The following is a 57,671-nucleotide window of genomic DNA, read 5'->3' on the forward strand; positions in this document are numbered from 1 at the left end:
CGAGGTCCCGGCGCAGTGCGTCGAGTTGGCTGGCCGGAAGCATCGCCGGTGCGCCGGTGGCCGGTGTGCCCGCGGCCGGCGAGGCGGGTGTCGTTGCGGTGGCGGACGCGACCGCGGGTGGGACGACGGCCGGGCTGACAGCGGCCGGGCTGGCAGCGGCGGGGGTGGCCGTGACCACGAGACAGGTGCCGAGGGCGAGACCTATCAGTGCGCTCAGCTTGTGGCTCATTCGCGTGACCTCCAGGGGGTGGTGGCGGTCGGATCACGAGAGCGCTCTCACAGTTAAGTTAACTTATTGTTAAGATGCATGTCAATTTTTATTTATCTCTCTTGGTTAAGGATCTTAATTGTCGCGTTCCGGACCTGGGCGGCGTCGAGGGCGGCTTCCGCGCCCCGGTCAGATCCAATTCCGCGGCCCCGACGGGCGCGGCCGGTCACTCCGCAGTCAGGCGAGACTTCTGCACTTTGCCCAGGGCGTTGCGGGGTAGGGCGTCGACCCGCCGTACCTGCCGCGGGCGCTTGTGTACCGACAACTGCCGGGCCACGAAGTCGATCAACTCCGACTCCGCTACGCCGTCGCTCACCACGAACGCCGTCACCTGCTGGCCGAGGTCAGAGTCGGGGATGCCGACCACGGCAGCCTCCCGGACCCCCGGATGGGCCAGCAGCGCGTCCTCCACCTCGCCGGCGCCGATCCGATAGCCGCCACTCTTGATCAGGTCGGTGGCGGCCCGACCGACGATCCGATGCCAACCGTCCGGACCGATCGTGGCCACGTCGCCGGTGCGGAACCACCCGTCGGACGTGCGGCTGGCCGTATCGGCCTCCGGTCGGCGCAGGTACCCGTCGAAGAGGGTGGGACCGCGCACCTGCAACTCACCCATGGTCTCCCCATCGGCGGGCAACGGAGCGCCGCCGTCGTCAACCAGGCGGGTACGCACCCCGGGCAGCGGCAGCCCCACCGCGTCCGGGCGGTGCGGACCGTCGGCGCGGGCGCTGACCGTGATCAACGTCTCGGTCATGCCGTACCGCTGCACGACCCGGCGGCCGGTCAGCGCGGCGAGACCGGTGCCGACGGCCGTGGGCAGGGCCGCGCTGCCCGAAACCAGCAGCCGGGCCGAGCGCAGAGCCCGGGCGGCCGCCGGTGCGGCGGCGACCCGGGACCAGATGGTCGGCACCCCGAAGTAGAGCGAGCCGGCCGCGCCCGCGTACCGCTCCGGGGTGGGCCGGCCCACGTGGTGCAGTCGGCTGCCCAGCCGCAGCGGGCCGAGCACACCGAGGACCAGGCCGTGCACGTGGAACAGGGGCAGCCCGTGCACCAGCAGATCGTCCGGAGTCCAGCCCCAGGCGTCGGCGAGCCCGTCCAGGCAGGCGGCGACGGCCCGGCGGGAGAGCACCACCCCCTTCGGTGCCCCCGTCGTGCCGCTGGTGTAGAGGATCAGCGCGGTGTCGGCGGGGTCGGGCTCCGGGCGGATGCTGTCCGCCCGGCGGGTGAGGTCGACCGGGATGAGGGGTCGGTCGGGGTGGTCGCCCCGACGCTTTCCGTGCGCCGGTACGAGTACCGCCTCGGCGCCCGAGTCGCGCAGGATGTGGTCCCGCTCCCGCGGCCCGGCGTCCGGCGGCACCGGCACGACCGCCGTGCCGGCCAGCAGCGCCCCGGCGACACCGACCACCGTCGCCAGATCCGTGCTCGCCTCGAGCGCCACCCGGTCCAGGCCGTGCAGGTCGTCGGCGACGGCCGCGGCGAGCCGTCGTAGCTCTCCCCAGGACACGCCCCGGTCGTTGATCTGGACCGCGTCCGGCCGCTCGTCAACGGACTCGGACAACCAGCTGAGTAGCCGCACCGGCCCACCTCTCCGCGCGTCGGATCCTCCGACCGTAGCCGCGCCCCGCCGCTCCGGACCACCCCGGCTCCGCCCCCGGCCCGCCCGGGCCGGACCATTCCCGCCCTCGGCCAGGTCGGTGCGGCGCAGCGGGGTGCGGCGGTGCCCGAGGCGGATTCACCTCCGGGTTTTGACGATGTTTGACGTTGTAACATTGCCAAACGTGACAACCGTGAACATCGGGCCGACCGGGCAGGCCATCGACACCACCCGGCATCGGGCGCTCGGCACCTTCAGCCGGGCGTCAATCCTGGAACTGACCCGCACTGCGGAAGGCGGCCTCACCATCGCCGAGATCAGTGCGCGGACCGGCCTGCACCCCTCCACCGCCCGCAGCCACCTCGACCGGCTCGTCAACGCCGGGCTGCTGGTCAAGGCCCGGGCCAGCGGGGGCCAGCCGGGTCGGCCAGCCTGGCGCTACCGGACGGTGCCCGAGGAGACCCCCGCGCCGGCGCCGTACCGCGCCCTCACCGCGGCTCTGCTCGATCACCTGGCCCGGCAGAGCCGGGGCGACGCCCGGGCCGAGGCCGCCCGCGCCGGCCACGACTGGGGGCGGCATCTCGCGGCGGCGACCCCCCGAGGGGAGAAGCCGGTCGACACCGCCATCGCGGTCCTGCGCGGCCTGGGCTTCGACCCGGACCTGAAACAGACGGCGGACGGGCACACCGAGATCCACCTGCACACCTGCCCCTTCCTCGAACTGGTGAGCCAGAATCCGGACGCCATCTGCGGGCTGCACGTCGGCGTCGTCCGGGGCGCGCTGGAGCAGGCGGGCGCCCCGGCGAGCGACGCCGTGCTGGAGCCGTTCGGCGCGCCCACCGCCTGCGTGGTGCGGCTCTCACTCCCGTCGGACGCCACCCGGCCGGTATGAGCACCCAGTCGCCGGCGGCACCCGAGACCACCGGCCCCGCGACCGCCCGCCGGCCCGTCAACCGCCAGCGGGTGCTCCGCCGCTACCTGCCGCCGCAGCACGGCGCCTGGGCGATGCTGCTCCTGCCGTACCTGGTCGGGGTCGCCGTGGTCGGCCCGGGGTGGCTGCAGCTGCCACTGCTCGGTGCCTGGTTGGCCGGCTACCTGCTGTCCTACTACGTCTTCCAGGCCGTCAAGAGTCGTCGACCGCGCCGTTACCTTGCCCAGCTCCGGCTCTACGCCCTGGTCGCGGCGCCGTTGGCGCTGGCGGTGGTGGTAGTCCGGCCGGCTGTGCTCTGGTACGCCCCGGCCTTTGCGGCACTGCTGGCGGTCAACGCCGGGTACGCCTGGCGCCGGCGCGAGCGGGCCCTGCTCAACGACCTCGCCTCGGTGGTGCAGAGCTGCCTACTGATCTTTGTCGTGGCCACGGTCGCGGGGGTGTCACCGGAGCGGGTTGTCCCGGCCTTCGTGGTGCTGTTGCTCTACCTGACCGGCACGGTCTGCTACGTCAAGACCATGATCCGGGAGCGCGGCAGCACTTCCTACCGGCGCCTGTCCATCGGTTTCCACCTGGCGGCGCTGGTGGTGGTGACCCTGCTCGACGTGGGGCTCGCCCCGATCTTCCTGGTGTTGTTGGTCCGGGCGTGGTTGCTGCCCGGCCGGGCACTGCGCCCCGCCCCGGTCGGCATGATCGAGATCGTCTGCTCGGTCCTGGTGCTCGGCACGCTGGTGCTGGTCTCCTGATGGGCTGACTCCCCGGCCGCGCGGCCGGGGAGTCAGCCCATCAGGATTCAGTCGCGCAGCATTCCCGGGCCGAATACGTCGTAGCCGATCCGGTCCTTCGACACGCCCTGGCGGAGGAGTTCGGCGCGGACCTGGTACATGAACGGCAGCGGCCCGCAGAGGTGGACGTCGGCTCCGGCCGGTACCGGGATCCGGTTCGGTTCCAGCCGGCCGGTGTTGACCTCCGCCTTCAGCCGGTCCAACTCACCGTCGGCGGCATCCTCGTACCAGAGCAGCACCGACAGGTTCGGCAACTGCTCCGCCAACTCCGGCAGCTCGTGGCGGCGGGCGTGCCCGGCGGCGCTGCGGTCGGCGTGCACCAACACCACCTCCCGGTCGGTCTCGGTCGCGGCCAGGTGGTGCAGGGCCGACATCGCCGGGGTCAGGCCGATCCCGGCGCTGACCAGCACCAGCGGACCCGTGTCCCCGACCGCGCTGACCTCGCCGAACGGGGGGCTGAGGCGGAGCGTGTCGCCGACGGTCACCCGCTCGTGCAGGAAGGTCGAGATCACGCCTTCGGGCGCGTCGCCGGCAGCGCGTACCCGCTTGACCGTGATCTGCCAGTGGGTTGCGCCGGGTCGGCCGGAGAGGCTGTACTGCCGGATCTGCTGCCCCCCGCCGTCCAAGTCGACCGCGACGGAGACGTACTGCCCGGGCGTGAAGGTGGGAAGCGGGCCACCGTCGGCCGGGACCAGGTGGAAGGAGATGACATCCGCGGTCTCCTGTACGCACTCCACGACCCGCCAGTGCCGCCACACCGACCCGTCCTCGCCCACCCCGGCCTCGGTGTAGAGCCGCGCCTCCCGGGCGATCAGCTCGCAGGCGAGCAGCCAGTACACCTCGTCCCAGGCCGCCGCGACCTCGGCGGTCACGGCCGCACCGAGCACCTCGCCGACCGCGGCGAGCAGGTGGCGGCCGACGATCGTGTACTGGGTGGCGGTGATGCCGAGCGAGGCGTGTTTGTGGGCGATCCGGCTCAGGATCAGCTCCCACTGTGTCTCGTCGCCGCCGTTGACGAGGTGCTCGGCGTAGGCGACCACAGAGGCGGCGAGCGCGGCCGGCTGCGCCCCGGTGGCCTGGTGGCCCTTGTTGAAGATGTTCAGTAGCTCCGGATGGGCCTCGAACATTCGTTGGTAGAACCGGCTGGTGATCGCTTCGCCGTGCGCCTGCACAGCGGGCAGGGTCGCCGTTACCACTGCTGCTGAGGATTGCGAGAGCAAGACCACTCCTTTGGCATCGATCGGCGTGAAGGCCGCGAATTCTTCGGCTCGCCCCCGAGTGAGTCTGTGGAAACGTGACCTGATTCCATGGAACAGGCAGACAACAGCCCAGATCAGGGCCGAAAGTCCCGGAATGCTCGGCCCGGAGGAACGGCGACCCGGCGTGGACACACCCGGCCGGCGTGGACACCCGGGGCGGCACGGGCCGGGCCCGGCGCGATGTCCGTGCTGCCCTACCGGGGCGGGGAGACGTCCTGTCTGGTCTGTCCACCCATCCGCACCGCGGTGTAGACGGCAGCGGCGAGGGCGACGTTGGACAGCAGCATCAGCCCGATGGCGTAGGAGCCCTCAAGGTCGAAGACCCATCCCATGATGAGTGGGGGGACGAAGCCGCCGAGCCCACCGGCGGCGCCGACGACGCCGGTGACGGTACCGACCTTGTCCGCGGGCGCCACCTTGCCCACCAGGGCGAAAACGCCGCCACTGGCGGCGCCGAGCAGAGCCGCCATGCCGAGGAAGGTGATGGTGGCGACCGGTATCAGCGGCGGCTGGAAGGCCTGCACGAGAGCGAACCCGGCGGTGCCGGCAAAACACCAGACCAGCACGGAGACCGGCTGGAAGCGGTCGGACAGCCAGCCCCCGACCGGTCGGGCGATGACGGCGAGTACGACGAAGCCGGCGGTGCGTAGCGCAGCGTCATGCTCGGGTAGTTCGTAGGCGATGCGCAGGTAGGCCGGCAGGTAGACGCTGAACGCCACGAAGCCGCCGAAGCTGACCGCGTAGAGGAAACACAGCTGCCAGGTCACGGCGAGCCGGCTGACATCGGCGGTACGCGTCCACGCCGAGACGGTTGCCCGTGGTCGATGTGGCTCGTCGCGGAGAAACAGGAATGCCACGACCGCATAACCGGCGAGGACGGCGGCGACGAGCAGGAACGGGGTGGCCTCGCCGTAGGCGTCGCCCAGGCGGATGGTGGTGAAGTTGGCGATCGCGGTGCCGCCCATGCCGACGCCGAACACGCCGATGGCGAAACCCCGGCGGGCGGGCGGGTACCAGGCCGAGACGAGCGGTACGCCGACGGCGAAGGCGGTACCGCCGATGCCGAGGAAGAAGCCGGTGATGATCAGGGCGGGGTAGGACGACACCACCGACAAGGCCAGCACGGGCACCACGGTGGCCAGCGAGACCAGCGGGAACATGGTCCGTGCGCCGAACCGGTCGGTGAGCGCGCCGACCGGGATCCGGCCGATCGAACCGACCACGACGGGCACCGCCACCAGCAGTGACTGGGCGGTGAAGCTCAACCCGAGGCGTTCCTTGATGCCCGGAGCGAGCGGGCCCAGCAGCGCCCAGGCCCAGAAGTTCAGCGCGAACCCGACCGTGGCCAGCACCAGGTTGCGCGTCGCGCCGGCAGCCGACGGGCTCGCATGCGAGCCTGTCATTTCCTACCTCGGGACGAGGAGCGGGTTGGCAGCGTCGGCGGTCCTTCCCAACCCGGCCGGGACGGGCGCGGTCGGGTCCCGTAGCTGCGGTAGACGACGTACGGCCGGGTGACGTAGCCGATCGGCGCGCTGAAGGCGTGTACCAGCCGGGTGAACGGCCAGAACGCGAAGAGGGCGAACGCGGCCACGACGTGGAGTTGGAATCCGATCGGCACGCTGGTCATGAGTTCGGGATCGGGGCTGAAATAGAACAGCGACCGAAACCAGGGCGAGAGGTCCGCGCGGTAGTCGTAACCCCCTTCGGTGATGTTGCCCCGCACCGTGTTCCAGAGCCCCAGCACGATGACGGCCGCGAGAAACACGTACATCGCTTTGTCGTTGCGGGTGGTGGCGGCGAAGACGGGGCCGGTGAAGCGGCGGCGGGCGATCAGGATGACCATTCCGGCGAGGGTGCAGAAGCCGGCGACGGTGCCGATGAAGACGGCCATGAAGTGGTAGTTGTGCTCGGTGATGCCGACCGCCTCGGTCCAGGACTTGGGGATGAGGAGGCCGACCACATGCCCGATCAGCACCATGAGTACGCCGAAGTGGAACAGGGGGCTGCCCCAGCGCAACAGGGCGGTCTCGTACAGCTGGGTGGAGCGGGTGGTCCAGCCGAACTTGTCGTAGCGATAGCGCCAGATCAGCCCTCCGATCAGGATCGTGATGGCCAGGTACGGGTAGACCACCCAGAGCAGCACGTGCACCGTGTTCATCTGCGCCCCCCGGTGGTGTCGACGAGCCCGTACGGTTCGAGACCAACCTCTTCGGCCGGCGGGCCGGTGCGGGCCAGCCGGCGCGCGGCGGCGACGTCGGCGGGGCGCGGGGCGGGCAGCATGGCCCGGATCGCCTCGACCGCGTGCCGGTACGGGGACTCCTCCTTGCCCAGCGACTCGGCGAGCAGGTCGAGGCCGACCCGGTTGTCGTGCAGCAGCCGCCATCCGGTGTCGTCTTCGGCGGCGAGGTCGAGCAGCGCCGGCAGGTAGTCGGGCAACTCGCCGTCGACCACCACCAGGCCGGCGGTCTTGTATGCGGCGGCGAAGCCGACGAGCGCCTCGCCGCGGCGGCGGGTGTCGCCGCAGGTGTAGTAGCTCAGGTGCAGGCAGCACCGGCGGCGGAAGTCGAACAGCTGCACGTACGCGGCGCGCAGCTCGCCGGGGGTGGTTGCCTCCCGGTGGGTCAGCACCTGCCGGAGCGGCTTCGCCACGGTATCGGGGAGCGCGTCGAGGGCGGCCCGGATGATCGGCAGCGCGGCGAGGACCTCCTCGTCGGGGTAGCGCAGCAGCAGCGAGGCGGCGCGGGCGGCGACGGGCCGCCAGGTCGTCGGTCCGGTCGTCATGGCTGGTCCCGGTTGATGTCGAGGACGCCGGGGCTGGTCACGTCGCCGCCCTCGCCGGCCGGGTCCTGCTGCGGCCGGGCGCCGGTCCGGTTGCCCGCACCACCGGCGTCGATCCGGTTGGCCCGCTGGGCCGGTTCGCCGGCCTCGGTCAGGGAGTCGGCCCGCTGCCGGCTGCGTTGCGCGTCGAAGGTCTCCACCTGGATCGGTACGGGGGTGCCGGAGGCTTCCCCGAAGGGGCCCTGTCCGTAGGGCCCGCCGCCGCCCATCCCGGGGCCGCCCTCGTAGTCCAGGGAGCACTCGGTGGCGATCTTCTCCAGCCGGTGGGCGTCCTCGGCGTGGGCGGCGGGGATGACGTAGCGCTGTTCGTACTTGGCGATGGCCAGGAGGCGGTACATGTCGTCCATCTCGTCGCTGGTCATGCCGACGCTGGCGGGGATGGCGTCGTCCGGTGTCTCGCCGAGGTTGCTGCGGCGTTGGTAGGCGCGCATGGCGGCGAGCCGGTCGAGCGCCGCGCGTACGGGTGCGGGATCGCCGGCGGTGAAGAGCTCCGCGAGGTAGTCGACGGGGATGCGGAGGGCGTCGATAGCACCGAAGAGGTTGCCGGCCTCCTCACCGTCGTGGCCGGTGTCGCGCAGCACGTCCACCACGGGGGACAGGGGCGGGATGTACCAGACCATCGGCATGGTCCGGTACTCCGGGTGCAGCGGCAGCGCCACCTCGTACTTCATGATCAGATCCCAGATCGGGGACTGCTGGGCGGCCTCGATCCAGTCGTCGGGGATCCCACCGGACCGCGCGGCGGCCACGACGGTGGGGTCGTGCGGGTCGAGGAAGACCGAGCGTTGCGCCGCGTAGAGATCCTGTTCGGATTCGGTGGCGGCGGCCTCGGCCACCCGGTCGCTGTCGTAGAGCAGGAGGCCGAGGTACCGCAGCCGGCCGACGCAGGTCTCGGAGCAGATGGTCGGCTGGCCGATCTCGATGCGGGGAAAACAGAACGTGCACTTCTCCGCCTTTCCGGTGCGGTGGTTGAAGTACACCTTCTTGTACGGGCAGCCGGTGATGCACATCCGCCAGCCGCGGCAGCGGTCCTGATCGACCAGCACGATGCCGTCCTCGCTGCGCTTGTAGATCGCCCCGGAGGGGCAGGACGCGGCGCAGGACGGGTTGAGGCAGTGTTCGCAGATTCGGGGCAGGAAGAACATGAAGGTCTTCTCGTACTCCTGTCGTACCTGCTCGGACACCTTCGCCAGCACCGGATCACCCGCCGTGATCTCGTTCCCGCCGGCCAGGGAGTCGTCCCAGTTCGCACTCCAGGTGATCTGCATGTCCTCGCCGGTGAGTAGGGATTTCGGTCGGGCGACCGGGATGTCGTCGCTGGACGGCGCGGTGATCAGGTGCTCGTAGTCGTAGGTCCAGGGCTCGTAGTAGTCCTGCATGGAGGGCAGCTTCGGGTTGGCGAAGATGGTGAACATCCGCTTCAGCCGCCCGCCCGAGCGGGGCTTGAGCCGCCCGGAGCGGGTCCGCACCCAGCCGCCCTGCCAGCGCTGCTGGTTCTCGTAGGTGCGCGGGTAGCCCTGGCCGGGGCGGGTCTCCACGTTGTTGAACCAGACATACTCCACCCCGGAGCGGTTGGTCCACGCCTGCTTGCAGGTCACCGAGCAGGTGTGACACCCGATACACTTGTCCAGGTTCATCACCATCGCCATCTGCGCCATCACCCGCATCAGTACCGCACCTCCTGCGAACGGCGGCGGACCACCGTCACCTCGTCGCGCTGGTTGCCGGTCGGCCCGAGATAGTTGAACGCGAAGGCGAACTGCGCGTACCCGCCGATCAGGTGGGTGGGTTTGACCAGCAGCCGGGTCAGCGAGTTGTGTATCCCGCCACGGCGGCCGTTGACCTGTGCCTTCGGCACGTCAATCACCCGTTCCTGCGCGTGATAGACGTAGACGGTGCCCTCGGGCATCTTGTAGCTGACCACCGCCCGGCAGACCAGCACACCGTTGCGGTTGACCGCCTCGATCCACTCGTTGTCCCGCACCCCGATCTTCGCCGCGTCCGCCTCACTCATCCACATCGTCGGCCCACCACGGGACAGCGTCAGCATGAGCAGGTTGTCCTGGTACTCCGAGTGGATAGCCCACTTCGAGTGCGGGGTCAGATACCGTACGGTGATCTCCAGCTCTCCGTTGGCGCCGAGCCGCGGCTCGCCGAAGAGCCGGTGGATGTCCAGCGGCGGCCGGAAGATCGGCAGCGCCTCGCCCGTCTCGTGGATCCAGTCGTGGTCCAGGAAGAAGTGCTGCCGCCCGGTCAACGTGTGCCACGGCTTCAGCCGCTCCGTGTTGATCGTGAACGCCGAGTACCGGCGACCACCGTGCTCACTGCCCGACCACTCCGGACTCGTGATCACCGGAACCGGGCGGGACTGGGTGTCCGCGAAGGTGATCTGCTTCCCCTCGGCCTCGGCGGCGAGGTCCGCCAGGCGTTGACCGGTCCGCCGCTCCAGGAACCGGAAGCCCTCGGTGGCGATGCGGCCGTTCGTGGTGCCCGAGAGCGCCAGGATGGCCTCACACGCCCGGATGTCGGTGTCCAGCCGGGGCCGGCCGTCGGCTGTGCCACCCCGCACCACGCCGTTGACCCGCCGCAGGTAGTCGATCTCCCGGTTCACATCGACGGTGACCGCCTTGTTCGTGGTGCCCAGCCGGTCCAGGAGCGGGCCGAGAGCGGCCATTTGGTCGGCGACCGCGCCGTAGTCCCGCTCCACGACCACGAACTTCGGCATCGTCCGGCCCGGCACCGCGGGCGCGTCGCCGGTCTTCCAGTCGCGCACCACCCCGCCCGGGGTAGCCATCGCATCCGGGGTGTCGTGCAGCAGTGACGTCGCCACCAGGTCCCGGCGCACCCCGAGATGTCGGCGGGCCAGGGCGGAGAAGGCCTTGGCGATCCCGTGGAAGGCGGTGAAGTCGGTGCGGGTCTGCCACGGCGGGTTGATCGCCGGGGTGAAGGCGTTCACGAACGGGTGCATGTCGGTGGTGCTGAGATCATGCTTCTCGTACCAGGTGGCCGCCGGTAGCACCACGTCGGAGAAGAGCGTGGTCGAGGTCATCCGGAAGTCGAGGCTCAGCAGCAGGTCGAGCTTGCCCTCCGGGGCCTCGTCGCGCCACACGACATCGGCCGGGCGGTTGTCGGCCGGAGCCTGCTCCGCCCGCAGGTTCGACTCGGTACCGAGCAGGTGACGCAGGAAGTACTCGTTGCCCTTGCCGGAGGAGCCGAGCAGGTTCGCCCGCCACACCGTCAACACCCGGGGCCAGTTCTCCGGGGCGTCCGGGTCGGTGCCGGCGAAGCCGAGTCGGCCATCGACCAGCGCGTCGGCGACGTAGCGCGCCGGGTCGTCCGGGTTCGCGGCCAGCGCCTCGTCGGCGAGATCAAGCGGGTTACGGTCGAAGGTGGGCATCGACGGCATCCAGCCCAGCCGGGTCGACTGCGCCAACAGGTCGATGGTGTGCTTGCCGGCGAAGGCGCCGGCGCCGGTGGGGGCGGCGAGGGCGTCGGCGGCGTACGTGTCGTAGCGCCACTGGTCGGTGTGGACGTACCAGAAGGCGGTGCCGATCATCTGCCGGGGCGGGCGGACCCAGTCCAGCGCGAACGCGAGCTGCTGCCAGCCGGTCACCGGTCGGCACTTCTCCTGCCCCACGTAGTGCGCCCACCCGCCGCCGTTGACCCCCTGGCAGCCGGTCAGCGTGGTCAGCGCCAGCATCGCCCGGTAGGTGGTGTCGGAGTGGAACCAGTGGTTCGTGCCGGCCCCCATCACGATCATCGAGCGGCCACCGGAGCGCTCGGCGTTGTCCGCGAACTCCCGGGCCACCCGGGCCACCTGCGCCGCCGGTACGCCCGTGATCGGCTCCTGCCACGCCGGCGTGTACGGCTCGGCCGCGTCGTCGTACCCGGTCGGCCAGCTACCGGGCAGGCCGGGACGGGCGACGCCGTACTGGGCGAGCATCAGGTCGAACACGGTGGTGACCAGCCGTTCCCCGACCCGGCTGGTGGGCACGCCGCGGCGCAGCACCGCCGGCTCGTCGGTGTCGAACCGGGGCAGCAGCACCTCCACCGCCTCGCCGCCGGCACAGCTCAGCCGGGGCACGATCTCGCCCAGCTCCAGGTTCCACCGGCCGACGCCGGCCTCGCTGTAGCGGTCCCCGAGCGACCCGTTCGGCACCGCTGGCCGGTCCGCGACGGAATCCCACAGCACCGGCCGGAAGGCCGCCTCCTTGTCGCCTTCCCCCAGGTCGGCGGCGGTGACGAACTTCCCCGGGCGGTAGCCGCCGTCGGCGGCCGGCTCCAGGCTGACCAGGTACGGCAGGTCCGTGAAGCGGCGCACGTAGTCGAAGAACCGGGGCGTGTTCCAGTCGACGAAGAACTCCTTGAGGATGACGTGCCCCATCGCCATCGCCAGCGCCCCGTCGGTGCCGGGCTGGGCGGGCATCCACTCGTCGGCGAACTTGACGTTGTCGGCGAAGTCCGGGCTGACCACCACGACCTTCTGGCCCCGGTACCGCGCCTCGGCCATCCAGTGCGCATCCGGGGTGCGGGTCACCGGCACGTTGGAGCCCCACATGATGAAGTAGGAGGCGTCCCACCAGTCCCCGGACTCCGGCACGTCGGTCTGGTCGCCGAACATCTGCGGGGACGCCACCGGCAGGTCCGCGTACCAGTCGTAGAACGACAGCATCGATCCGCCGATCAGCGACAGGAACCGCGCACCCACCGCGTGCGACACCATCGACATCGCTGGGATGGGGGAGAAGCCGGCGACCCGATCCGGCCCGTACTCGGCGATGGTGTGCACGTGGGCCGCGGCGACCAGTTCCAGCGCCTCGTCCCAGGAGACCCGGACCAGGCCGCCCTTGCCCCGTGCCTGCTGGTAGCGGCGTCGCCGCTGCGGGTCGGCCTGAATCTCGGCCCACGCCGCCAGTGGGTCACCCAGCCGCTGCCGGGCCTCGCGGTACATCTCCATCAGCACACCCCGGGCGTACGGGTAGCGCACTCGCGTCGGCGAGTAGGTGTACCAGGAGAACGCCGCCCCCCGTGGGCAGCCCCGCGGCTCGTACTCCGGCCGATCCGGGCCGACACTCGGATAGTCGGTCTGCTGCTGTTCCCAGGTGATGATGCCGTCGCGGACGTACACCTTCCAGGAACAGGATCCGGTGCAGTTCACACCGTGGGTGGAGCGCACCACCTTGTCGTACGACCATCGGTCTCGGTAGAAGGCATCCGCCTGGCGCCCGCCGACCTGGTAGAGCGCCCGGCCGTCGGGGGCGACCTCGGCTCGGCGTACCAGGCCGCCCACGGCCAGCAACGCCCGGCTCGCGTGCTCCGTCGTGCCCGTCATACGCCTCATTCCTCACCGGTGACGCGAGAACACCCGATGGGATGACTCGCCCCCCAGCATGGCGCAGATAGCCGGACAAAGCAGGCTTAAATCGGCGCGATCGCCTATCTCGGTGGCGCTGGTGGATTCACCCGCCCGGTGGCGCCGTACTCCTCCAGATGATCGGACAATTACTGAGTTGTCGCGCTTTGGGTGGTTTAGGGTGCAGGGTGTGGTGCACGAGGCGCTGAGCTCCCCAGCGACGACCCGGCCAGGGCCGGAGATGGTCTGGATCCCGGGCGGCCGGTTTCGGATGGGATCAACTGATTTCTATCCCGAAGAGGCGCCCGTTCGATGGGTCGAGGTCGACGGGTTCTGGATCGATCAGTACCAGGTGACCGTTCGGGATTTCGAGCGATTCGTTCGGGAGACCGGCCACGTGACGATGGCCGAGGTGGCACCCACCGCGGCGGACTATCCCGACGCCGACCCGGAGCTGCTCGTCCCCGGCTCCCTCGTGTTTCGCCGGGCCTCCGGGCCGGTCAGCCTCGCCGACTACCGCAACTGGTGGTCCTGGACCCCCGGCGCGACCTGGCGGCACCCCGAGGGACCTGGCAGCACCATCGACGGCAGAGACCTGCACCCGGTCACCCACGTCGCGTACGCCGACGCGGTGGCCTTCGCGACCTGGGCCGGCAAGGAACTCCCGACCGAGTCCGAGTGGGAACTCGCCGCCCGTGGTGGGCTTGACGGTGCCGCCTTCACCTGGGGCAACGAGTTCGCCCCCGAGGGCGAGATGATGGCCAACACCTGGCAGGGGGAGTTTCCCTGGCAGAACCTCCTCCTGGACGGGTATGCGGGAACCTCGCCGGTGGGAGCCTTCCCGCCCAACGGTCACCGCCTCTACGACATGGCCGGCAACGTCTGGGAGTGGACCCGGGACGTCTTCACGTACCCCGCTGACCCGTCGGCGAAGACCTGCTGTACGACGCCGGTCACCGCCGACGGACCGGGCGCGGGCATTCCCCGCCACGTCATCAAGGGCGGATCCCACCTGTGCGCCCCCAACTACTGCATGCGGTACCGGCCGGCGGCCCGGCAGGGCGAGGCGATCGACACCTCCACCTGCCACCTCGGCTTCCGGTGCGTCACCCGGTAGTACCGGAGTCGCTGCCGGTCCGGCTGCGGCCGATCGGCACGAGCACCCAGAGCAGCAGCAGCCAGAGCAGGGTCAGGCCGGTCAGCCCGAGCGCGATCGGCCGCTCGAGGACGAAGTCCGTGACCAGGAGCACCGCGACGATCACTGCCAGGACCATCAGCAACAAGCCGGTGGTGGTCATCCAGTGGGTGAAGCGCGCCAGTTCCGGATCACGCCCCTGCCGGAACAGCGCCCGGTGGAACGCCACCGGGGCGATGGTCGCCACCGCCGCGGCGGCGGTGGCGAGGAACGAGATGATGTAGAGCGTCCGTTGGAAGGTGTTGGTCTCGCCGAACGCGGAGCTGAACGGGAGGGCGAGCAGGAAGGCGAAGAGGATCTGCACCCCCGTCTGCGCGATTCGCAGCTCCTGCAACAGCTCGGCGTACCGGCGCCGCCAGCGGGTCTCCGTCTCCTCCGCCACCCCTGCCTCCGCCCTCGGTGTGGTCCGGGCCGGGAGGGAGGGGCCCTCCTTCCACTCCGTGTTTCACAGTTTGGCACCGATGCGATACCTCGCCGCGGGAATCGCCCAACGCACCGACACCGTGGTGCTGGCCAGACCGGACCGGCAGCTACGAGATCAGCGGCCACCGGCTGGACACCGTCCGCTACACCAGCGTGCGGTAGCGCGGGGACGAGCGGTCCGCCGCAGCCGGATTGACGGTTCCTCCCAAGCTCCGCCGATACGTGTGGAAGGCTCACAACTAGCCGCCTGGCCCAAGGGCGGCTCCGGCCCTCAGCGGGCAGCCGTGGAGATCGGTTGCCCGGAGGTAATACGCCGGCGGGTCGTCAGCACGCTCCGATCGGGTCTCTACCCGAAGCGGTGAGGAGTTCGATGATGCTGTGGGCAAAGTTCTTCCGAATCCGTCAGAACCTGGTGGGGAGCCTGTGGTTCTTCCCGCTGCTGGGGCTGGTGGTGGGAGGGCTGCTCGCCCTCGTGGTCCGCGAGGTCGACGCCGTCATCACCCTGCCGTCGGCATGGGAGTTCGAGCCGTCCGCGGCGCAGGAACTCCTCACGATCGTGGTCGAGGTCGCCGGGGTGCTGGCCGGGTTTGTGGTGGCCGTGAGCGTGCTCGTACTCCAACTCCATGCCGACAGTTTTCCGCGCTACCTGCGCCTGTTGTACCGGGACCGATTCCATCTGGCCGTCGTGACGTTTGTCCTCGGGACGGTCTCCTTCGCTTTCACGCTCCTGGCTCTCGGTGGGGCAGCGGAGATCCCGCCGCTCGGTGTCGGCATCTCGGGGATTTTCCTCATCGTGAGCTTCGTGCTCTTCGTGGCCTTCCTCAATCATCTGGTGCATCAACTACGACCGGTGGCGGTCGCGGCCGACGTGACCAAGACCGCCCGGAAGCTGATGGCGGCGCGGGATCAGGCGGGCGGGTCCGTGGTGACCCAGGAGGAGCCGACCGGGGAGCCAACCCTGGTGCTTCAGGCCCAACGATCCGGGTCGGTGCAGGCGTTGAATGAGGCAGCCCTGGTCCGCTGGGCCAGCCGGCACGGCTGTCAGCTCCGGTCAAAGGTGGCCGCCGGCGACTACATCATCACCGGACAACCGGTGATGGAGATATTCGGAACGAGGCCCACGGGTGATTCCACCACGCAGATCCACGCCATGGTGGCCCTGGGGACCGAGCGGACCATCGAGCGTGATCCAGCCTTTCCGGTACGGATTCTGGTGGACAGCGCGGCGCGGGCGCTCTCCTCGGCCATCAACGATCCGACAACAGCGGTGCAGATGCTGGACTACCTGGAGGAGCTGCTGCGGATGATCGGGGCACAGCCCCTCGGCACGATGCGGTACTGCGACGAATCCGGCCAGCCACGGCTCACTGTGCCGGGGCGGACGTGGGAGGACTACCTCACTCTCGCGGTCACCGAGATCCGCGAGTACGGGGCCAGCTCCGTCCAGGTGCTGCGGCGGCTCCGCGCCATGCTCGAAGACCTTCGCGAGGTGCTTCCGGCCGACCGGCGACCAGCGGTGGACGCCGAGCTTGATCGGCTTGACCAGACCCTGGCCGCGAGTTTCGGGGGCAAGGTCGACCACGACCGGGCCGTGGTGCCGGACCGGCAGGGAATCGGCGGTCCGGGTCGGGGCTGAGGCTGCGACTCCGAGCCCAGCTCGTGGCCGGACGCATTCCGGCCACTGGGTGCCCCGTTCTCTGGTAGAACGAGAAAAGGAGGGGTGTGCGTTCCACAGGACCGTTGAAACGGCTGGTGAAGGGTGTTGCCGATGGGCAAGAGTTCTGATCAAGAAACGTTTCGGGCGCTCCGAAATCCGCGCGGGGTAGCGATCGCGGGCATACTTTTCGCCGTGATCTTCGCCATCAGTATCATCCTCCTTCGGTCGGCACTCCCGAAGGAGCCGTTTGCCGATGTGGAGTGGGTGCGGCAAGAAGCTGGCCGGATGCGGGTGGCGTTGTTCCTGATCCCGTTCGCCGGAATCTTCTTCCTCTGGTTCATGGGCGTGGTGCGCGAGTACATGGGCAACCTGGGAGACTGGTTCTTCTCCACTCTTCTCATCGGTAGCGGGGTTCTCTTTCTGGCCATGATATTCGTCGCCGTCGTCGTGGCGGGAGCCATTGTGGATGGTGTTCCCGAAGGTGGGTCCCAGTCCTTGGGTACCGAGACCGTCGGGTTCGGCCGCTCGATCATGCTCGAGGCGAGTGGGATCTACGCGGTACGAATGGCCGCGGTGTTCATGTTCGCTCTCGGCACGGTGGGGATGAAGACCCGCCTGATGCCGAAGTGGCTCTGGATCCTGACCTACATTCTGGCTGTGCTGCTCTTGATCTTCACCAACCAGAATCTCTGGTTCACGCTCATCTTCCCGGCCTGGGTTCTCCTGGTGAGCATCCGAATGTTGGTCACCGGCCAGGTGGCGCCATCCGACACCGCGAAGAGTTGATCGGGAAAGTACGGGTAGGTCGCGTTTCCCGCCGTTGGCGCGGGAGGAGGAGAAGCCGTTCATGAGTAAAGCATTCAAGGGCGTTATCAACCTGGGCGTCACGGACTCGACGCCGGACTGGGACCCCTACGCCCAACCCCAGGCCCCGAAAGGGGCGCCGAACGTGCTGTTCCTGGTCTGGGACGACACGGGCTTCGGCTCCTGGGACTTCTTCGGTGGGCCCATCGAGATGCCGAACATGAGCAAGCTCGCCAACAACGGACTGAAGTACACCCAGTTCCACACCACCGCGCTCTGTTCGCCCACCCGGGCCGCGCTGTTGAGCGGGCGCAACCACACCACCGTCGGCATGTCCTGCGTCGCCGAGGCGACCGAGGGCTTCCCGGGGATGAATGGGCACATCCCCGGGGAGGCGGCTCTCATCGGAGAGATCCTCAGCGACCGGGGCTACAACACCTACGCGCTGGGCAAGTGGCACTGTGTCTCCGAGGACGAGACCAACATGGCCTCCTCCAAGCGGAACTGGCCCACCCACCGTGGCTTCGAACGCTTCTACGGCTTCCTCGGCGGAGAGGCCAACCAGTACTACCCGAACCTCGTCCAGGACCAGCAGTTCGTCGACCAGCCCGCCGACCCCGTCAGCGTGGACGACTGGAAGGAGGGCAAGGACGGATACCTGCTCACCGCCGACCTCGTCGACCGGGCGATCGGCATGATCGGCGATGCCAAGCAGGTCGCTCCGGACCGGCCGTTCTTCATGTACTTCTGCCCCGGGGCGAACCACGCCCCACACCACGTACCGAAGGCCTGGGCCGACAAGTACAAGGGCAAGTTCGACCTGGGGTACGAGGCGATCCGCGAGAAGATCCTGGCGAAGCAGATCAAGCTGGGGATCCTCCCGAAGGGTACCGAGCTCTCACCGATCAACCCGCTCAGCGACGTACGCAGCGCGGACGGCAAACCCTCGCCCGCCATGAGCGACGTAATTCCGTGGGATTCGCTCAGCGCCGAGGAGAAGAAGTTGCAGGCCCGGATGGCAGAGGTCTTCGCCGGCTTCTCCAGCTACGCCGACCACGAGATCGGCCGGCTGATCGCCTACCTCGAGGACACCGGGGAACTAGACAACACCCTCATCTTCGTGATCTCCGACAACGGTGCGTCCGGTGAGGGCGGGCCGGACGGCGCCGTCAATGAGAACAAGTTCTTCAACAGTGTCCCGAGTAGCGTCGACGAGAACATCAAACTGCTCGACATCCTTGGTTCGCCCGGCACGTACAACCACTATTCGACCGGCTGGGCCTTCGCCTTCAACACCCCGTTCAAGCTGTTCAAGCAGGATGCATGGGAGGGGGGAGTCTGCGACCCGATGATCGTGCACTGGCCGGCCGGGATCAAGGCAAAAGGCGAGCTCCGCAACCAGTACGCGCACGTGACCGACATCGTGCCCACGGTGTACGACTGCCTCGGTATCGAGCTGCCGGAGACGGTCAAGGGCTTCACCCAGTGGCCGCTGGAGGGCACCAGCTTCAAACACACCTTCGAAAAGCCGAAGGCCAAGACCGCAAAGCGTAGCCAGTTCTATCAGATGCTGGGTACGCGGGCGCTGTGGCGGGACGGTTGGAAGGTGGACGCCCTGCACCCGAGTTCACCGGCGGACTGGGGTCACTTCGGGCTGGACAAGTGGGCGCTCTACCACACCGACGTCGACCGCGCCGAGATTCACGACGTGGCCGACCAGCACCCCGAACTGGCCGCGGAGTTGGTGGCGCTCTGGTATCACCAGGCCGGCAAGTTCTTTGGCCTGCCGATGGAGGACCGCCCCACCGTCGAGTTCCTGAGCACGCCACGACCGCAGGTGGCGCCGCCGCGAGACCACTACGTCTACTATCCGAACACGCTGGAGGTCCCCGAGGCGGTCGCGGTCAACATCCGGGGACGGTCCTACATCCTGGCGGCCGACGTGGTCATCGATGGTCCCGACGCGGAGGGCGTTCTCTTCGCACAGGGCTCCAACTTCGGCGGGCATGCCCTCTACCTCAAGGACGGCAAACTGAAGTACGTCTACAACTACCTGGGGGAGAAGGAGCAGGTCATCTCCTCGAACATCGATGTGCCGAAGGGAAAGGTGGTGCTCGGCGTCGCGTTCGAGAAGGAGAAGTTGGTCTCGCCACCCGACTCCGACCGCCCCAGTGCCTGCATCGGCAACGCCTCGCTGTTCATCGGCAAGAAGAAGGTGGGTGAGTGCAAGGGAATGCAGACCCAACTCGGCAAGTTCGCACTCGCCGGGGAAGGCTTCAACGTCGGCCGGGACCGCGGCGCACCCGTCACCTACGACTACTCCGGCGCCCGTCCCTGGAAGCTGACCGGTGCCACGATCAAACAGGTCATCGCCGATGTCTCCGGCGAGGCATACGTTGACGTCGAGCGGGAGGCGGCCGCCATGATGGCCCGGGACTGAGCTTGCCGCCAGCTCCGAGGGGCTGGGTCGGTAGCTGTGGCTCGGGCCTGGCGCCGACGCTGACCAGCGCGGCCCTGGGGGTATCCGGCGGACGGCGGATGCCCCCACGCCCTATCCGAGGAGGTGGGCGAGTTCCGGCAACACGCTGACCGCGGCGAATCGAATCGTGCGGCCGACGAAACACGTGACCGCGAACATACCCACCGACATCCGGGTCGAGCTGATGCAGAAGACGACCAGCAGGAGTGGGGGCAGGCCGACCGCCGCGCTCAGCAACACCACCGGTACCGCCACGAAAGGCCGGTTGAGCAGGGTGATGAGTCGGTTGTTCCAACGGCGGGTCACCGCGACGACGGCGGCGACCGACCGGCGGAGGATCGTCCGGACGGTCGCCCGGGGCGGCACGGCCGCCGGCGCCGCAGCGCCGAGACCCGTCCCGCGCGATGCCGTCCCGCTCGGCGCTACCCCGCTCGGCGCCGTCCCGCTCGGCGCTACCGCCACGGTTTCCACTGCCGGTTTTGGCTCCGGCGCGAAGCGGGCGGTGTGCCGCTCCAACCAGCGGCGCAGCCGGGTGGAGCGGAGGGTGCCGCGTAGGCCCAGGAGCATCAGCGCCTTGCCGGTGGTCTGCCCGGCGCCGGCGGTGACACCCAGCAGGAGGGCACTCTGCCCGGTCACGGTGGCCGCACCGATCAGGTACGGCTCCACCGGCACCGCCGGGATGAAGGCCGAGGCGAACGCCATCAGGAAGGTCGCGATCCCGGCCTCGATCATGATGCGGCCCCGTTCATGCGGACGGGGGCCAGCCGCGGTCGGGGGCCTGGCCGTGCTGCGGTGGACGGCTGCTGGGTAGTCGCCGTACCACCAGCAGGGAGACGACCTTGATCACGGTCACCGCCAGGGCCAGCGCGAGCGCTGGCCAGGGGCTCGGCACGAAGAGCACGAGCAACACCAGCGCGCTGGTGTTGGCAGCCTTCGCCGGCGGGGACCAGTTCCACCGGAAGACACCCCGGTGCACGTGGAAGAAATAGTTCGGACTGAGCAGCCCGAAACGGAGAAACGACAGGCTGAGCACCAGATCGACGACGACGAACTGCAGCAGAAAGACCGCGATAGGCGCCACCATCTGCGGTCGTGCCTGAAGCAACGGGATGATGCAGAGGATGCAGCAGAGTCGGTCGGCCAGGATGTCGAAGACCGCACCGAAGCGGGTCTCCTGGTTCAACCGGCGGGCTGTCCAACCATCCAGGATGTCGCCGACCCAGTAGATGAGATAGGCGGATACCGCCAGGACCGGGTCACGGGTGACGATCGCGCCGATGGCGACCGCGACCGCGCCGATCGTGCGTACCGCTGTCACGGTATTCGCTGCCTGCACGATCTGCGGCGGCGCGGCGGTGGTCGTCGTACGCTCCTGAAGGGTCGTTCCCGGCATACCGCTTCCTCCAGGAGGTGAAGTCGCTACTGCCGAATGTGGCAGGTGGCGGAACCACATTACAACCCGAGCAGCGAAGAAGATCTCGCCGTGGGGGCTTGACATCACCTGGAGGTGACCCGGGCGCACCGGTGCGAAGTCCCGCAGCTGCGCCCCGGGGTGCCTGGATTGACGGTAGCGAATCTGAGTGGTCCGGTGCCGGGGCTGACGGCGAGGTGGGTGCGGGTGAGGCGGCCGGGGAGGGGTGCGCTGGTCGGCTTGGCACCCTCGGTTCGCCGCCGCGGAGTTACCGGTCGGGGCCGCTATGATCAGGGGGTCTTGATCTCGGCACGAGGCGAAAATGATCATTCTGATTCACACCTCCAAGGCGATGCGACCGGCGCCCCAGGGTGGCGCGACCCTCACCGTGCCCGCCCTTCGGGACCGGGCCGAGGAGTTGGCGGCATACCTCAGGACCCTCTCGGTGGAGCAGCTCGCCGCCGTCATGAAGCTCTCTCCGGAGCTGGCCGCCCGAACGCACGGGCTCTTCGCCGATTGGGGCACCGATCCGGGGCGGCAGTCACCGGCGATCGACAGCTTTGCCGGTGACATCTACAGCGGGCTCCGCGCCGGCGACCTCACCCCCGCCGACCGGGCGTACGCCGAAGGTCGGTTGCGGATCCTCTCCGGGCTGTACGGCATTCTGCGTCCGGACGATGGCATCCAGCCGTACCGGCTGGAGCTGGGGTATCGCCTGCCGGACCCACCGTTTGCCAACCTCTACCAGTTCTGGGGTGATGCCGTTGCCCGGTGCCTGCCGCCGACCGGCGTCATCATTGATCTGGCCGCCATCGAATACAACCGGATCGTCACCCGGTTTCTGGCTCGCGACCGGTTCGTCAGCCCCCGCTTTCTGACGATCAATCCGAAGACGGGTGAGCCGCGGTTCGTTGTCGTACACGCCAAGATCGCCCGTGGTGCCTTCGCCCGATGGCTACTGACCGCTCAGGTTGAGGACCCGGCGGATATCGTCGACTTCGCCGAGATCGGCTACCGCTACGAACCGGCTCTCAGCAAGCCCCGCCAGCCCGCTTTCGTCTGTACGGAGTTCGGGGGCAAAGGGCTCAGCGTCCGACGGCACGACCTGGGCTGACGTGCGACGGCACGACCTGGGCTGCGCGGTCAGGTCTGCGGGGGTTGCTGCGGGCTACGACTCTTTCGTTGGCGGGGCCAGATCCAGGCAGCCAGCACCGCGCCGACCACCGCGATCACGCCACCGAGCACGAGGGCTGTCGACACTCCGTCCGAGAATGCCTGATGATAGGCCGCCATCACGAGGCTCCGCTCGCTGGCTGGCAGCTTGTCGAGCACGGCGATGGCCGTCTGGGAGTTGGTCAGCGCGTTGACGACCTGGTTGGACTCTGCTTCGGTGAGCCCGGCCGCGGTGCTCACCGGGGCGGCGTCGGCCCGACCGAAGCGGGTGGTCGCGGCGGTCAGTAGGACGACGCCGAGCGCGCCCCCCAGCATGCTGCTGGTCTTGTAGAGCCCGGACGCGGCGCCGGCGAGGGCGACCGGTGGGCCGCCGACGATGGTGTCGGCCACGGGCACGGAGAGTACGCCCAGCCCGACACCGATGATGAGCAGGCCCAGGATCACCGCGAGCACCGACAGGGAGGGCAGCAGGGCGCTGATGGTGAAGCAGCCGACGCCGACCAGGACAAGGCCCCAGACCGAGGGGGAGCGGGCGTCGTGTCGGGTGACGATCCGTGCGCCGACGGCGTTGAAAATCAGGATCGTTCCGGCAGCCGGCACCAGGAGTAGACCGGCCGCGAACGCGCTGTAGCCCCGGGCGTCCTGCAGGTAGAGGGAGAGCACGAAGAGAGTGCCGGCGAAGGACATGTTCATCGTCAGGTTGACGAGAAGGGCGCCGTCAAAGCCGCGGGCGCGGAACAGCCGTAGATCCACCAGTGGGTCGGTGACCCTCACCTCGACGAACACAAACGCCAGGGTGAGCACCGCGGCGGCGACGAAGAGCGCGATGATCAGCGGATTGTTGAAGCCGACCTGTTGCCCCTCGGTCAGCGCGAAGAGCAGGCACAGGGCGGCCCCGGCCCCGGTGACCAGCCCGATCAGGTCGACCCTGCCCTGGCCCTGCTGCGCCTCGGGTGCGTTTCGGGTGGTCAGGACGTACAGGACGAGTACTACCGGCACGGTCAACCAGAACAGTGACCGCCAGCCCAGCAGTGTGGTCAGGGTTCCGCCGATGGCTGGCCCGACTGCCTGGCCGGCCCAGGTCGCCGCCGCCCAGGCGGCGAAGGCCGGGGGCTGCTCGGTCCGCTTGAAGAGCGCCGGGATCATCGCCAGCGTGGCGGGCAGGATGAGTGCGCTACCGGCGCCCATCAACGCACGGCCGGCGATGAGGCCGGCGAGGTTGGGCGTGAAGGCGGTCGCCAGGGCGGCGACACCGAAGATCAGCAGGCCGAGCAGCAGCATCTTTCGATGGCCATGTAGGTCGGTGAGCCGACCGCCGGCCAGCAGGAGGGTTCCGCAGGCGATGCTCAGGGCGTTGTTCGCCCACTGCATATCGGTCAGGTTGACGTTCAACTCGGTGGCGATGGTCGGCAACGCCACCCCGAGGTCGGAGAACGCGAGCCACACCAGCATGGCGGCGGTGCAGAGGCTGATCAGGGCGACCCGTCGGGACGGAGGCGACCCGCGGGACCGGGAGTGCATGACCGGACAATATAGGAAATTTCGACGATATGTTGTCTGAACTACGTACGGCCGGGATCGGTCCGGACGGCGGGTCGCGCCGGTGGTCGGCGCGGGTGGCGTTTCTGGACGCCGAACCGCTGCGGTCGGGATCCCGCGGCGGTAGCGCGGTCGGCGGGAATACGAGCTCAGCCACCTCGATGACGAGAGCGGTCGTGGCTCGCAAATTGGGGCCGGAGGAACATTCACAGCGGGTGTGGTAACCGCTACCCATGAGGGAGGTTTGGTGGTGGAGCGAAACCCGACTGTGGGTCCTTTAGCAACCACCCTGTCCGGATGCTAATGTCCTCCTCTTCGCACTCGTGAAATGGAGTTAACCCGAGCATGGCGCGACAGGTAATCACCCAACTGATTGATGACCTAACCGGTGGTGAGGCCGACCAGACGATTGAGTTCGGTCTCGACGGCAGGGCCTACACCATCGAACTCTCGGACGAGAACGCATCCACGCTCAGGCAGGCGCTCGCCCCCTATATCGCCGTCGGTCAGCGCGTCGGCAGGGCCAGCGGCCACGGTGGGATCACGAGGGCGGTGCGGGGGGCAGCCGCGACCGCGCAGCGTTCCACCCGCGCCCGCAATGAGGAGATCCGGGATTGGGCGCGGGCCAACGGATATCAGGTGTCGGACCGCGGACGCATCCCGGTTGGCGTGATGGAGGCGTACGACCAGCGGTGAGCGGCTGGCGGCCCGTCAGCCAGCAATGGCCACGGTCGAGCTAACCCGACGCAGCACGAAGGGTCCCGGGCCGGGGCCCTTCGCTGCGTCCCGCCACACCTTGGCTCGGAATGCGAAGCTGGTTCCCCGGCGGAGCGGCGCTACCTTCGGTTGGCGTCTCCGGCTGGGACCTGCTGGCCGTCGGTGTGGTGAGGTGTGGTCTGCCGCCAGCCCAGCCCTGGGCTTCCGTAGCCCAGAGAGGGAAATGACCATGGGAAGTGAATTGGCCGAGCTCCTGGAAGCGGCGACCGCGACGCCGGGGTGATCGCGTTCACCGCTCACTCCGTGGTCTTCACCGACGAGGATCCGCGTTGGGTTCGGGGAATTCTGGCCGATCTCGACTGTGACGGCCTGGCAGCCACAATGCATCCCCGCTTCCTGGGTGCGTTACTCGAGCGCACCGGACGTTCCATGGACACGATCGACCTCCTGACGGTCGCGAGCCCACTGGCTGGTGCGCCCCCGCTGCGGCTCACCGAGCTCACCGACTTCGCCCATCCCCGGGAAGCCCGGGCGCGCCAGCGCCGGGACGACGTCCGGGTCTGGGCGGCCGACGGGGGAGTGCTCATCCTTGGCCGGGGCGTGGCCGGCCGGTGGGAAGCGGCGATCGAGGTTGACGAGGGGCGGCGCGAGGCGGGCCTCGGGCGAACGTTGGCGAGGGCCGCTCGGCACCTGGTGCCGACCGGGCAGCCGGTCTGGGCGCAGCAGGCCGCGGGCAACGCGCGCAGTGTGCGGGCATTCCAGGCGGCGGGGTTCCGGCCGGTCGGCGCCGAAGCGCTGCTTCTGGATCCGTAGCGGCTCCGGCAACAGGTCGTAGCGCGGCCGGAGGGTTGTCAACCCTGACCGGACGGTGACGTAAACGACAGTGTCGCGGCCACGGGTGCCGCGACACAGGTGTTGACAGGAGTACCGAACGTGAGCGTAAGATCGACTCTGCGCTGAGAAACGTGTGTTTAGCGGCAGCGCCGCGGACCGAACGCACGTTTCAGAGGCGTCGGGCGACGGGTCGCTGACCCGGACGGGATTGCCAGCGGGATGGATCAGCTCCATTCGGAGCACAACGGGGGGATGCATCCCGCGGCGATCGCCACACCGACGACGACCAGCAGCGCTCCGGAGCCCAGGCGAAACTCGGTTGCCTAACCGGCTCCGTGACGAGTCCGGCGGTGGCCTGCTCACCTGGTGCTGACTGCGGCTCCGGTCATGCTGGGGCCCGGCCCCGAGCAGCTGCGCCCGCACCGGGAGCTGCGCCCGCACCGGTGGCGCCGAGTGGGGCGAGGGAAACCGCGGCGCCGCTCACCGCGATCCCAGTTCCGGACTGGGCCGGGATGTCGAGGGTGAGCAGGCTCGGGCGGCCCATCTCCTGACCCTGGTGCACGGTAACCGTCGTGGGCGGCGCGACCAGGCCGAGCTCACGTAGGTAGCCACCGAGCGCCGCGGCGGCCGCACCAGTGGCGGGGTCCTCCACGACGCCGCCGGGGGGAAACGGGTTCCGGGCATGAAAGACCTGTGCGGACTCCCGGTACACCAGGTTGATGGTGGTCCAGTCACGCTCGGCCATCAGGCTGGTCAGCGCGGCCATGTCGTAGTCCAGCTTAGCCAGGCGGGCTCGGCTTCCAGCGGCGATGATCGGGTGCCATGCCCCGGCGAAGGCGACCCGCGGTGGCAGTGCCGTCGCCAGATCCGCCGACTTCCAGCGCAACGCTTCGAGTAGGGCCGCGAAGTCGTCCGCGGCGATCGGCTGGGTGCGTGGTTCGACGCTGACCAGCGTCGCGGTGATGGTGCCGTCCGTCCGTACGGTGGTGGAGACCTCGACCGGGCCGGCAGGGGTGCTCAGGTACAACACCCCAGGGCCGTGTCGCTCGGCGTACGCCGCGGCCGACGCGATGGTCGCGTGGCCACAGAACGGGACCTCCGCTTTCGGACTGAAGTAGCGAACCGTGAAGTGCCCCGCGTCGCCGGGCACGAGAAACGCCGTTTCGGAATACCCGACCTCGGCCGCGACCCGCTGCATCTCCGCATCGTCCGCGCCGGTGGCGTCCAACACCACCCCAGCCGGGTTGCCGCCGGCGGGATCGGTGGTGAACGCGGCGAACCGTAGGATCTCCATGATTGTGATCCTAGGGTGAAGTCCGTCCATGGCCGAGTGCCAATTGGCCAGTCGTGGTCACCGCCGGTGGCTGCCCAACCGGGGCGCGAGGGCGCAGACCCGGACCGTCGCCCGGCACGTTGGGATGAGTCGGTGCCAATGATCCGGCCACCTGGTGGCGTCACCCATAAGGTGGGGCTCGGGTCACGACTTCGAGTTGGGGAGCGCTGGTGCTGCGGAGTGACCGCGCTCTCCACCGCCCGTCCGGAGAGTTGGGCCACGATCGTTCCTTCTGGTGCGGACAGCCGGATGAACGAGGGTGAGCTGGGTGCGGGGGAGCCGCCCCGGACCGGGTCGGGGCGGCCGGTACGACCATGGCCGGCGGCGACTGTCGGGCTGCTGGCGGTGTTTCTGGGCGGGTTGAACATCTCCCTGGTCGTGATCGCTCTGCCGACGATCCGGAGTGTGTTCGACCTGAGCTCGAGCGGCCAGCAGTGGCTGGTGTCCGGGTATTTTCTCACGCTCGGACTGACGCTGGTGCCGGCCGGCCGGTTCGGTGACCAGCGTGGCCGGCGCAACATATTCGTGGCCGGCATCATGTTGTCCGTCGTAGCGAGCGTGGTTGCCGGTTTCGCCCCCTCCGGGAAATGGCTGATTATCGCCCGGCTGACGCAGGGAGTTGGCGTCGGCATCGCGTTACCCCAGGTGTTCGGGGCGGTCCAGCGGCTGTTCTCGCCCCGAGACCGTGGACGCCCGCTCGGGCTGCTGGCCGTCGGAGTCAGTGGCTCCCGACTGGCCGGTCCGATACTCGGCGGCGCCCTGGTCACCCTCGGCGGCGAGCAGGGCTGGCGGTGGATTTTCTTGATCAATGTTCCGCTGGGGATCGTCGTCGCCGGCTTCGGCTGGCGGCTGTTCCCCGTCGCCGAGCGGGGGCGGCGCCCCGACCTGGACCTGATCGGTGCTCTCCTGCTGATGGGCGGGTTGGGGCTGCTGTGGCTGATGCAGGGAGAACAGTGGCCGGGGCTGCTCCGCTGGCTGCTCCTACCGGCCGGCCTGGCGATGCTGGTCGCCTTCTTCTACTGGGAACGGTCCTATGCCCGCCGCGGCGAGCCGATATTCAACCTGGGCCTGTTCCGGATCCGGTCCTTCGCCCTGGGCGCATTTATCGCCACGTTCTACTTCGCCGGCTACGAGGCCATCTACTATCTGGTGTCGGAGTATTTGCAGCAAGGGCTCGGGCACGACGAGTTGGTGGCGGCTATCGCTCTCATGCCGCTGGCTGTGGGCACGGCCCTTGGGTCGGTGGCCGCCGGCGCCAGGGCCAGCCGGATCGGGCGGCCCTTGATCGCCGCGGGGCTGGCGTGTGGCGCTGTCGGGCTCGCCATGCTGTTGGTCGCAGATCTGTTCCTACCGGATCCACGCTCCCCGCACGCCGCCACCCTGCCCCTGCTCCTGGCGGGCTTGGGCGGTGGACTGGTCACCGCCGGCGTCGGTGGTGGGCTGGTCATTGCTCCGAACCAGACCCTGGCCCTGGCGCACGTGCCACCGGCGCAGGGCGGCAGTGCCGGTGGGATGCTTCAGACGGGGCAGCGCCTCGGGGGTGGGTTCGGGGTCGCCGTCGTCGGCACCGCCCTCTTCACCAGCCTGGACAGAACCGGTGACTGGCTACTCGCCTTCCGAATTCCGATGGCGGTCATTATCTGTTTCTTCGTCATCGCGTTTGTCGCTGTTCTGATCGACCTGGCTACCCGTTCCCGATCGCGGTGACGCGCGTTGCCTCTTCGGGGGTCAACGAAGCTGATCACAAACCTCAGCCGGTGCCCGGCGGACCACCGTCGCTTCGCTCAAGCCGGCTCGGCCACCAGATCCGGCGACCAATGTCATGGGTGAGGGCCGGCACCAGCAGGGAACGCACGACGATGGTGTCGATGAGAAGCCCGACCGGAAGGGCGATGCCCAGCTCCACCAGGATCCGAACCGGGAGCACGGTCAGCGCCGCGAAGGTCGCCGCGAGTACGACACCGGCGGAGGTGATTACCCCACCGGTTACGGTGAGTGCGGACAGTACTCCGCGTCGGGTGCCCAGCCGCTCTGACTCCTGCCGAACCCGGCTCATCAGAAAGACGTTGTAGTCCACCCCCAGGGCGACCAGGAAGACGAACGCGAACAGGAGGAACTCCGGGTCCACCTTGGGGACGTTGAGCAGGTACCGGAAGATCAGCACGCAGATCCCCACGGTGGCGGTAAAGGAGAGCACCACGGTCAGGACCAGGAGTATCGGCGCCAGCAGGGCGCGCAACAGCACCGCCAGGCAGAGCAGGATCACGGCCAGGACGACCGGAAAGATGACCTGCTGATCGCGGTCGGCGGCGTTGGCCGTGTCCACATTTGTTGCGGTGAAGCCACCGACCACGGAGTCGGAGCCGGGCACCGCGTGAACGGCGGTGCGGAGCCGCCGCAGCGTCTGCTCCGCGCTGTCACCGTCCGGTGCGTCGCTCATGGTCGCGTTCAGCTGCGCCCGTCCGTTCACGACCTTCGGTGCGGCCCCTGGTTGCTCGGCCGTGGTCGAGGCCCCACCCGCAGCGGTGACCGGTGCCACGGAGGCGATCCCCGACACCTGACGGGCCGCGGCGGCCACCTGGTCAACGGTCTCCGCGTTGGTCACGATGATGGCCGGGCTGCCGGTGCCGCCGGGATAGTGCTGGTCAAGCAGACGCTGCCCGCTGACCGACGACCGGTTCCCGGAGAAGAGCAGGTCATCCTGGTTGATTGCCTGCTTTCCGAGCTGGGTGACCCCGATCGCGGCCACGCCGAGGCAGCTGGCGGCGATCACCCACACGAGTCGGTCTCGCCGGCCGAGGAGGCGGGCGACCGGGGTCCAGAAGCGGTGCGAGGTGGTTGCGGCCCGCTGCTCGGGGCGCGGAGTCCGCGGCCAGAACACCCGCCGCCCGCCCAGGACGAGCAGGGCGGGAAGGAAGGTGAGCATCACCAGCAGCGTGCAGGCGATGCCGATGGCGGAGACCGGCCCGAGGGAGCGGGTGGAGCTGAGCACCGACAGCAGCAGGGCGAGTAGGCCGAGGATGACCGTCGAGCCGGAGGCGATGATCGCCGGAGCGGCGCCGCGCCACGCCACCTTCATCGCGTCAACCGGGCGTTCCCTCCTGGTCAACTCCTCCCGATAACGCGCTATGAGCAGCAGCGCGTAGTCGGTGCCCGCGCCGAAGACGAGCACGGTGAGGATTCCCCGCGACTCCCCACTCAGCTTGATCACATCCGCGTCGGCCAGCCAGTACACGAAGACCGTGGCCAACACGTACGAGAGCCCGGCGGCGATCAGCGGAAGCGCCCACAGGACCGGACTACGGTAGATGATCAGCAGGACCACCAGCACCGCGCCCAGGGTGACGACCAGCAGCTCGCCGCCCACTCCGGCCAACACCGTGATCAGATCGCCCCGTAGGGCGGCCGGGCCGGTGACCTCGATGGTCAGTCCGCCCTGGTCGCCACCGGTAATCGCGCGCAGCTGATCGATGACGTCGTTCTCCGCCTGCCCCACGGCGTTGTCGATCGGGACGACCACCAGCAGAGCCTGCCCGTCCTGGCTCTGGACGGGGGGCGCGATGGGCCCGACGACCCACCGCACGTGACCGAAGCGGGTCAGGTCTGAGTCCGCCTGTTCCTGGTCGGCACCGGTTATCCCCGCCGAACGCTCGTAGACCACCAGGGCGGGCGTGGTATCCGCACCGGTGATGTCCCGGCTGTCCTGCTGCGCCTGCTGCGACTCCGCATCAGCGGGAAGAAACGTCTGGAAGTTGTCGATCTCGACCTGGTCCAGGCGGCCGGGAAACGAGTGGGCCACCCCGCCGATCACGAGCCACCCGACGGTCACCAGCACCGCGATCAGGGTGCCGACGTGGCGCGCAGGCATCGCGGCCCCCGTCAACGGTCGACTTGCAGGTACCGGTGGACCGACCTGCCGTGCGGTCCCGCGACCAGCAGCGGGCCTTGCCCCGACAGCAGTGCCCTCCGTTCACTCGGGCGCGAGCGCACGGCCGGATCTGACATGGGTCAACTATCCGGGGTAGCGGCTGCTGATACGCCGACTTCCCGCCGTTCTCCGCTGAACAGGTGAAAGTCGGAACGGTGTGGGTCATGCGGGCAGTCGACGTCGCCTGCCGCTAGGTTGTGCGGGTGCGTGACACGGCAAGGCGTGGGACGGCGGTCTGGTTGGCCGTGCTGGCGCTGGCACAGACCGCCGCCCTCATCGTGGTGTGGCGCACCGCGGTGCACACCGAACTCGGCCAGTGGCTCGACACGGTCGCCCTCACCGGTAACCGGATCGGCCAGGACCGCATCGACGGACCGGTCAACCACATCCTCAACGCCATGTCGCTGGTGGCACTGCTGGCCGCCACCGCCGTGATCGGGTTCATCGCGCTGATCCGGGGCCGGGTCGCGCTCGCGGTCACCGCAACCCTGCTCATCGTCGGCGCCAACCTCACCACCCAGGCGCTCAAGTACGGCCTCGCCCGGCCTGACCTCGGCATCGACCCGCAACGGATCTTCGCCGGCAACAGCCTGCCGAGCGGCCACGCCACCGTCGCCGCCTCGTTCGCGGTGGCGCTGGTCCTCGTCCTGCCACCGACGGTCCGAGTCCCGGGCGCGCTGCTCGGCACGGGTTACGCCGCCGCCGTCGGAGTGGCCACCCTCTCCGCCGGATGGCACCGACCCAGCGACGCCATCGCCGCGTACCTGGTGGTCGGGGTCTGGGCGGCGCTCGGTGGGCTGGCGCTGTTGACCATGCAGCGCGAGCGGGCGAAGGTCGACCCCGGCGACGCGCACCGGCTCGCCGCCGTGCTACTCGGCGCGGGCGGCCTGCTCGCGGTCGTCGCCGGCGGTCTCGCCCTGGCCTGGCTCGCCGACGGCCCCCGGATCGCCCCGAGCGCGTTGGCCCGCCGGCCCCTCCTCGCCGGCTACGCGGGCGGTGCCGCCGGAATCGCCGGTACGATGGCCATCGTGATGGCCCTGGTCCTGGTCAGTGCGCACCGCCTCATCCCCCGACACGAGGGCTGAGCCATGATGACACCGGCCACGCGGAAACGGCCATGATGGAACCGGCCAGGCCGAAACCAGCCACGATGGAACCGGCCGTCGGTAGCCCGCCGGAGCTCACGCCGGTGCGGGCGGCGTTTCGGGACGAATGTGTCCGGCTCGCTGCCGAGCTGCGGGACCTGACCGAGACCGAGCTGGACCGGGCCACCAACTGCCCGCCGTGGACCGTCCGCGAGCTGCTCGCCCACGTGCACACCGGTGTCGGCCGGCTCGCCGGGATGCTCGCCGCCCCCGCACCACCCCGGGCGCAGGTGGACGCCGCCGGCTACTTCGGCGCAGCCAGGTTCACCCCGCCGGTGGACGCCGACCGCATCGAAGGTGGCCACCGAGCGGGGCGGTGCCTGGACGCCGCGACGCTCGCCGACGACCTCGACCGGGCGCGTCGGGCCACCCTCGACGCGGTCGACGCCCAGCCCCCCGGCCGGCTGGTCCGTACCCGGCACGGCGATGCGATGACAATGCTGGAGTTCCTGCGTACCCGGGTGGTCGAGGTGGGGGTGCACGGCCTGGACCTGGCCGCGGCGCTCGACCGGCGACCATGGCTGACCCCGGCCGCCGCCACCGTGCTGGCCGACCTGCTCACCGGTGGACAGCCGGTGCCGGCCGCCCTGGGCTGGGACCGGCTGACCCTGATCCGCAAGACGACCGGCCGGTCGCCGTTGACCTCCGCCGAGCAGGCGACCGTTGCCGCCGTCGACTTCCGCTGGCTGAGCTTCGCGCCCTGAACGCTGCCGGTGCGGCTCCGGACCTCCACTGGTGGAGCTGAGCCCGGGCCAGCCCCCGAGACCGCCGTGCTGCTCGACTCGGCGCCAGCCCGCTCAGGACGCGCGGCGGGCGCGGCCAGCGCGGGGCGCGGGAACCTGCGGGGCGACCCGGCGTAGCTGCTCCAGGACGACCGGGTCGATCTGGCCCGGAACCAGCCGCCGCTCCAGGTTCTCCAGACCCGCCCAGTCGACCAGCGCCTCCTGCGGAGCCTCCGGATCGGCGGGGTGCCCGAGCGCGGTGAGCAGGCCGGCCACCTCGACCGCGAGCGCCCCGGTGAGATCCAGCAGGGTACCCGGGTCCGGACGGCTGAACAGTCGAGTGTGTGCGGCGAGCAGCCGGCCCAACTCGGTGACCGGATCCGGGTGGTCATCAACCCGCAGGTCGATCAGGACGTCGCCGGTGCCGGCGTACCCGGCGCCGCGCTCGACGACCAGCAGCCCGGCGCTCTGCCGTCCGCGCCGGTCCCCACCCGCCTCGTCCCCGGCGTGCAACGCGGCCAGAAGGCGCTGCGGGAACGGCAGCCCGCCGCCACCGAGCCAGCCGTCGCGGACCTCGTCGATCACCTGCGGACCGGCGAGAATGTTGCCCTGCGCAGCCCAGCCATCGCCGGACTGCCCGCCCGCCCAGGGGCGGCAGGCCGGCCCGGTCCAACCGGCGCCCGGGCCGGTCGCACCCACCACACCGAGCTGGCGGTGGTCGCGCTCGTCGTCGTCGGCGACCAGCCCGGCGACCACCCCCGCCGCGCCCACCCCGGTCCGTAGCAGCGCCAATCCCTGCGGCCGGTAGGCCAGGTTCACGTGCGCCTGGGTGGCGATCGCGCCCACCTCGGCCTCCGCGGCCGGCACCAGCGCCCCGGCGGCGAGGAACCTGCTGGCCACGACCACTCCGTGCAGCCGGCCGTCGGCGGAGCGGGCGACGAGGGAGAAAGTCACGAGCCGCAGCGTAGCGCGGTCATCCGGCCGGGCGGCCAGACCAGATCTTGCCCACCGCCCGTCGGCCCGACATCATCGACCGATGACGACGCGATGGGGCATGACGGTACCGTTGAGCGGCATCCCGCTGGCCGACCACGCCACGGTCTACCGCGCACTCGACCAGGTCGGCTTCACCGACGTCTGGTCGGCCGAGGTGACCGGGGCGGACGCCTTCACACCGCTGGCGCTGGCCGCCGCCTGGGCCCCGCGGCTGCGGCTGGGCACCGCGGTGACACCGGTCTTCACCCGCGGACCGGGGCTGCTCGCGATGAGCGCCGCCGCCCTCGCCGAGACCGCCCCCAATCGGTTCGCCCTCGGCATCGGCGCCTCGTCGCCGGTGATCGTCCGGGACTGGAACGCCGGTGAGTTCAGCGAGCCGTACCGGCGCACCCGCGACGTGCTCCGCTTCCTGCGCGCCGCCCTGGCCGGAAAGACAGTCGACGGAGCGTACGACACCTTCGCCGTCCGGCGCTTCACCCTGGAACGCCCGCCGGCCGTACCCCCGTCGCTGCTGCTCGCCGCGCTGCGCCCCGGCATGCTGCGGCTCGCCGCCGCCGAAGCCGACGGCGTGATCCTCAACTGGCTCGCCGCCACCGACCTACCCCAGGTGCTGGGCGCGCTGGGCCGGGCTCGCCCCGGCTTCGAGGTCGTCGCGCGGATCTTCGTCTGCCCCACCACGGACGCCGGGTACGCCCGCGCGCTGGGCCGCCGGCTCATCACCAGCTACCTGACCGTCCCGGCGTACGCGGAGTTCCACCGCTGGCTGGGGCGCGCCGAGGTCTTCGACCCGATGTGGACGGCCTGGGCCGCGGGAGACCGGCGGGGCGCCGGGGCGGCGGTGCCGGACGAGGTGGTGGACGCGCTCGTCCTGCACGGCAGCCCCCAGGAGTGTCGGGCCCAGGTGCAGCGGTACGCCGCGGCCGGGGTGGACGTCCCCGTACTGGCGCTGCTGCCAACGCCCGAGTTGGCAGCCGGCGACGCGGCGGCACTTCTCGACGTGCTCGCCGGGCTGGGCGGGGGTGAGCTCCGATGAACCTCACCGACCGGGTAGCGGTGATCACCGGCGGGGCCGGGGGGATCGGGTCCGCGCTGGCCCGGCGGTTCGCGGCGGAGGGAGCGGCGGCCGTGGTGGTCGCGGATCTGGACCCCACGGCCGCCCGCGCGGTCGCCGCCGCGGTCGGGCCCGTCGCCCGGCCGGTCGAGGTGGACGTCACCGACGAGGAGCAGGTCCACGCGCTGGTCACCGAGACCGAGCGACGCTACGGGCGGATCGACCTGTTCTGCGCCAACGCTGGCGTGGCTACCGGCGGGGGAGTGGCCGCCCCGGACGCCGACTGGGATCGGGCCTGGCGGGTCAACGTGCTCTCCCACGTCTACACCGCCCGGGCGGTGCTGCCGGCGATGCTCGCCCGCGGTGGCGGGCACCTGCTCATGACCTGCTCGGCCGCGGGTGTGCTGACCGCGGTGGGGGACGCGCCCTACACGGCCACGAAGCATGCGGCGGTCGCCTTCGCCGAGTGGCTGGCCATCACCTACCGAGACCGGGGCATCCGGGTCAGTGCGCTCTGCCCGCAGGGCGTGGCCACCCCGATGCTCACCGGCGGACTGGCCGCGGGGCACCTGGCCGCGCGGGTTGTCACCGCCTCCGGCACGGTACTCACCCCGGACCAGGTGGCCGACGCGGTGATCACCGGGCTCGCCGAGGAACGGTTCCTGATCCTGCCGCACCCGGAGGTCGCCGAGTACGCCCGCCGCCGCGCGGAGGATCCCGACGGCTGGCAGGCCGGGCTGCGTAAACTCGTGCGTCGGCTGACCGGTTCGACAGTCAGGCCCGGGCGCTCCGCCGGCGCCGATCCGCCCGGTCCCGACGCAGCGGACCAGGGTGGACCGGCCACAGCAGACGGCGCCACCAGGGACGGGCCACCCGCAGCGCCGTGACATACGCCCGGGCGATCGCCGCGGCCCGCTCCGCCTGCTGCGCGGTGAGCGTGCCCGGGGCGAAGGCCACCCGGTTGAGCAGGTCCGCCAACTCGGTGACCCCCACCGCCGCGACCGGCGCCGGCTCAGCGTCGGCCCCGCGAGCCTGCGCCAACACCTTGCGCGCCGCCACGGCGACCTCGGTGGCGGCCAGATCACCGCTGGCTGGCTGCCCGGCGAGCCGCAGCGCGTCGGTCACCTCCCGCCAGGCGCCACCCACCCGCTCGCCGGGGGAGCCGCGCGTCAACCGGGCCCGGCTCAGCGCCCGGCGTAAGCACAGCAGCGTCAGCAGCAGCAGCGTCGCCAGGGCCAGCCCAGCCCCGACCGCAACACCCCCGACCAGCAGCACCGACGGTGACCCGCCGGCGGCGTCCGCCGGCCCCACCGGTGCGCCGGAGGCCGGCGGAGTGACCGGCGGCTCCGTGCTCGGCTCCGGCGTCGGCGACGGCGGCTCCTCCGGCGGGGGCCGCAACCCCTCCTCGACCGGCCGGGGCTCGGTGTCCGGTTGGGGCAGCGGATCGAACGGTACCCAGCCCAGCCCGTCGAACAACACCTCCGGCCAGGCGTACGCGTCGCCGGCCCGCACCGGCCCGTCGCCCGACGGCCGGAACCCGACCACCACCCGGGTCGGCAGCCCCACCAGCCGGCCCAGCACCGCGAACGCCGCCGCGAACTGCTCCGACGTTCCCCGCTGCCCGCCCGCGTTGCGCGGGCCGAACAGGAAGAACTCCACATTCGGGTACGCGTGCCCACTCGGGGCGTCCGGAACCAGCCGGTAGTGCTCGGCGAGGAACTGCTCCACCGCGGCAGCCCGTTGGTACGGGGCGCCGGCCGACTCGCTGAGCTGCTCCGCCAACTGGCGCAGCGACTCCGGCACCCCGTCGGCGACCCGCAAGACCCGCGCCACCTCCGCGCCGGCCGGCACCTCCGCCGTGGCCAGCAGGTTGACCTCCGGCCGCTCCCGGGCGGACGTCACCGTGTATCGCAGCCCCGGCGCCAGCCCCTCCGGGTGAATCAGGGTCCCGGTCACCGGGTCGTACGCCACCCGCGCCCCGGTCACCTCCCGCGGGGTGGCGACGGCCGGCAACAACCGTCCGGTCAACTCGGCGACCGTGAGCTCCTGGCGGACCGTCTCGACGCTGCTCCCCGGTGCGGTGTCCGTCGCCGGGAGGATCCGGCCGGCGTTGCGGTACGTCGCGCCGACCTGCCAGGTAACCCCGTCGTAGTCACTGAGTACCGCCAGCCGGATCCGCGCCCCAACACCGGCCGGGTCGGCCACAGCACCGGCCGGGTCGGCCTCGTCGGTGGCGAGGGTCGTCACGTCCAGCAGCTTCTGCTCCGGTTGCAGCGCCCAACCCGAGATGCGGATCAACGGATTCTCGTCCAGCGAGTCCACGCGGGGCGGCTCCACGTACCGGCGCGGGTCAACCGGCCGGCCGCCGATCACGCCGACGAGCGCGGGACCGAGCAGGACCGCCAGTGCCACCACGACCGCCGTGCCGGCCGTGGACGCCCCGACGAGCCGGATCCGCGTCGCCGCGCGGGCCTTCGGCGGCAGTCCCGCCATCCGGTCCGCGGCGGCCGGCCGGCCCCGTCCCGGCAACGCGAGCCCGAGCACCGCCACCGCCACGAAGACCAGCGTCGGCCCGACCGCCGGCTCGGCGTTCGGCCCGACCAGGTAGACGGAGCCCGCGAAGAGCAGCACCGGCGGCAGGTACCCGAGCAGCACCCGACCCGCCCGCAACGTCACCTCACTGGCGGCCAGCCCGGCCAACCAGGCGGCGACCACCGGAACGAGGACCGTGTCCGGCGTCGGCTCCACCGGAATCATGGCGGTCAACAGTCGGGGAATGCCGTTGCGGGCGGCCTCACCCGCGATCTCCACGAGCGGGCCGGGCAGGTCGGCACGATCGGCGGTGAGTCGTAACGACCACAGTGTCCACGCCGCCAGCCCGAGAACCGACAGCGGCGCCACCAGCCACGAGGGCAGCCGCCGACACAGCACCCCCACCAGCACCGAGCCGGTCGCGGCACCGGCAACCAGCAGCGGGAGCAGACCGCCGGCGTACATCCGCCCGAGGATGACCCCGGCCAGCGCCACCAGCACGACCAACACCACCGCCAACGGCAGCTCCGAGGTCAGGAGCGAGCCGGGTGCGGACACCTGTGAAACCCCGCGGCTCCTCCCCGCGGGGAGACCGGCACCGCGTTCGGCCGTCCTCACCACCGTCGCACCCGATCCCACTCGGCGGCGAAGGCAGCCCCGTCCACCGCGTCGATCACCACCAGGCCGGTCGTCGGCGACCGTGCCGGCTCCGCCGCCCCGAAAACCCCGACAACCACCGACGGGTACGCGCCGCGGAGCGCACCGAACCGGCCGAGCGTCTCCCGCCCGCCCGGGCCGGTGAGCGCGATCAGCGTGTCGCCGAGACGATCCCCCCGCAGCCGGGTCAGGGTGGCGTCCAGGGTGTCGGCACCGAGTCCCGCCGCCGCCAGCCGGTCCAGCGGGCCCACCACCCCGGCATCCGGCGCACCCGCCGCGCTGACCTCCCGCTCCGGGCCGATCGCCCCGGCATCCGCCGCGCTGACCTCCTCCGCCGGGGCCACCAGCACCAGCACCACCGGCAGGTCGGCCCGGTAGGCGGCGGTCAGCACCGACGCCGCCGCCTCACACGCCGACTCGAACGACTCCGCCACACCAGCCGACCGCTGCGGATGAGCCACCGCCCGGTTGTCCAGCAACACCACCAGGCGAGGCAGGCTGGTGTCCACGTTCTCCCGGACCATCAGCTCACCCACCCGCGCGCTGGTCCGCCAGTGCACCCGACGTAGCTCGTCCCCGATCACGTACTCCCGCAGTGAGTCGAACGTGATCGAACCGTGCGGGACGGCATCCACCCGGCCGTCCAGGCTGCGCCCCGCCCCGGTGGGCATCACGCTCAGTGGATGGACCCGCGGATGCACCCACACCGGCACCGTCTCGCCGTACGGGCGCGACAACGACACCAGACCCAGCGGGTCCCGCCGGGTCACCCGCAGCGGCCCCACCGGCACCACGCCCCGCCGGGTCGTCGGCACGTCGTACCGGGCCGTGGTGTCCTGCCCCGGCCGCAGCCGCAACACCGGCACCGGCACCGCCACCGGACCACAGTGGTCCTCGGCGACCAGGTTCGCCGACCGGAGCCGGCCACTGTTCTGGACGGTCACCGTCATCGCCGCCGGCTCACCGCGCCCCACCCGGTCCGGCTCGGCTTGACGGACCACCGCCAACCGGGGCCGCCACGCGGCCACAGCCAACGCGTAGCCGCCCGCGGTCGCCCCCGCCGCGCCCAACAACGCCAACTCCGGGTACGCGAACCGGAAGCCCGCCGCCAGCAGGGCGGCGGCAGCGACACCCAACCCGATCCCCCGGGCAGTAACCCCCACCTCAACCGTGGACCGTGGCGGCCTGCCCGGACGGCAGCGGCACCGGCACCGAGGCGATGGCCTGACGCAGCACCTCCGTCGGGGTCACCCCCCGCACCTGCGCCTCCGGGGTGAGCAGCAGTCGATGCGCGAACACGGGCTCCGCGAGCAGCTTCAGATCCTCCGGCATGATCCAACCACGGCCGTCGATCAGCGCGTACGCGCAGGCCGCCCGGGTCAACGCGATCACCCCACGCGGGCTCACCCCCACCCGGACCTGCCGATGGTTCCGGGTCGCCGCGGCGATCCGCACCGCGTACCCGTACAACGGCTCGGCGATGTGCACCCGGCGCGCCATTCGTACCATCTCCTCGACCGTCGCGGTGTCGGTGACCGGGGTCAGCGCCTCGGGAGAACGCGCCGTCGCACCCCGCAGCACCTCCACCTCAACCGCCTCGTCCGGATAGCCGACCGACAACTTCACCAGGAACCGGTCCAACTGCGCCTCCGGCAGCCGGTACGTGCCGTCCATCTCCACCGGGTTCTGCGTCGCCACCACCAGGAACGGTTGCGGAACCGGATGACGCACCCCGTCCACCGTCACCGTGCGCTCCTCCATCACCTCCAGCAGCGCCGACTGGGTCTTCGGCGACGCCCGGTTGATCTCGTCGGCGATGACGATGTTGGCGAAGACCGGCCCCGGATGAAACTCGAACTCCCGACTGGCCTGGTTGTAGATCGTCACCCCGGACACGTCCGACGGCAGCAGGTCCGGGGTGAACTGGATCCGCCGCCACCGACCCTGCACCGTGGCGGCGACCGCCCGGGCCAGCGTCGTCTTGCCGACCCCCGGCACATCCTCCAGCAGCACATGACCCTGCGCGAAGAGCGCGGTCAGCGCCAACCGGACCACCTCCGGCTTGCCCAGGACAACCGCGTTGATGTTCTCGGCCAGTCGGGCGGCGAGGGTGGCGAAGCCCTGCACCTCCGAGGGATTGAGTAGCTCGGGGGAACTCACGCTGGTGCTCCTTGCCTGGCGTCGGTCAGCAGGTTGGCAGAGCGTTGATGTCGTCACCACCGTCGAGGTTCAGCCAGGCCCACGGAATATAGTTGCGCCCCTGGTAGTCGACCTGCACCCACCAGGTGCTCCTCTTGTGTCCGTTGTAGACGAATGCGTACACCTCCTCGCCCGCCCGCCGGCAGTACGCCGTCAACCGCGTGCCCGGCTTGGCCCACCCGACCTGCCGGGGATCCTCCTGCCGCGGCACCGAGAAGATCTCGTTACCGTTGCGGCCGTCCACGTCGGCGTCACAGTATGTCCTCTGGTCCCCGGAGTCGCCGTTTTCGCAGGTCGCCGTCCCGGACAGCACCGTCGTCGACTGCGCCCGGGTCGCGCTGCCCGGGCCGGCCACGTTCGTCGCCGTCACCGTGAACGTGTACGCCGTGCTGGCAGTCAGCCCGGACAACGTGATCCGGGAACACGGGCCGGACCTCGCCGGCTTGCCGCTGGTGCCCAACGTGCAGGTCGCCGCACCGCCGCCCGCGTCCACAGTGAAACTCACCGTCACCGAGGTGGCAGTCGCCGACGAACCGGTCACCGTCACCTTCGGCGCGGCCACCGTCCGCGCGGTAACCGTCACCTCCGGCCCCGGCCCAGCCTCGTTGACCGCCCGCACCCGGACCGTGACCTGCTTCCCGTCACCCAGCCCGCCAATCGTCGTCCGAGTGCCGGTCACCTCGCTCCGCTGACCACCCACGTCCACCCGGTACGCCGTTACCGGCCGGCCATTCGCCACCGCCGGCCCCCACTGCACCGCGACCGTCCCCGGCTGCTCTGCCACCGTCGTGGCCCGTAGCTCCACCGGTTCCCCCGGCGGGGCGAACGGCACCACCGTGTTACTCACCGGCGAGGCCGCCGAACCCGCACCCCTGTCATTGACCGCGACGACCGAGAACGCGTACTGCCGGCCGAACTCCAACTCGCCCGCCGGCACCACCAGCTCCGTCCCGGTCGCCTCCCCGGCCAGGGAGTTCGTGCCGGCCGAGGTGGCCGTCACCACGTACCGGTCGATCGTGTTGCCCTGCCCGTTCGCCGCCGGCCAGCGCACCGCGACCGTCCCGTCCGGGCGCGCCTCGGCGGTCGCGTCCGCCGGCGGATCCGGCACCTCCGCCGTCGGCGTCACCGGGTTACTGGTCCGGGCCGGGCCGTCCCCCTTGGCGTTGACCGCGAACACCGAGAAGGCGTACGTCTCCCCGTTGGTCAGCCCCTTGATCTCCACCGCCCGCTGGTTGGCGCCGACCTCGACCCGCCGCCCACCGCCGGACACCACGTACTTGATGATCTCGGCGCCATTGGCGGCGGCGGCCCGCCAGCTCACCCGGGCCTGGGCGTCCCCGGCCGCCGCGGTGACCGCCTGCGGTGGACCCGGCCGGCTCTCCTTCGGCTTCGGCGGCGGAGGCGGCGGCGGGGGAGCGGGCGGCGGGTCACCGCCCAGCACGTCGTTGGCGTACTTGTCGACCTCCCGCATCCGGTGCCGGTCGTCCACCACCCGGGCGACCGACGCGTCCGGAGCGTTGATGAACAGGTGGTTCTCCCGAACCTCCAGCTCGAGCGGACCAGCCGGTGCGCCGGACATCGAATCGACCAGCCGGCCGGCCTCGTCGAGCACGTACACGGTGCCGGTGGCCTCGTCGGCGCAGTAGAACCGGCCCGCCCAGGACACCGCCGGGCTGAGGTCGCCCCCGTCGCCGGGCACCGTGAAGTTCGTGACCACCCCGTCGGTGACCACGTGCACCTGCCGTTGCGACGGCACCGTCACCGGCACCGCCGACCCGTTGGTCCGGGCGGGCAGCACCGCCGGCGCGGAGGTCACCAGTGGGGTCCGCGTCACATCCCCCGCACGCACCATGACCAGTGAGCCCGCCGTCCGGTCGAGCACCGCCACACCCTCATCGAGAGTGGACACCATCAACTCGTGATGGGGCTCGGTCACGTCGTACGTCTCGATCAGCTCCGGACTCAGGCCCCCCTCGGTGCCGGCCGACGATGACGGCAGCGGCGCGGCGCTGATCGCCGAGACGGTCCCCTCACTCGGCACGGCGATCCACAGTCGGCCCGTACCGTCAAAAGAACCACCCGTTATGCCCGGCGGAAAGCGGACCGACTCGCCGACCGGCGACAGCGACCGCGGATCGAGCTGCCGGACGATGCCCTGCACCGCGTCCACCACGAACGCCGCCTCCTCGTGCAGCACGACGTTCACCCCGAGACCAGGCGTGGTGGGGGAGGTCGCGAGGATCCGCAACGTGGCCAGGTCCAGCGAGCTGACCTGGCCCGTGCTCAGATCCCGCAAGATGAGTAGCCGGTCGGTCTGAGTGACCTGCACCGGATGCTGCTGCGCGCCCGGAACCTCCAGCCGGGTGTCCACCCGCGCCGTCACCCCGTTCACCCGGGCCAACTCACCCCGAGCACTGCTCCACAACCAGGAACTGGCGTCGAAGGTGGCCACCGCGTTGTCGGCGGCGCCCACCCCGAGCACAGTCAGCCCCATCGCGCCCAGCAGCGCCGCCACCGTGGCGATGGTGACCAGCCCACCACGAAACCTGCGACGCGGAGTCGCCCCATCATCGACGGTGGCCACAACCAATTGCCTCCCCGTATCGTGCGAGCAGGTGACGGGTCCGAAGACGGCGGCCCTCCCAGAAGTCGGCCGCCATCATATTTGGCTCTGCAGCGGTAAGGGAACCCGTACCGTTCGTCGGCGCACACGCAGCGTACTGCCCGGCAATCTATCGCTCGCGATTGGTGCACACCTGCCCGGACGTGGTGAACGTCTCCGTCGAATACACCGCCAGCACCGTGAAACAGTAGTCCACCCCGGCACTCAAACCGTTGATCGTGTAGCTGGTCCGCCCCGGCTCCACCCGACCGTTCATCCCCAGCTCCTGCCCCGCCTGGCCGGCAGCCACCACGAACGGAACGGTGCCGTCGGACGGATCCGTCCACGTGAGAGTGACCGAGCTCAGGTCGTCCCGCAAACTCAGGTCCGTCGGCGGCGGCGCACTCGGTACCCCGCTCGGCGTTCCCGCCGCCGACGCCCGCGGCGTCTCCGGCAGTGGAGTGGCCGCCGGATCGCCCCGAAGAAGCACCACCAGTCCCGTGCCGACGATCGCCACCGTGGCCACCCCCGCCGCGGCGAGCACCGCGGCCACCACCGTCCAGTTCCGGTCGCGCCGCTGCGGCTCCCGGGCCGGTGCCGGGTGAGTGGGGACGGTGTGGCGGTGCGGTTGGTGCGCGGCCGGCAGCACACCGACAACCGTGTCGTCCACCATCCGGGGCGGGACCGGCTCGGGTTCACTGGTGGGAACCCCAGGTGCGGGGCGGGCGTCCACAGTGCCGTACGTGGACCGCGCCGGCGTCTGTGCCCTTGCAACGTTCGAGGGCGGCGGCTCGGCTGTCCTGGTCCCCGGATGCCCCAGATGGTGCTCTGGGCTCGACGGGCTCGACGGGCTCGACGGGCTCGACGGGCTCGACGGGCTCGACGGGCTCGACGGGCTCGACGTGCCGTCAGTCAGGCCGGCCCCGTTGAAGTAGGCCCGCGCCGCGCGGACCGACGAATGGTCAGCCCCGAGCGCCGCCGGACCGGCGATCAAGATCCGATGGAGGTTGCGGCGGGCCTCGTGTCGGTTGCCGAGTTCGTCCGCGACGCTCGCCAGCTCGAAGACGAGCACCAGTAACCGGGGATCGGAGTCCGGCCGGAGGCGCTCACCCGCCGCGAGCGCCTCCTCCAACACCCGGCGGGCGGCGCTCGGGTCGCCAGCCTCCCGGTGCAGTCGCGCCAGGAGGTGCGCGGTGTCCAGAACCTCGGGATGATCCGGACCGTACGGTGGCGGATGGGCCGACTCCACGGCGTCGGTGAGGAGTTGACGCGCGCCAGCCAGGTCGCCGGCGTGACGCAGAGCGAGAGCCCGCTGCCGCACCGCGGCCAAGGGGGTGGGCGAGGGATACGACACGTGGTCATGCTGCCGGCCCGACGTGCCCCGACGCTACTGCAACAGCACTCCTGTCCGGTATCGCCGCCCGCCGAGAGCCGATGTGCATGATCCATCTGGGCGGTGTACAGTAACTCCTCGTGCGGCCCTCCGGGTAGCCGACAGGTGAGAAGATCACCTCGGTCCTCGCGGTAGGCTTAGCAAAGCAAGTCCGGGTGGCGGAATGGCAGACGCGCTAGCTTGAGGTGCTAGTGCCCGTATAGGGCGTGGGGGTTCAAGTCCCCCCTCGGACACGTACAGTTACCCCACAGTAATCAGCGTCGGGCTTGGCCTCGACGCTGATTTTGTTTTGGCCGGGGTTGTAGGTGAGGGTGAGCCGTAGCTCGCGGTAGACGGTGCGTTTGTCCTCGCTGCGGGCGTCGCGCAGGGTGTTGCGGATGTTGTCGAAGCTGCCGACGAGGCGTCGGATGTCGTTCTCGGTGAGGTGGTCAGGAGCCTGTTTCTGTGCGGTTGCGGTGTCGCGTTGGGCGAGGGCAGTGGCGCGCTGGGCGTTGACCTCGGCGATCCAGGTGGCGATGGTGGTGGCGTCGCCTCCAGCGTCTGCGATGGCGCGGTACTGGAGGAGTTTGGCGTCGCACGCAGCGATGATCTTGTTGGCAGCGGTGATATTCGGGGTGGCGGTGTCGGGTTCGGTGTGGGGTTGGGCGGCGTGGAGCCGGCGGATCGTGTCGGTGAGTCGGTGCGGGGCGAACACGGTGAGGAGCCAGTTGTCGAGTGCGGGGACGATGTCTCGTTCTGCGACGTAGATGTTGCGGGGGTGCTGGATGTGGTTGGCCAGGGCGTACTCGTTGGGGTAGCGGCATCGGTAGTAGGCGGTCTCGTGTGCCTGGTGGCTCTGCATTTTGCGTCCGCACAGCCCGCAGAGCATGAGTCCGCGAAGGATGTAGGGGTAGCGCGCTTTACGTGGTTGGGTGCTGGTGCGGCCGCTGCCGCTGGCGTTCATGATCGTTTGGGTCAGTTCGAAGTCGTTGACGGTGACGAGTGGTGGGTGGGCGATCGTGTCGGACCATACCCACGAGTTCTTGTCGTTCCAGCGCATGCGGGTTTCGTAGCCGAGGGCGACGTCGTTGACGTCGAGGAGTACCTCGTCCTTGCGTTGTTTGTTCCATACCTGGCGGCCGGTGTAGCGGGGGTTGGACAGGATGTTTTTGACGGCGCTTTTGGCCCAGCCTTCGCCGGTGCGGTGGGGGTTGCGGGCGGGGTCGGCGGCTGATGGTGAGGCGATGCCGTCGCGGGTAAGTGCCTCGGCGATGGCGAAGTAGCCGTTGTTGGCGAGGTACATGGCGAAGATTCGGCGTACGACGGGTGCGGTTGTCGGGTCGGGTTCGAGCTTGTGTAGGCGGCGGCCGTCGGCGGCTTTGCTTGGGTTGGGGTGTGGTCCGGCGTCGGCGAGGCGGTATCCGTAGGGTGGGCGTCCGCCGAGGAACCTGCCTTCGATTTTCGCCTGGGAGGTCATTGCGGTGCGGACGCGGACTTTCACCCGAGTTCGTTCGCCTTTGGACATGCCGCCGAAGACGCTCATGATCAGGTCGTGGGCTTCGGACTCGGGGTCGATCGCGCCGCCGACTTCCGGCACCCACAGGCCGACGCCGTAGTGCGAGAAAACGGGCATGGTCAGGCTGTACTGGTTGCCGTAGAAGGCGCGTTGGGGCTCACCGATCACGACGGCGTCGAAACCGCGGTTAGGGTCGGCGAGAACGTCGAGAAGCTTGGCGGCCTGGGGCCGGCGCTTCCACGGCAGGGAGCGGGACAGGCCGACGTCGAAGAATTCGGCGACGATGATGCCGCTGGCCGGTTCGATGAGGCCGGTGGCGCGGTTGCGCTGCCAGTTCCTAGAGGCTACAGGGTCCTGTTGGTCCTCGGTGGAAACGCGGCCGTAAAACGCGAACCGTTGATGTTCGTGGTCAGCGAGGGTGGCAGTCGCATCTTCGATGCGAGGTACGTCGGTGGTCACGAAGAGTGCCTCTCGGGTGTTGTGGGGTGCGCGCCCACGGTCACCCGGGAATGGGGTTACCGTGGACGTGTCGCTATCAGATCCACGCATACCGGCATTAAGGGATCAAGCGTCTGTGGACTCGGCGGGCTCCTGACTATTCGTCGCTGGCGAGCGTTGCAGCAAGGTCAGGAGCGCGCAGGCCACGGTGTCGGCTAACACTGGTTCGATACGAAACTCGACGGTCGGTGTTGGTCTCGACGCGGAGGTCGTGATCGTCTGCTCCGGCAGGCGATCACTCATCAATATTCGCTTTTCGCCTTGAAGATGATCACGTCTTCGTGCTGGACAAGCCACTGTGGGTCGCCGAGGTCGATGGCGTCGCCGACGTTTTTGATTTGGAAGAAGGAGGCGCGGGGTGTGAGCCGGCCGTTGCGGACGGCGGCGATGAGGGCGATGCATTCTTCGACGAGTTCGAGTCCGGCGGTGTGTCCGGCGGCGACGATCATGCCGGGGATGTCGATGAGTTCGCCGTGGCGGCGGTATGGGCGGGCGGTGATGACGAGGTGTCCGCCGGGTCGTAGGACGGTTCGGCAGCCGGTGAGGATGTCGGTGAAGCCGGTGGCGATGGTGTTGTGGTCGCGGTAGGCGAGGTTGTCGCTGGTGCCGTAGCGGTGGTGAACCTTTTGGATCTTGCCGTGTCGGGGGCCGGGGGTGCGGACCTGGCCGTGGGTGGAGGACCCGTATGGCGGTGAGGTGACGACGAGGGCGACCTTGCCGTGCATCTGTGGTGGCAGCAGGGCGGGTAGCTGCCGGGAGTCGCCGGTGTAGACCCGTCCGGTACCGGGGGCGCCGCGTCGTTCGGCGAGGGTGAGGTTGACCGCTGCGAGGGTGGCCCATCGCTGTTCGTACTCGATGCCGACGCCGTGGCGGTCGAGGTGCATGGCTTCGACCATGGTGGTGCCGATGCCGGCCATCGGGTCGAGCACGAGGTCGCCGGGGTCGGTGTAGGTGTTGATGGCGTAGCGGGCGATGGTGGGCAGCATCTTGCCGGGGTGGGTGATCGATTCCGGGGTGTAGCGGCCTTTGCGTAGCTCTCGGGAGGGCTGCTGCCCGGTCGCCCACACCGACCCGGGGTAGCCCTGGCCGAGTAGCTCGGCTGTGGCAGAGCAGCCGGTGACGGGATGGGCGGTTGACGAGAACTTAGACATTGGCGGCCTCCGGAGTCATCGACGCGAACACAAGAAGGTCCCGGTGTGCCCGTACGTGGCGCCCGGCGTGCAGTGGTGGGCGGGGCGCGGGTCGGGTGTCGGTGAGTGGCTCGACCTTGGGCAGCGGAACCAGGAGCGCCGGGATGTGCTGGTGGTAAAGCAGCCCGGCGGTGCGCGCTGCGGCGATGACCACCGAGCGGTGCCAAAGCGCGTTCACCTGCGGTCCGGTCGTGAGTAGGACGAGGAGGAAGCCGCCGGGGCGCAGCAGCGTCTGCCAGGCGCCGATGGCCTGGCTGAGGTCGTTCGGGTCGCGGCTGTCGATGTTCAGGCGCGGCAGCGTTGCCAGGACGAGTCCGGCTCCGTGTCGGGTGTTGCGGGTCGGGTGTCCGTCGAGGGTTTCGGGCTGCAGGTGCGTGTGTTCACCGTTAGTGACGGCGAGGCCGGGTCGGCGGTGTAGGTGTTCGGCGGCGGCGGTAACGGTCGGGTGGCCGTCGAGGTCGAGGACGGTGTCGCCGTGGCGGGTGTAGCGGGCGAGCAGGTGGGCGACGTGGTCGGGGTGGATGCCGTACCAGTCGGGTAGCGGCCGCCCGGCCGGGTTGGTGGGTCGGCGGGTGTGGGTCGGGGTGAGCAACAGGGCGACGGGTGCCGGAGGGCGGGTGTGGGGGGTTTGGGTCTGCGGCATGGGGCGTGGGCCGTGTCCGCCGACGAGCGCTGACACATAGAGATACAGATTCCGGGCTTGTTTTCGACATCGGCCCGACCTCGACGCCGCCGCCGGGCGGCATCTGGAGCCGCCTGTCACACCCCAATAACAAGATCAGTTTGAGGTTGAACACGCAGCTCAAAGCCCTGAACGCGACGATGCGACAGCGTGTGCGGCGGGATGTGATGTCGACCGGAATCGCCGTCGCCGCGCTGGCCGCCGAGTTGGAACGCGCCGTGCACCTGGGTGTGGGCCGCTCCACGCTGCGCTGTACCGGGGCGCTGCGACCCGACGACGGCGCGGATCAGCCGTCGTCAAAGTCGGAGTGATCGGGTCGCGCAGCGGACGCCAGGCTACTGGTGCCGCGCGGTTGCTTACGCCCGCGGCCGCCGGATGTCCAGCCATCGACTATCGGACAACCAGTTCTGGGTTTCCGGTACTGTGTGGACCCGGTGTATTCGACCGTCTGATCCCCCGACTCGGTGCCACGGCGGGCCCGCAGGATCGCGGGGGGCCTTTTCGGGCTCCCGTAGCGAGGCATCCGACGGAAGGGATCGATGGTGGAATCACCCGAGGAACAGGAAAATCGCAAGATCGCCTTAGCTGTAGAGCTTGGCGTGGCCTGTGAGCTGGTCTCTGCCTTTGAGGCACTGACCAGCAACGAGGAGCCCAACCCTGGGGTTGGGCTCCTCGTGCTGATCCTGTTGCTCAACGTGAGGCGCAACTCACGTAAGCAGTAACACCACGGGGGCGTCGTTGCTAGTTGGCAGCGGCGTCCCCATCCAAACCCTTTGCGGTCGCAGAAATAGTATCTAACTGGCCTTGATTACTTCTACATGGGTTCGAAGTGCCGGCCACTGGTGCATCCAGCGTCACGGCAGCGCGTCGTCACGTGATCAGCGCCGCTGAGCTGCGCTTTCACGTCGACTGGGTCCAGTGCTCACGCTGATGCCCCAACCGTCTTTCAGGGCCGCTGTCTCCAGGCTGCACGGGCCCGGCCGGGGCGAAGTTTCGCACATGTGACAAGACCCCACCGAGCGGGAACCCGCCGGCTGTCTACGCGGTCGCCAGCATCCATGTGCTGAATCCGCCCGCGAGCACGAGCGCCGGCACGACCAGCATCAGCTCCACCACCGACCCGGTGCGGAACCGCAACGGCGCCCATATACCCAACGCCGCCCACCGGCAGCCCCGTATCCGAATCGGTGTCAACGGTCGCCGCCCCGGCCGGTGAGGAGCGCACGACGGCGTCGAGGACCTTTCGGGCCAGCTGCGGCGCGTCGGGGCGGCTGGTGGCGGCTACTTTCGCGGCGAGGCGGGTACCGGGGTTTGGGGTGGTCTCGACGGTGACTTGGGCCTGCCGCCAGACATCGGCTGAATCGCCAAGTCCTTACAGCATGATCAACTCTATGGAAGCAGAATCACCGGCACCTGCAACAAGATCCACCCGTAGATATAACAAGATCAAAATAGGTGGTTCTCGACCCGCCCGAGGGTGGCCAAGCTCCGTCACTCGAACGCGCGCGATCGCTCGGTGCCATTGGTCGTTGATGTTCACGGCGCGTTCTCGGCCGAGGGAGGGCTGGGGCTGTACCTACGCCCAACGAAGGGTTGAACACGCAGCTCGGCATCCCTGTTACACCCCTCGGTAGGCGTGTGGGGTGCGGAGACTGGCTGGGCTGCTAGCGCAAGGGTGGAACACGCGCTGCGATCCCTTGAACAAGATCGACAGTGTTCATGATCTGTTACACCCGAGTGGCGGGATGGGTGCTGTTCCCGCCGGACGCCCAGCGAGGCGCCGGTATCCCACACCCACCTTTCGGGGGTTGTCCATGTCTGAGTTCGACTCTTCCGTGCTGCCCGCCGCTGTTGGTCTGGACTCGCCGTGTCTGGTGTACGGCGAGCGACCCTTTGATGTCGCCGCGAATTCGCTGCGCCTGCTGGCTACCGGTCCGGAGCCGCTGTCGGTGGACGGTGCCGGCCTCGGTGGAGGGCTGCCGCGTCGGCAGATCGCGCTGTCGGAGCTGGCGGCGATCCTGATGCACCCCTCCTGCGACTACGCCACGAGCGACCAGGTGTGGCGGCTGCTCATTGGCCGTGCCCGCACCGACGGCCCGGCTTGGGTGGTCGGCGCCGTTGGGGTGGCCTTGCCGGGGCTGCGGCAGGCGGCCTACCGGCTGCGCGGCTTCTCCGGTGACGTGCAGGCCGAGCTGCTGACTGCGTTCGTCGCCGCTCTGGGCACGGTGAAGCCCGGCGGGGCCAGGGTGGCGCAGCGGCTGCTGTCGGCGACGGTCACCGCCGCCCGTGCGGCGCTGCGCGTCGATGAGCCGCGCACCAAAGTCCCGGCGGTTCAGGCGCCGGTGCCCTCCGGTGCAGGGCATCCGGACTTTGTGCTGGCCCGCGCGGTTGCGGCCCGGGTCATCACCCTTGCGGAGGCAGGGCTGATCGGCGCGACCCGCCTGGAAGGCGTGTCGGTGGCCGACTACGCGCAGCGCTTCGGCAAGGCGACGAAAGCGGTCTACAAGGCGCGTGAACGGGCCGAGGAGCGCCTGGTCGCGGGGATCCGTTGCGGCGCCCTGTCCGACGAGGACAAGGCAGTGATCGCCGAGGCCACGATGACCCTTGCCCCTGATCCGGTGCACCATGCCGGACCTGCATCTTGACGGTGCGATGTCGAAAACCGGGCCGAAATCTGTATCTCTTAGTGCGGGACTTTCCCGCACCTGGTGACCGGCTTTGACCGGCCCCGCTGACGGCGCTGACATTCCGTAACGGCCCCGCCGAACCCTTCGAAGGAGGACGGCCAGGAGCGCCGGTCGAGGTCACCACCTTTCCTCACCCGTTCGCCCAGCCCCCGCGCCTGTGTGGGTGTGGGGGCTGGGCTCCTGCTGGAAGGTGCCCACGTCCCATGAACCACCACACTGCGCCCCACCCGCACCCGACCGCACGCCGCCCGGCAGGTCACCAGCGCGACGGCCGGTTGACCCGTACCGTGCGTCTGCTTACCCCGGTTGTCGCGGTCACCGTCGCCGCCCTGTTGGCTGCCGCCGGTACCCCGGACGCGGCCTTCGCCGCCGAGTCGATTCAGGCCGTGGTCAACAACATCCGTGCCTGGCTGGTCGGCATCCTCGTCGCCGTCGCCACGCTCTTTCTCACCGTGGGTGGGCTTCGTTACGCCGCCGCTAACGGTGATCCCGGCGAGGTGGAGAAGGCCAAACTCGCGCTCAGGTCCGCAGCGATCGGCTATGCCCTGGCGATGCTGGCGCCGCTGTTCGTCACGATCGTCGGCCAGTGGGTGGCCTGATGACCCACTCTTACTCCGCCTTGTCGCGCCGTCGGGTCCGGCTGGTGGTCGTGGTGCTCGGCATCGGGCTCGCCAGCGGTCCCGTGTTCGCGGGGACGGCATCGGCGCAGCCGTCCCCGGAACCCGTCCCCGCTCCGGGTGGGCCGTCCCCGACAGCGGCCCCCGTGCCCGAGACACCGTCGCCGATTCCCCCGCCGCCACCGGACGGACCGACCCCGCCCGCCCCGTCGTCCCCGCCGACACCCGCCCCGTCCCCAGGGCCGTCCCCGCCCGCAGCACCCCCACCCGATAGCGGGACCGACGGCCCTGGCATGTTCGATATCCCCGGGCAGATCCGTAAGGCCATCAACGAGTTCCTACTGTGGCTGGCCAAGACCGGCCTCACGCCGGTGATGGACACCCTCGGTCGCACAGCACTGTCCACGCCGGATCTGACCGGCAGTGAGCACGTCAGGGCGATCTGGACGACCAGCCTGGTCGCCGCGAACGGCATCTACGTGCTGTTCATCATCGCCGGCGGGTTCATCATCGCCTCCCGCGAAACCCTCCAGACGGCTTACGGGTTCAAGGAGATCGCGCCGCGGCTGGCCCTCGGGGCGGTGATCTCGAATGTCTCCCTCATCCTGTGCGGCAAGGCGATCGAGGCAACCAACGCCCTGACCGCCGCCATCGCCGGCCAGGGAGTCGACGGACCGGCAGCGGCGTCCGCGATCGTCGGGATCCTCGACCAGCCCCTGACTGCTCCCAGTAGCCCGAACATTCTGCTCGCGCTGCTGGTCATCGCCGTGGTCGTCCTCGGCATCGTCGTGGTCATCACGTTCCTTCTGCGGGTGGCGCTACTCGTCGTCCTCGTCGGGGTCGCACCGTTGGCGTTGGCGTGTCACGCGACGCCGCAGACCGAGGGCCTGGCCTACACCTGGTGGCGGGCCTTCGGTGCGTGCCTCGGCCTGCAGGTGGCCCAGGCGGTGATCGTCCTGGCCACAGTGAGGGTGTTCCTCACCCCCCACGGGCTGGTCCTCATGGGCGTACCGGCCACCACCAGCGGCCTGCTCGGAGTGTTGGTCTGCGTCACGATGCTATGGCTACTGACCAAGCTGCCAGGGCTAGCCAAACAGTTCGTCCTCGCCCCGCTCGGGTTGCGTAACCAGGGCCGGGGGCTGCTCGGGCAACTCCTGCAGGCATACGTCATGGTCAAGACCCTCGGGGCCGCCGCCACGTCCATCGGCGCAGGCCGCCGCGCCACCCGCACGGGGACGGCTGCCCGCCAACGGGTCGTGACCACCACCAGCAACGCAGCAAAGTCGAGCACCGCTCGGCCCGTCCCCGCCGTCAGGGGCCGTCCGGGTACCCCACGCCCGCCGCTGTCCCGGCCGCCCCAACCCACCCCGGTGGCGTTTAGTAACGCCCCTGTCACGCAAACCCCATTGTCGGTGCCGGCAGGCACCGCTGGCGCACCCGCGTTGAGCCACCCGGCCCGGTCGGATACCCCAACGGCGACCCCGACCGGTCCGGCCCCGACCCCGGCGTTTTCGCAGCCCAACCCTCCACAACCAGCCACCCCTCGACCGCGTACACCGCCCACCCCGCCAGCGTTCAGCAACACCACGCCCGCACCGACGAGCCCGACACCTCAAGGGCCGGCACCCGCGGCAGTGTTCTCCAACCCGCCAGCACAGCAGAGCGCGCCACGCCGCCCACCGGCGCCATTCACGCCAGTCTTCTCCTCCGCACCGCCGACCCGACCCACGATGGCCCGGCGGCCCACCACCGCACCTCGCCAGTCCACCCGGGGCGGCTCACCGACGGCCACCACAACACTGGGCGTGAGGCCGTCCCCACGCCCGGCACCGGCCGCGCGGCCGTCCCCAGCCCCGCTGCGTCCGTCCCCGCCTCGACCGGCGGGCAGTGCGGCTCCGGTGTTCCGACCGGCATCGTCCCCACCCCCGTCCCCACCCCCGTCCCCGTCCCCGTCCCCGCAACGGCCGTCCCCGCCGACAGTGCGGCGCCGTCCCGGAGAGGCAGGTAGCTGATGAGTCGCCGTGACGATGAGGCGCCGCTTCGCGCGCGAGTACCCGCTGATGTGGAACGGGCTGATCGCATCGCGTTCAACCTGACGGGTCGGCAGTTGGTCATCCTGACCGTCACCGGCCTGGTGCTGTACGCGGCGTGGACCGCCCTGGCGACGGTGGTGCCGCCGCTGGTCTTCGCCGCCTGCTGTGTGCCGATCCTCGGCGCGGCGTTCTACCTGGCCGTCGGCCGCCGCGACGGGATCAGCCTCGATGTGTGGCTGCGCGCCGCGCTGCGCCACTATCGTGCCCCGGGCCGGCTGGTGCCGTCCGAGGGCCCGATCACGCCGGCCCCGGCCTGGGTGTCCACCACGCGGGGGCCGGGTGACCGGCTCCCGCTGCCCGCACCGTTGCGCCTGCCGGCAAAGGGCATCACCGCCGACGGCCTGGTCGATCTTGGCCCCGACGGCACCACCGGCCTCGTCGCGGCCTCCACGGTGGCGTTCGGGCTGCGCACCGCAGCGGAGCAGAACGGCTTGGTCGCTGGGTTCGCCCGCTGGCTGCACTCGTTGGACGGGCCGGCGCAGATCCTGGTCCGCGCGCAGCGAGTCGATTTGACCCACGTGGCCGACCGGATCCTCGCCTACGCACCCGAACTACCAGACCCCGCCCTCGAAGACGCCGCGAGGTCGCACGCGGCCTTTCTCGAGGAGGTTGCCACCCGGCGGGAGCTGCTGCACCGGCACATCACCGTCGCGGTGCGCAGCAAACGCGGCCCCGGCCACGCGGCCCATCAAGCCGCCGAGACGGTGCGTGCGCTGTCTGGCTGCGAGGTCGCCGCGAGGGTGCTCGACCCGGCCGAGGCCGCCGGCACTCTCGCGGGCGCGCTCAACCCCTGCGCTACGCCGTCCCTGTCGTCCCCGCCGGTGTCGGCCGGCGCGGGACGGGCCGTCCCCGACACCGATGGAAGTGAGGCGCCGTGAACCTGCTGAACCGTCGTCGTCCCCACGCCGTCCCCGAGGTGGGGACGGCCGTCCCCGGCAGCCCGGACGCCGTCGAGGTCGCCGGCCGATCGGTGCGGGTCGCAGATGGCTACACCGCCGCTCTCGCCGTGACCGGCTACCCGGCCGAGGTCGGCCCCGGCTGGCTCGAACCCCTCCTTGCCTACCCGGGCCGGGTCGACGTGTCCTTGCACATCGAACCCGTTCCGCCGGTGGTGGCGTCGCAGCGGCTACGTAAGCAGCGCGGCCGGATGGAGGCGAGCCGCCGGCAGGACGCCGCGAAGGGCCGCCTGGATGACCCGGAGCTGGACGCGGCAGCGGGGGACGCCGCCGCGTTGGCCGCCCGCGTGGCCCGGGGCGAGGCCCGACTGTTCCGGGTGGGGCTGTACCTGACCGTGCACGCCGACACTGAGGACGAGCTCGCGGACCGGGTGACCGAGGTCCGTGCCCTCGCGTCGTCGCTGCTGCTGGATGTGGCCCCGGCGACCTGGCGGCAGCTTCAGGGCTGGATCACCGGCCTACCCCTCGCGTTTGACGCCCTCAATATGGGGCGCACGTTCGACACCGACGCCCTCGCCGCCGCGTTCCCCTTCACCTCCCCGGATCTACCCACTACGGCCGGGGACACCGGGATGGGTGTGCTCTACGGGCTGAACCTGCACTCCCCGGGTGTGGTGGTGTGGGACCGGTGGGCGCAACCCAACTACAACAGCGTGATCCTCGCCCGCTCCGGTGAAGGCAAGTCCTACCTGGCCAAGCTCGACCTGCTACGCAACCTCTACCTCGGCGTCGAGGCCAGGGTTATCGACCCCGAAGACGAGTATGTCCGCCTAGCGGAGGCAGTCGGCGGGACCATCATCCGCCCCGGTACACCGGGAGTGCGGATCAACCCGCTCGACCTTTCTGCCGGGGACGGCGATGACGCTCTCGTGCGGCGGGCACTGTTCATGCAAACCTTCGTTGCCGTCCTCACCAGCGGCGACGGCACCACAGCTACCGGTGGGGTGTCCCCGCAGGAAGCCGCCGCCCTCGACGTCGCAGTCCTCGCCGCGTACCGGGGCATGGGCATCACCACCGACCCACGCACATGGCGGCGGCCAGCGCCGCTGCTGGCCGACGTCACCGAAGCACTGAAGGACACCGGTGAAGCAGGACAAACCCTCGCCGCGCGACTACACCCGTACGTCGCCGGCTCGTTCAAGGGCCTGTTCGACGGTCCCACCACCACCGCGGCGGATGGGCACCTCGTCGTCTACGCGATCAAGGACCTACCCGAGGAGCTGAAGCCCGTCGGGACGCTGCTCATCCTCGACGCGATCTGGAAGACGGTCAGCACCACCAACCGCACTGCCAGCACCCCTCGACGGCTGGTGCTGGTGGACGAGGCGTGGCTGATGCTCCGGCAGGGCCTCGGCGCACAGTTCCTGTTCCGTCTGGCGAAGTCCGCCCGCAAATACAACACCGGGCTGTCTGTGATTACACAGGACGCCGCCGACGTGCTCGCCACCGAGGTTGGCCGGGCAGTGGTTTCCAACGCCGCAACGCAGGTGCTGCTACGGCAAGCACCGCAGGCCATCGACGCCGTCACCGACGCATTCGGGCTCACCGACGGGGAACGGGCGTTCCTGCTGTCCAGCTCACGCGGCGATGCCCTCCTCGCAAGTGGCTCGTCGCGGGTGGCGTTCCACAGCCTCGCCTCCGACATCGAGCACGACCTCGTGGTCACCGGTCCACCGACCGCCTGCCGGTAACACCCCTACCCCGCGTGAACGGAGGAGCCCTTCATGTCCCTCGTCGGCAGGTTGTCACACCCCTCGTCCCCGCTGCTGGCCGCGCCGTCCCCGCCATCGTCCCCGTCCCCGGGCGGGTGTGTGCCCGGTCGGGACGAGATGCCCGACGGGCTGCTCGGGGAACTGCTATGCGGCACCTGGGGGCCGAAGGCGACAGCCGTGGCCGAGTTCGTCCGTACCCGGTGGCCGCTGCTGCTCGCTGCCCTCGCCGTCCTGGTCGTCCTCGTCGTGGCATGGCAGGTGTGGCGCCGCCGGGTTTGGCGCTCTCACGCTGCGCAGGCGCGGTGGTTGCAGATCGTTCCGCCGGTCACCGCTACCCCGGCCGCCACCGCCGGGCTGTGGCGGCTCCTGGCCACGGCGTTGCCCGCCCCAGGTCGGTGGGCGCTGCGCCCGGCCCGGATCGTGTGGGAGGTCCAGGCCGACCAGCACGGGATGCGCGCCGGACTGTGGCTGCCACCCGGGGTGAACCCGACCGCCGTCCTGCGGCTGCTGCAGCGCGGCTGGCCCGGGGTACGCGTCGGGCAGGCCCCGCCGCCGGCCGTGGCGGGCGGCACCGCCACCACCCTCGCGCTCCTGCCGACGCAGCCGGACTGGCTGCCCCTCGTGGACAACCCGCCCAGCCCGATCACCACCCGGTTCGAAGGCTCCCGTCCGGAGGACGACCAGCTGCGGGCGGTGTTCGACGGGCTCGCCTCGGCCGGGCGCACCGGCGGTGGCCTGCTCCAAGTCCACATCAGCCGGGCACCGGCGCACCGGATGCGGGCACTGCGCCGCGCGAGCACCCACCCCGAACGTGCCCGCAAGACCCGGGGTGCGTCGCGGGCGGTGGGGCTGCTGGCCGACGGGCTGCGGGCGCTGATCCTCGGCGTACTCAACGCGGTCACCCCCGGCCCGTCGGGCAGCGGCGGCGCGCGGCGGACCACGCATGACCCGTACCTAGCCGAGCTGGCGCGGCAGGCGCGCGGCAAGCTCACCGCCGCCCCGCACCTACTCGTCGCCATCTACGCCACCGGAGCCGGTCCGACCAAGGCCGCCGCCCTGTCCGCAGCCGCCGACATCACCAGCGGGTTCGGACTCCTGTCAGCGCACTTCACCCGCCGCCGGCTGCGAGGCGGCACCACCGCGGCGGCGCAGCGGTGGGTGCCCGAGACCCGGATGAGTCTGGCCGCCGTCGGCGAGGCCGCCGCTTTGGCCGGGCTGCCCACCGAACCGGCCGCCTACGGCCTGCCCGCCGCCGCCTCACGCCGCCGCCCCGGGGGCCGCGATGTCTTCCGGCCCGGCCCCGCCACCCGCCACCCCGCACCGCCGAAACCCGCCGACGACCCCGGCGACAAGCCGACCGTTTGGAGCATCCCGTGACCACCACTCACCACCACGGCACCGTGTCCGCCTCCGCCTCGCAGGGCCGCCGGCTTAACCTGGTGCCACTTGACCAGCGGCACGGCCTGGGCGGCAAGGTGATCGGTGTTGCCAACGCCGGCCCCGCCACGAGGATTGGCATCTCCCTCAACGACTGCCGCTACCACCTGAACGTGCTCGGCCCTACCGGCACCGGCAAGACCACCCTGCTGATGAACATGATCCTCGCCGACATCGAGGCGGGACGGGGCGTCGCGGCGTTCGACCCGGCCAAGGGCGACCTGATCCGCGACCTGCTCGACCGGATGCCAAAAGCGGCCGGTGACCGGCTGGTGCTGATCGACCCGGACGAGCGGCACGCACCACCGGCGATAAACCTGCTGGACCCAGCCGTGCACGGCGGCACCCCGCACGACGTGGCCGCCAACCTCACCTCCGTCATGAGCAAGGTGTGGGCGCGCTGGTGGGGCCACCGCTCCGCCGACCTCTGCTACCACGCCCTGCTCACCCTGGCCCACCTCGAAGGGTCCACCCTCGCGCAATTGCCGC

Annotated in this window: 44 protein-coding genes, 1 tRNA gene and 1 pseudogene (2 of these 46 cut by a window edge); 23 read left to right on the top strand and 23 right to left on the bottom strand. The window is 70.2% G+C overall.

What is annotated here, in order from left to right; genetic code table 11:
- Both H0524_RS20315 and H0524_RS20320 read right to left on the bottom strand, forming a co-directional pair.
- Positions 1 to 229, bottom strand: partial view of a ricin-type beta-trefoil lectin domain protein gene (locus H0524_RS20315; protein ID WP_180200069.1) — the start only. Its footprint begins 1,367 nt before the window's first position; only the first 229 of its 1,596 coding nucleotides appear in the window; the start codon lies at positions 227 to 229; its stop codon lies off the left edge, out of view.
- Between the two features lie 205 nt (positions 230 to 434).
- On the bottom strand, positions 435 to 1,844 hold the full coding sequence (locus H0524_RS20320) for an acyl-CoA synthetase (protein ID WP_180200070.1): 1,410 nt from the start codon (positions 1,842 to 1,844) through the stop codon (positions 435 to 437).
- A 211-nt stretch (positions 1,845 to 2,055) separates the two neighbouring features.
- On the opposite strand from H0524_RS20320, the gene H0524_RS20325 reads away from it, so the two are divergent.
- A complete protein-coding gene (locus H0524_RS20325; protein WP_018727916.1) occupies positions 2,056 to 2,754 on the top strand; it encodes a helix-turn-helix domain-containing protein in 699 nt (232 codons plus the stop codon).
- Complete coding sequence (locus H0524_RS20330) at positions 2,751 to 3,536, top strand: YwiC-like family protein (RefSeq protein ID WP_180200071.1); 786 nt, start codon at positions 2,751 to 2,753, stop codon at positions 3,534 to 3,536. Before H0524_RS20325 ends, H0524_RS20330 begins: the two co-directional genes overlap by 4 nt.
- Before the next feature lie 47 nt (positions 3,537 to 3,583).
- Here the strand turns inward: H0524_RS20330 and H0524_RS20335 are convergent, their stop codons facing one another.
- The 6 genes from H0524_RS20335 to H0524_RS20360 all read right to left on the bottom strand — a co-directional run bounded on the left by H0524_RS20335 (position 3,584) and on the right by H0524_RS20360 (position 13,004).
- Positions 3,584 to 4,801, bottom strand: a complete 1,218-nt coding sequence (locus H0524_RS20335; RefSeq protein WP_180200072.1) for a globin domain-containing protein — start codon at positions 4,799 to 4,801, stop codon at positions 3,584 to 3,586.
- 227 nt (positions 4,802 to 5,028) lie between these two features.
- On the bottom strand, positions 5,029 to 6,237 hold the full coding sequence (locus tag H0524_RS20340; RefSeq protein ID WP_180200073.1) for a nitrate/nitrite transporter: 1,209 nt from the start codon (positions 6,235 to 6,237) through the stop codon (positions 5,029 to 5,031).
- Positions 6,234 to 6,992: a respiratory nitrate reductase subunit gamma gene (narI, locus tag H0524_RS20345; protein ID WP_180200074.1), complete on the bottom strand. Its 759-nt coding sequence runs from the start codon at positions 6,990 to 6,992 to the stop codon at positions 6,234 to 6,236. The genes H0524_RS20340 and narI overlap by 4 nt, the downstream gene beginning before the upstream one ends.
- A complete protein-coding gene (gene narJ, locus H0524_RS20350) occupies positions 6,989 to 7,615 on the bottom strand; it encodes a nitrate reductase molybdenum cofactor assembly chaperone (protein WP_180200075.1) in 627 nt (208 codons plus the stop codon). Before narJ ends, narI begins: the two co-directional genes overlap by 4 nt.
- The gene (narH, locus tag H0524_RS20355) at positions 7,612 to 9,339 is read right to left on the bottom strand and encodes a nitrate reductase subunit beta (RefSeq protein WP_180200076.1); all 1,728 of its coding nucleotides are present in this window, start codon (positions 9,337 to 9,339) and stop codon (positions 7,612 to 7,614) included. The genes narJ and narH overlap by 4 nt, the downstream gene beginning before the upstream one ends.
- The gene (locus H0524_RS20360; RefSeq protein WP_180200077.1) at positions 9,339 to 13,004 is read right to left on the bottom strand and encodes a nitrate reductase subunit alpha; all 3,666 of its coding nucleotides are present in this window, start codon (positions 13,002 to 13,004) and stop codon (positions 9,339 to 9,341) included. The genes narH and H0524_RS20360 overlap by 1 nt, the downstream gene beginning before the upstream one ends.
- Positions 13,005 to 13,206: 202 nt before the next feature.
- Here H0524_RS20360 and H0524_RS20365 point away from each other — a divergent pair, with 202 nt between their 5' ends.
- Entirely contained in the window at positions 13,207 to 14,142 is a 936-nt protein-coding gene (locus H0524_RS20365) for a formylglycine-generating enzyme family protein (RefSeq protein WP_180200078.1), read from the top strand.
- Here the strand turns inward: H0524_RS20365 and H0524_RS20370 are convergent.
- Complete coding sequence (locus H0524_RS20370) at positions 14,132 to 14,602, bottom strand: DUF6328 family protein (protein ID WP_018727907.1); 471 nt, start codon at positions 14,600 to 14,602, stop codon at positions 14,132 to 14,134. The genes H0524_RS20365 and H0524_RS20370 overlap by 11 nt on opposite strands.
- A gap of 411 nt (positions 14,603 to 15,013) precedes the next feature.
- Here H0524_RS20370 and H0524_RS20375 point away from each other — a divergent pair, with 411 nt between their 5' ends.
- The 3 genes from H0524_RS20375 to H0524_RS20385 all read left to right on the top strand — a co-directional run bounded on the left by H0524_RS20375 (position 15,014) and on the right by H0524_RS20385 (position 19,544).
- Positions 15,014 to 16,279, top strand: a complete 1,266-nt coding sequence (locus H0524_RS20375) for a DUF2254 domain-containing protein (RefSeq protein ID WP_180200079.1) — start codon at positions 15,014 to 15,016, stop codon at positions 16,277 to 16,279.
- Positions 16,280 to 16,411: 132 nt separating this feature from the next.
- Entirely contained in the window at positions 16,412 to 17,086 is a 675-nt protein-coding gene (locus tag H0524_RS20380) for a hypothetical protein (RefSeq protein WP_180200080.1), read from the top strand.
- Between the two features lie 61 nt (positions 17,087 to 17,147).
- Positions 17,148 to 19,544, top strand: coding sequence for an arylsulfatase (locus tag H0524_RS20385; RefSeq protein ID WP_180200081.1), 2,397 nt, complete (start codon positions 17,148 to 17,150; stop codon positions 19,542 to 19,544).
- Between the two features lie 111 nt (positions 19,545 to 19,655).
- Here the strand turns inward: H0524_RS20385 and H0524_RS20390 are convergent, their stop codons facing one another.
- Positions 19,656 to 20,315 carry a hypothetical protein gene (locus tag H0524_RS20390; RefSeq protein ID WP_180200082.1) on the bottom strand — a complete coding sequence of 220 codons (660 nt, stop codon included), beginning with the start codon at positions 20,313 to 20,315 and terminating at the stop codon, positions 19,656 to 19,658.
- 13 nt (positions 20,316 to 20,328) lie between these two features.
- Positions 20,329 to 20,976, bottom strand: coding sequence for a CDP-alcohol phosphatidyltransferase family protein (locus H0524_RS20395; RefSeq protein ID WP_180200083.1), 648 nt, complete (start codon positions 20,974 to 20,976; stop codon positions 20,329 to 20,331).
- 340 nt (positions 20,977 to 21,316) lie between these two features.
- On the opposite strand from H0524_RS20395, the gene H0524_RS20400 reads away from it, so the two are divergent.
- The gene (locus H0524_RS20400) at positions 21,317 to 22,108 is read left to right on the top strand and encodes a YaaA family protein (protein WP_018727901.1); all 792 of its coding nucleotides are present in this window, start codon (positions 21,317 to 21,319) and stop codon (positions 22,106 to 22,108) included.
- 29 nt (positions 22,109 to 22,137) lie between these two features.
- Here the strand turns inward: H0524_RS20400 and H0524_RS20405 are convergent, their stop codons facing one another.
- Complete coding sequence (locus H0524_RS20405; RefSeq protein ID WP_180200084.1) at positions 22,138 to 23,688, bottom strand: MFS transporter; 1,551 nt, start codon at positions 23,686 to 23,688, stop codon at positions 22,138 to 22,140.
- 363 nt (positions 23,689 to 24,051) lie between these two features.
- On the opposite strand from H0524_RS20405, the gene H0524_RS20410 reads away from it, so the two are divergent.
- On the top strand, positions 24,052 to 24,402 hold the full coding sequence (locus H0524_RS20410) for an Lsr2 family protein (protein ID WP_018727899.1): 351 nt from the start codon (positions 24,052 to 24,054) through the stop codon (positions 24,400 to 24,402).
- Between the two features lie 273 nt (positions 24,403 to 24,675).
- A pseudogene (locus H0524_RS20415) lies at positions 24,676 to 25,236 on the top strand (GNAT family N-acetyltransferase); the annotation flags it as partial.
- A gap of 406 nt (positions 25,237 to 25,642) precedes the next feature.
- On the opposite strand, the gene H0524_RS20420 reads toward H0524_RS20415, so the two are convergent.
- Positions 25,643 to 26,551: a PhzF family phenazine biosynthesis protein gene (locus tag H0524_RS20420; RefSeq protein WP_180200085.1), complete on the bottom strand. Its 909-nt coding sequence runs from the start codon at positions 26,549 to 26,551 to the stop codon at positions 25,643 to 25,645.
- Positions 26,552 to 26,839: 288 nt separating this feature from the next.
- On the opposite strand from H0524_RS20420, the gene H0524_RS20425 reads away from it, so the two are divergent.
- Positions 26,840 to 28,297, top strand: a complete 1,458-nt coding sequence (locus tag H0524_RS20425) for an MFS transporter (protein WP_180200150.1) — start codon at positions 26,840 to 26,842, stop codon at positions 28,295 to 28,297.
- A gap of 43 nt (positions 28,298 to 28,340) precedes the next feature.
- Here the strand turns inward: H0524_RS20425 and H0524_RS20430 are convergent, their stop codons facing one another.
- Entirely contained in the window at positions 28,341 to 30,458 is a 2,118-nt protein-coding gene (locus H0524_RS20430; protein WP_180200086.1) for an MMPL family transporter, read from the bottom strand.
- A 257-nt stretch (positions 30,459 to 30,715) separates the two neighbouring features.
- On the opposite strand from H0524_RS20430, the gene H0524_RS20435 reads away from it, so the two are divergent.
- Positions 30,716 to 31,603, top strand: coding sequence for a phosphatase PAP2 family protein (locus H0524_RS20435; protein ID WP_180200087.1), 888 nt, complete (start codon positions 30,716 to 30,718; stop codon positions 31,601 to 31,603).
- Between the two features lie 65 nt (positions 31,604 to 31,668).
- Entirely contained in the window at positions 31,669 to 32,367 is a 699-nt protein-coding gene (locus tag H0524_RS20440) for a maleylpyruvate isomerase N-terminal domain-containing protein (protein WP_180200088.1), read from the top strand.
- A 93-nt stretch (positions 32,368 to 32,460) separates the two neighbouring features.
- Here H0524_RS20440 and H0524_RS20445 read toward each other — a convergent pair whose 3' ends face one another.
- A complete protein-coding gene (locus H0524_RS20445) occupies positions 32,461 to 33,339 on the bottom strand; it encodes a DUF1028 domain-containing protein (protein ID WP_180200089.1) in 879 nt (292 codons plus the stop codon).
- A gap of 100 nt (positions 33,340 to 33,439) precedes the next feature.
- Between H0524_RS20445 and H0524_RS20450 the strand changes: the two genes are divergently transcribed.
- Positions 33,440 to 34,414 carry an LLM class F420-dependent oxidoreductase gene (locus tag H0524_RS20450; RefSeq protein WP_180200151.1) on the top strand — a complete coding sequence of 325 codons (975 nt, stop codon included), beginning with the start codon at positions 33,440 to 33,442 and terminating at the stop codon, positions 34,412 to 34,414.
- Positions 34,411 to 35,319, top strand: a complete 909-nt coding sequence (locus H0524_RS20455; protein WP_180200090.1) for an SDR family oxidoreductase — start codon at positions 34,411 to 34,413, stop codon at positions 35,317 to 35,319. Before H0524_RS20450 ends, H0524_RS20455 begins: the two co-directional genes overlap by 4 nt.
- Here H0524_RS20455 and H0524_RS20460 read toward each other — a convergent pair.
- The 5 genes from H0524_RS20460 to H0524_RS20480 all read right to left on the bottom strand — a co-directional run bounded on the left by H0524_RS20460 (position 35,207) and on the right by H0524_RS20480 (position 43,752).
- Positions 35,207 to 37,603 (bottom strand): transglutaminase domain-containing protein, encoded by a 2,397-nt coding sequence (locus H0524_RS20460; protein WP_180200091.1) that lies wholly within the window; start codon positions 37,601 to 37,603, stop codon positions 35,207 to 35,209. The genes H0524_RS20455 and H0524_RS20460 overlap by 113 nt on opposite strands.
- Positions 37,579 to 38,784, bottom strand: coding sequence for a DUF58 domain-containing protein (locus H0524_RS20465; RefSeq protein ID WP_180200092.1), 1,206 nt, complete (start codon positions 38,782 to 38,784; stop codon positions 37,579 to 37,581). Before H0524_RS20465 ends, H0524_RS20460 begins: the two co-directional genes overlap by 25 nt.
- Before the next feature lies 1 nt (position 38,785).
- On the bottom strand, positions 38,786 to 39,781 hold the full coding sequence (locus H0524_RS20470) for a MoxR family ATPase (protein WP_180200093.1): 996 nt from the start codon (positions 39,779 to 39,781) through the stop codon (positions 38,786 to 38,788).
- A 25-nt stretch (positions 39,782 to 39,806) separates the two neighbouring features.
- Positions 39,807 to 42,404 (bottom strand): fibronectin type III domain-containing protein, encoded by a 2,598-nt coding sequence (locus H0524_RS20475; protein WP_180200094.1) that lies wholly within the window; start codon positions 42,402 to 42,404, stop codon positions 39,807 to 39,809.
- 148 nt (positions 42,405 to 42,552) lie between these two features.
- Positions 42,553 to 43,752, bottom strand: coding sequence for a fibronectin type III domain-containing protein (locus H0524_RS20480; protein WP_180200152.1), 1,200 nt, complete (start codon positions 43,750 to 43,752; stop codon positions 42,553 to 42,555).
- A gap of 212 nt (positions 43,753 to 43,964) precedes the next feature.
- On the opposite strand from H0524_RS20480, the gene H0524_RS20485 reads away from it, so the two are divergent.
- Positions 43,965 to 44,048 (top strand) — tRNA-Leu (locus H0524_RS20485).
- Here H0524_RS20485 and H0524_RS20490 read toward each other — a convergent pair.
- The 3 genes from H0524_RS20490 to H0524_RS20500 form a co-directional block, all read right to left on the bottom strand.
- On the bottom strand, positions 44,030 to 45,769 hold the full coding sequence (locus H0524_RS20490) for a recombinase family protein (RefSeq protein ID WP_180200095.1): 1,740 nt from the start codon (positions 45,767 to 45,769) through the stop codon (positions 44,030 to 44,032). The genes H0524_RS20485 and H0524_RS20490 overlap by 19 nt on opposite strands.
- Before the next feature lie 281 nt (positions 45,770 to 46,050).
- Entirely contained in the window at positions 46,051 to 46,959 is a 909-nt protein-coding gene (locus H0524_RS20495; RefSeq protein WP_180200096.1) for a TRM11 family methyltransferase, read from the bottom strand.
- Positions 46,952 to 47,641: a hypothetical protein gene (locus H0524_RS20500; RefSeq protein WP_180200097.1), complete on the bottom strand. Its 690-nt coding sequence runs from the start codon at positions 47,639 to 47,641 to the stop codon at positions 46,952 to 46,954. Before H0524_RS20500 ends, H0524_RS20495 begins: the two co-directional genes overlap by 8 nt.
- A gap of 140 nt (positions 47,642 to 47,781) precedes the next feature.
- Here H0524_RS20500 and H0524_RS20505 point away from each other — a divergent pair, with 140 nt between their 5' ends.
- From H0524_RS20505 to H0524_RS20545, 8 genes are all read left to right on the top strand, one after another.
- Positions 47,782 to 47,991, top strand: coding sequence for a hypothetical protein (locus H0524_RS20505; protein ID WP_180200098.1), 210 nt, complete (start codon positions 47,782 to 47,784; stop codon positions 47,989 to 47,991).
- Between the two features lie 1,503 nt (positions 47,992 to 49,494).
- Positions 49,495 to 50,325, top strand: a complete 831-nt coding sequence (locus tag H0524_RS20515; protein WP_180200100.1) for a hypothetical protein — start codon at positions 49,495 to 49,497, stop codon at positions 50,323 to 50,325.
- Between the two features lie 245 nt (positions 50,326 to 50,570).
- Complete coding sequence (locus H0524_RS20520) at positions 50,571 to 50,966, top strand: pilin (protein ID WP_180200101.1); 396 nt, start codon at positions 50,571 to 50,573, stop codon at positions 50,964 to 50,966.
- A 311-nt stretch (positions 50,967 to 51,277) separates the two neighbouring features.
- Entirely contained in the window at positions 51,278 to 52,996 is a 1,719-nt protein-coding gene (locus tag H0524_RS20525; protein WP_180200102.1) for a hypothetical protein, read from the top strand.
- Entirely contained in the window at positions 52,996 to 53,955 is a 960-nt protein-coding gene (locus tag H0524_RS20530) for a PrgI family protein (RefSeq protein ID WP_180200103.1), read from the top strand. Before H0524_RS20525 ends, H0524_RS20530 begins: the two co-directional genes overlap by 1 nt.
- The gene (locus tag H0524_RS20535) at positions 53,952 to 55,724 is read left to right on the top strand and encodes a VirB4 family type IV secretion system protein (protein WP_180200104.1); all 1,773 of its coding nucleotides are present in this window, start codon (positions 53,952 to 53,954) and stop codon (positions 55,722 to 55,724) included. The genes H0524_RS20530 and H0524_RS20535 overlap by 4 nt, the downstream gene beginning before the upstream one ends.
- 33 nt (positions 55,725 to 55,757) lie before the next feature.
- A complete protein-coding gene (locus H0524_RS20540; protein WP_180200105.1) occupies positions 55,758 to 57,122 on the top strand; it encodes a hypothetical protein in 1,365 nt (454 codons plus the stop codon).
- Positions 57,119 to 57,671 carry the beginning of a type IV secretory system conjugative DNA transfer family protein gene (locus H0524_RS20545; protein ID WP_309225173.1) on the top strand. The gene runs 1,043 nt beyond the window's last position, so 553 of the gene's 1,596 nt are visible here — the first part of the coding sequence; its start codon is at positions 57,119 to 57,121; the stop codon falls past the right edge of the window. Before H0524_RS20540 ends, H0524_RS20545 begins: the two co-directional genes overlap by 4 nt.

This window comes from Salinispora sp. H7-4, assembly GCF_013416675.1.
GTDB classification, from domain to species: Bacteria; Actinomycetota; Actinomycetes; order Mycobacteriales; family Micromonosporaceae; genus Micromonospora; species Micromonospora vitiensis.

Excerpts from the sequence above, each read along its gene's own strand:
- H0524_RS20515 (WP_180200100.1), top strand. The coding sequence starts at position 49,495 with ATGTCTGAGTTCGACTCTTCCGTGCTGCCCGCCGCTGTTGGTCTGGAC.
- H0524_RS20395 (WP_180200083.1), bottom strand. The coding sequence starts at position 20,976 with ATGCCGGGAACGACCCTTCAGGAGCGTACGACGACCACCGCCGCGCCG.
- H0524_RS20530 (WP_180200103.1), top strand. The coding sequence starts at position 52,996 with ATGAGTCGCCGTGACGATGAGGCGCCGCTTCGCGCGCGAGTACCCGCT.
- H0524_RS20450 (WP_180200151.1), top strand. The coding sequence starts at position 33,440 with ATGACGGTACCGTTGAGCGGCATCCCGCTGGCCGACCACGCCACGGTC.
- H0524_RS20425 (WP_180200150.1), top strand. The coding sequence starts at position 26,840 with ATGAACGAGGGTGAGCTGGGTGCGGGGGAGCCGCCCCGGACCGGGTCG.
- narH (WP_180200076.1), bottom strand. The coding sequence starts at position 9,339 with ATGCGGGTGATGGCGCAGATGGCGATGGTGATGAACCTGGACAAGTGT.
- H0524_RS20380 (WP_180200080.1), top strand. The coding sequence starts at position 16,412 with ATGGGCAAGAGTTCTGATCAAGAAACGTTTCGGGCGCTCCGAAATCCG.
- H0524_RS20375 (WP_180200079.1), top strand. The coding sequence starts at position 15,014 with ATGATGCTGTGGGCAAAGTTCTTCCGAATCCGTCAGAACCTGGTGGGG.
- H0524_RS20500 (WP_180200097.1), bottom strand. The coding sequence starts at position 47,641 with ATGCCGCAGACCCAAACCCCCCACACCCGCCCTCCGGCACCCGTCGCC.
- H0524_RS20440 (WP_180200088.1), top strand. The coding sequence starts at position 31,669 with ATGGAACCGGCCGTCGGTAGCCCGCCGGAGCTCACGCCGGTGCGGGCG.
- H0524_RS20405 (WP_180200084.1), bottom strand. The coding sequence starts at position 23,688 with ATGCACTCCCGGTCCCGCGGGTCGCCTCCGTCCCGACGGGTCGCCCTG.
- H0524_RS20495 (WP_180200096.1), bottom strand. The coding sequence starts at position 46,959 with ATGTCTAAGTTCTCGTCAACCGCCCATCCCGTCACCGGCTGCTCTGCC.
- H0524_RS20330 (WP_180200071.1), top strand. The coding sequence starts at position 2,751 with ATGAGCACCCAGTCGCCGGCGGCACCCGAGACCACCGGCCCCGCGACC.
- H0524_RS20540 (WP_180200105.1), top strand. The coding sequence starts at position 55,758 with ATGTCCCTCGTCGGCAGGTTGTCACACCCCTCGTCCCCGCTGCTGGCC.
- H0524_RS20340 (WP_180200073.1), bottom strand. The coding sequence starts at position 6,237 with ATGACAGGCTCGCATGCGAGCCCGTCGGCTGCCGGCGCGACGCGCAAC.
- narJ (WP_180200075.1), bottom strand. The coding sequence starts at position 7,615 with ATGACGACCGGACCGACGACCTGGCGGCCCGTCGCCGCCCGCGCCGCC.
- H0524_RS20410 (WP_018727899.1), top strand. The coding sequence starts at position 24,052 with ATGGCGCGACAGGTAATCACCCAACTGATTGATGACCTAACCGGTGGT.
- H0524_RS20420 (WP_180200085.1), bottom strand. The coding sequence starts at position 26,551 with ATGGAGATCCTACGGTTCGCCGCGTTCACCACCGATCCCGCCGGCGGC.
- H0524_RS20520 (WP_180200101.1), top strand. The coding sequence starts at position 50,571 with ATGAACCACCACACTGCGCCCCACCCGCACCCGACCGCACGCCGCCCG.
- narI (WP_180200074.1), bottom strand. The coding sequence starts at position 6,992 with ATGAACACGGTGCACGTGCTGCTCTGGGTGGTCTACCCGTACCTGGCC.
- H0524_RS20385 (WP_180200081.1), top strand. The coding sequence starts at position 17,148 with ATGAGTAAAGCATTCAAGGGCGTTATCAACCTGGGCGTCACGGACTCG.
- H0524_RS20390 (WP_180200082.1), bottom strand. The coding sequence starts at position 20,315 with ATGATCGAGGCCGGGATCGCGACCTTCCTGATGGCGTTCGCCTCGGCC.
- H0524_RS20455 (WP_180200090.1), top strand. The coding sequence starts at position 34,411 with ATGAACCTCACCGACCGGGTAGCGGTGATCACCGGCGGGGCCGGGGGG.
- H0524_RS20400 (WP_018727901.1), top strand. The coding sequence starts at position 21,317 with ATGATCATTCTGATTCACACCTCCAAGGCGATGCGACCGGCGCCCCAG.
- H0524_RS20360 (WP_180200077.1), bottom strand. The coding sequence starts at position 13,004 with ATGACGGGCACGACGGAGCACGCGAGCCGGGCGTTGCTGGCCGTGGGC.
- H0524_RS20430 (WP_180200086.1), bottom strand. The coding sequence starts at position 30,458 with ATGCCTGCGCGCCACGTCGGCACCCTGATCGCGGTGCTGGTGACCGTC.
- H0524_RS20525 (WP_180200102.1), top strand. The coding sequence starts at position 51,278 with ATGTTCGATATCCCCGGGCAGATCCGTAAGGCCATCAACGAGTTCCTA.